Here is a 57,054-nt window from a genome sequence, read left to right as displayed (position 1 = left end):
CCGCGATGCAGACAGCACCAGTTACGAAGAGGAGCCCGACGACCTCACTGGTTGTTCCAGTTCCACCGTTCATCCAGATCAGCCAGACCTTTGTGATCCATGCGAGCCCACCGACCACAGCCAAAACCCCGGATGCTCGAAAAGACATGAGAATTTCGACTTTCTCCCTAGCGATTTACCTGCGTCTCCCAATGCTGCTCCTCCGCCCGTGGCAATTGAAGAGGTATCAGTGCATACCTGCTCGGCCGCGCGGAGGTGGTTCTGTACCGCCATACGTGGACAGTCAAAATGTTATGTCTTTTTCTCGCATAAGTTTGTATGCTTTCTTCTAAACATCTGGAAGCGAGGCAACACCGTCATGGCCGACATCTTGAACGCCCTCATCCTCTCCGGGCACATGACCCGCGAGCACGACAACGAGTTCCGCAGTTTCCGTTCCCACAACCAGTGGCTGACCACGGTGCTGGAGGATACCGGCCGGTTCCGTGTCCGGGTAGTGGAGGACCCCCGCGGGCTGGGGGCAAGTGTTATCGACAAATACGACGTTGTGATCGTGGTGTTCGAGGGCCGCGACGGCTACCACGAAAAGGCGGAAGGGTTTGGGGCGGAGACCGACGCCGCACTGCTCAAATTCGTCCGCGAGGACGGGAAGGGCATGGTCTGGTTCCACGGTTCAGCCGTCCAGGAGGACGACTGGGGTTACCCGGAGGAGTACAACACCATGCGCGGTGCCAAGCTGAGCGTAGCTACCGGACTGCGCCCGCGCCCCTGGGGCGAGGCACTGCTGCAGACAGCCGATCCGCGCCACCCTATCACCGAGGGCATCAGCCAAACCTGGACGGTCACGGGCGACGACATCCTGACCGGGGTGGAACTGCACGAAGGGGCGTCAGTGCTTCTCTCAACGTTTGACGACCTGGAGTCCTACGAAAAAGCACCGAGGTGGCCCATGTCCCACTATCCGGTGGCCATCCCCGCCGAGGGACCGGCCGGCCTTCCCGGCATCAACACGCTGCAGCCGCTGGCCTGGATCAACAACTACGGCAGCGGCCGCAGCTTCACCATCACCATCGGGCACGACATCGATACCTTCCGGCGGATCGAATTCATCAGCATGTTCCCCCGCGGCGTCGAGTGGGCAGCCACGGGCAAAGTCACGCTCGAAGGCCCCGACAGGCGGGGCGAGCGCCGATTCCTGCCGTGGCCCTATTACAACCGGGAAGGGTAATGCGCGACCATCAGGAAGCGACGGCGGTGAGCGCCTGGTCGTAGATGTCCAGTGCCGCGGCCACTTCTTCTGCAGTAACGACGGCGGGTGGGACCACATGGATGCGGTTGTCCGTCAGGAAGGGCAGCAGGCCCCGGCGGAGGAGCTCGGCCTTGAGTCGGCCCATGTATTCGGCGGTGACGGGTGTTTTGGTGGTGCGGTCCTGGACGAGTTCGAGGGCCCAGAACACGCCGCGTCCACGGACGTCGCCAATGACATGGTGCTTCTGGGCGAGGGCGCGCAGGCCGGGGCCCAGGTGTTCCCGGCCAATGACCGCGGCGTTTTCGACGATTCCTTCTTCCTCGAACGCTTCGATCGACGCGACGACGGAAGCGGCTGCGAGGGGGTGGCCGGAGTAGGTGAGACCGCCGGGGAAGACCCGCTCGTCGAAGGTCGCGGCGATCTCGCCTGAAATGATGACGCCGCCGACGGGGACGTAGCCGGAGTTGACGCCTTTGGCGAAGGTGATGAGGTCCGGGGTGACGTTGAAGGCATCGAGGGCGAACCAGTCGCCGGTGCGGCCGAAGCCTGCCATGACTTCGTCGAGGATCATGACGATGCCGTATTCGTCGCACAAGGCCCTGACACCTTGGAGGTATTCGGGCGCCGGGACCATGATGCCTGCGGTGCCGGGGATGGTTTCCAGCAAGACGGCGGCGATGGACTGGGGACCCTCGGCCTGGATGGTCCGGCGCAGGTGGTGGAGCGCGCGTTCGGTTTCCTGCTCCGGGGTTTCGGCCCAGAATTCGGAACGGTACAGGTATGGGCCGAAGACGTGGACGTGTCCGCGGGCGTATTCGTTGGAAATGCGGCGCCAGTCACCTGTCGCGACAATGGCGGCTCCGGTGTTGCCGTGGTAGGAGCGGTACCGGGAGATGACTTTGTCCCTGCGGGTGTGCAGGCGGGCCATGCGGATGGCGTTCTCGTTGGCGTCCGCGCCGCCGTTGGTGAAGAACACTTTCTCCATGTTCGCCGGCGCGTGGGAGAGGATCTTCGCCGCTGCCTGGCCGCGGACGTGGCTGGCGTGCGAAGGCGCCAGGGTGGCCAACTCCGTGGCCTGTTTCGCGATGGCGGCGATGAGCTTCGGGTGCTGGTGGCCGATGTTGGTGTTGACCAACTGGCTGGAGAAATCCAGGTACGTGTTGCCTTCGTGGTCCCACACCGTGGAGCCCGATCCGCCGGCGATCACCAAGGGATTGAGCGACTTTTGCGCCGACCAGGAATGGAACACGTTCGCCCGATCAAGGGCGACGGCCTCGGCGTTGGTGATGGCTGCTGGGGCGTCGGCGCTGGTGTCTGCTGCGAGCAAGGCTGCGGGGCTGGCGACCATGAGGGTTCCTCTCGGTGGAAGGTTTGGGAGTAACTTCATCCTGCGCCGTGAATGCACCTGCCCGCCCTATACGTTTGTACAATCACTTCACCACCATTCGACGTTTTTACATCCCGAGGGTCTCCATGCCACCAAGCCTGAATGTCCTGCTCCGTAGCCGCGCACTCAAACTCCGGTTGGTCACGCCGGGCCCCGACTCCCCCACCTTGGACGAACCGGTCAGCTGGGTCCACAGCTCCGACCTGGAAGACCCCACACCCTTCCTCGACGCAGGACAACTGCTGCTCACCGACGGCACGCAGTTTCCGGTCGGCGCCACATCGAGTACGACGGCGGCGGGCGGCACGGCTTCCCACGCGCCCGTCGAGGCGAACGGCAGCGGATACGCCGACTACGTGAAGCGCTTGGCAGAGCATGGCATCGCTGGGCTGGGCTTCGCGACGCAGGTTATCCACGGCATCCTCCCGCAGGGACTCGAGGAAGCCTGCCGAAACCACGGCCTGCCGCTGCTCGAAGTTCCGGACCGCACACCGTTCATCGCGATCATCCGGTTCGTCGCCGACCAGTTGGCCAAAGAAGAACACGCCCGCGCGGAATGGTCGCTCCAGGCCCAGCGCGCCATCTCCCGCGCCGCGCTGCGCCCCGACGGGCTGACGTCGATCCTGGGCGAACTCGAACGCCAACTGCACAGCTGGGTGGCGCTCTACGATGCCGCAGGAAACTACGTGCGCATGCCCCGGAACCGGCCCGTCCCCTCGGACCTGGCCGCTGAGGTCACGGAAAAGGTTCGCCGTGCGCTGGATCTTGGCAGCCGTTCTGCCTCGCACCTGGACATCGGGGGCCAGTCGGTGACGCTGCAGACGTTGGGGCGGAAGGGAAGCCTGCGCGGCGCGCTGGTCCTTGGCGCGATCGAGCCGCTGGATCCGGCCCGGACAGACATCGTCAACAGTGTGATTGGCCTGGCAAGCCTGGCCCTGGAGCAAACCCGTACCTTGGATACGGCGCGCAGGCACCTCCGCGCTGGCGTCTTCGAGCAATTGCTGGCGGGCAGCACCGACGTCGCACACAAAACGGCGCAGCAGGTCTGGGGCCAGCTCCCCCGCAACCCCTTGCTGGTGACGGCTTCGCGCCAAGAGAACCCGGCACCGAATCTGCTCGAAGCTCTTGAACTGCTCGCTGATGACTACCGGGGCGCGGTGTTCTACGCCCTGCGGGGTGAGCTGCTGGTGGTCCTTGCCGGAAGAGCCCACCAGGACAAAGTGCTTGAGTTACTGACCCGCCACGGCGCATGCGGAATCTCCACCGAGACCACCATGAACGGCTTGTCCGGGGCCCTTGACGAAGCCACCCGTGCGCTGCGCCGGGCAACCGAACTGGGGACGTCCGCCGTCGAATTTTCCGAGCTGTCCGAAGGCGGCATGCTCGGGCTGTTGCACGAGGAAAAGGCCGGACCCGTGGCCCGCGGGCTGCTGCAGCCACTGATCGCGCACGACGAAGCAGAGCAGACAGAACTGCTTGCCACCCTTCGCGAGTGGCTGGCCAACAACTGCATCTGGGACCAGACTGCCAGGCGTTTGGGCGTGCACCGGCACACCCTGCGCAACAGGATCGACGCCGCCGGGAGGATCCTCGGGCTCAATCTGGACAGCATGCGCGACCGGTTGGAAGTGTTCGCTGCCGTGCAGTTCCTGGAGGACTGAGGAGAAACCCAAGAAGGGCCTCCGGCGGGAGCGCCGGAGGCCCTTGCTGGAGGCTAGTTCTGCGGGAAGCCGAGGTTGATGCCGCCGTGGCTGGGATCGAGCCAGCGGGACGTGATGGCTTTCTCGCGGGTGTAGAACTGGAAGCCCTGCAGGCCGTAGGCCTTGGAGCTGCCAAAGATCGAGTCCTTGAAGCCGCCGAAAGAGTAGTAGGCCACCGGGACAGGGATGGGCACGTTGATGCCCACCATGCCTACTTCCACCTCGTTCTGGAAGCGGCGGGCCGCGCCGCCGTCGTTCGTGAAAATCGCCGTGCCGTTGCCGAAGGCGCCATTGTTGATAAGGTTCAGGCCCTCTTCGTAGCTCTTGACGCGCACCACGGCCAGGACCGGGCCGAAGATCTCTTCGGTGTACACGCGGGAGGTGACCGGGACGTCGTCGATCAAGGTGGGGCCGAGCCAGAAGCCGTTCTCGTGACCATCCACCTCGATGCCGCGCCCGTCCACGACGACCTTGGCACCATCTTCGATGGCGAGGTCGATGTAAGAAGCCACCTTGTCGCGGTGTTGGGCGGTGACCAGCGGGCCCATGTCGGTGTTGCGGCGGCCGTCGCCGATCTTGAGCGTGGCCATTCGGGTGGTGATCTTTTCGATCAGTTCGTCGGCGACGGGTTCGACGGCGACGACGACGCTGATGGCCATGCAGCGTTCACCGGCGGAACCGAAGCCGGCGTTGATCGCGGCGTCCGCGGAGAGGTCCAGGTCAGCGTCGGGCAGGACCAGCATGTGGTTCTTCGCGCCACCCAGGGCCTGGACGCGCTTGCCGTTGCGGGCCGCGGTCTCGTAAATGTACTGGGCGATCGGGGTGGAACCCACGAAGGAAATGGCCTTCACGTCCGGATGCTCCAGGAGGCCGTCGACGGCTTCCTTATCACCATGCAGGACGTTGAACACGCCGTCAGGGAGGCCAGCTTCAGTGAACAACGCAGCGAGCCAATTGGCCGCCGTCGGGTCCTTTTCGCTCGGCTTCAGCACCACGGCGTTGCCGGCCGCGATGGCGATCGGCAGGAACCACAGCGGAACCATCGCCGGGAAATTGAACGGACTGATGATGCCCACGACGCCCAGCGGGCCCTTAGTGGAGTAGACGTCGACGCCGGAGGAGACATTCTCGGAATGCTCGCCCTTAATGAGGTGCGGGAAACCTGTTGCCAGTTCCACGACCTCCAGGCCGCGGGTGATTTCACCGAGGGCATCGGAGACGACCTTGCCGTGTTCTGCCGTGATGATCTGGGCGAGTTCACCCTTGCGCTCGTTGAGCAACTCACGGAAACGGAAGATGATCTGCTGGCGCTTGGTGATGGACAAGTCCCGCCAGGCAGGAAACGCCTTCTGGGCGGAGGAAACGGCGGCCTCGATGTCGGCGCCATCCGCCAGGGCCACCCGCTTGGTCTCGATACCCTTGGCCGGGTCGAACACCGGGGCTGTGCGGTCGCCGGACGAAAGTGCTTCAGCGCCCTCGATCCAGTGGGACAGCACGGGAAGTTCTTGGTTGACTGACACGCTTGTTCTCGCTTTCACGTGGTTGCTTGAATCGCCTGATGGCCTGACAGCCAAGGTAGCCGCTGGAGAACCTCGAAAGCGCCTAACATTTGTTGCTTTGTGGCTTCCCCTATCGACAAATGTACAAGCACCTGGGCCGCGTCTACCGGCCTAGTGTTGCCTTACGGCACAGAGGCATGGCCCTTTCGACGCAGCTTGACTGGTCCTAGAATCCTCCTGTGGACGTGAGCTGCGCCCGGCAGCCACTGGAACGGAAGAGTCGTGGTAGCGATGGCGAATAGTCCATTCCGGCACCAGAAGCACCATAACAACAGCGAAGGGAAGCCGCACAGGACACACTTCGGCGAATGGCTCCGGCGCGAAGACGCCGGCGTCGAAGGGACGGGCAGCAGTATCTTCATACGGCGCCACGATGAACACCAGCCACCCGAACGCACGTGTATCCAGGGACACGAAATCGTACCAGGAGAAACACACTGCTCCCAAGGCCACCCGGTGGGCTGAGGCCGGCAGTCAGTCGAGTAGCGCTACACCGAACTCAGCCACGACGGCCCGCAATTCCCTGAGGTAGCGCTGCGCTTGGTCGGTGAGCGGAATCGCTGCGTGGCCGATCCAGCCGATCTCGATGCGCTCGTCAACGTCGAGCGGGATGGCGACGATCTCCGGGTCGAGCTGCCCGCTGATGATGCCCGTCGAGATCGTGTAGCCGTGGAGCCCAATCATGAGGTTGAAGATCGTCGCACGGTCGGAGACCCGGATCTCCTGCTTGCTGGACAAAGTGGAGAGAATCTCCTCGGCGAAGTAAAAGGAGTTGTTCGCACCTTGATCGAAGGTTAGCCGCGGCAAGCCGGCGAGGTCGGCGAGAGTCGCACGCTCTTTTGAGGCGAGCGGGTTCTTCCGTGAAATGAAAATGTGCGGATCAGCGAGGAAAAGCGGCGTGAACGCGAGCCCGGATTCCCGGAGCAGCTTGTCGATGACCTTCCGGTTGAAATCGTTCCGGTAGAGGATGCCTATTTCGCTGCGGAGCGTCCGGACATCCTCGATGATGTCCCAGGTGCGGGACTCACGCAGCGAGAACTCGTATTCGGCCACCTCAGTGGCCTTGACCATCCGGACGAAGGCGTCCACCGCGAACGAGTAGTGCTGCGTTGAGACGCCGAGCAGACGTCGCGTCGGTGGCCTGCCAAGGTAGCGCTGCTCAAGGAGAGCGAACTGCTCCACGACCTGCCTCGCGTAGCCGAGGAACTCTGCCCCGTCGGCAGTCAGGGTTACCCCGCGGGCTGAGCGAACCAGGAGCGCACGCCCCACCCGGGCCTCAAGGTCCTTCATCGCGGCGGACATTGTCGGCTGCGCTACGTAGAGAAGATCGGCGGCGGCGGAGATCGACCCCTCTGCTGCAACTTCAATGAAGTACCGGAGCTGCTGCAGCGTCAATCCACTCGAAAGCTGTGCCATAGGAAAATTCTATATGAATGCATAGTAACGCCGAGTTACCCGATACCCCGGGGAAGGCTGCACCATGGATACATCATCTTCGGAAAGGCCGTCTCCGGCCATCATCAACGGATTGGCAACATGGCAGACGACTTTACCTTCAGCATTACCACCACCCGCTTCGACGAGGACTACTCGCCGTCGGAAGGCTCTCGGATCACCACCAATTTCGCCAACCTGGCACGCGGCGAGCACCGCCAAGAGAACCTCCGCAACGCCTTGACCATGATTCGGCGCCGTTTCAATGATCTCGCAAGCTGGGACAACCCGGACCGGGACCGATACTCGCTCGAGCTTGAGATCGTCTCCGTGCAGATAGAGTTCACCGCGGAAGGTACGGACCGGGAGTTCCCGCTGTTCGAGGTTCTCGACATCCAGATCGTCGACCAGCTGAACGGGGTCCGCCACCAAGGGATCGTGGGGAACAACTTCTCCTCCTACGTCCGTGACTTCGATTTCAGCGTCGTGCTGCCAGCGGCAGCAGCGGAGTCCGGCAAGCCCACCGTTCCCCAGGATTTCGGCGATCTTCACGGCAAACTGTTCCAGCAGTTCCTCGATTCCCCGGCATGCCAGGAACGCTTCCCGCAGCCGCCAGTGGTGTGCATCAGCGTCTCCACGAGCAAGACGTACCGGCGAACGGAGAACCGTCACCCGGTCCTGGGAGTCGAATACCAGCAGGACGAGTTCTCGCTGACGGACGCGTATTTCGCAAAGATGGGGCTGCAGGTTCGTTACTTCATGCCGCACGGCAGCGTTGCGCCGCTCGCCTTCTATTTCCGCGGCGACCTGCTCAACGACTACTCCAACCTGCAGCTCATCGGCACGATCAGCACCATGGAGACCTTCCAGAAGATCTACCGCCCGGAGATTTATAACGCGAACTCCGCCGCCGCCGTCGTCTACCAGCCAAGCCTGGGAGAGCAGGATTACTCGCGGACCCAGATCGCATACGACCGCGTCGAGCGCAGCCAGCTTGCGATCACGCAGGCGAAGTACACGGAGGAACACTTCATCACGCCCCACAAGGATCTATTGGACCAGTGGACCGCCAAATACCCCGCTCTCGTCAACTGACCCACGGAGAATCGTCAATCATGAACACACTTTTGCCCACCACCGTTGTCGGAAGCCTGCCGAAACCATCGTGGCTCGCACAGCCGGAGACTCTTTGGTCCCCGTGGAAGCTGGAGGGAGATGCCCTGCTCGAGGGCAAGCAGGATGCGCTGCGCATCGCCATCCACGAGCAGAGCCGCCGCGGCATCGACATCGTCAGCGACGGCGAGCAAACCCGCCAGCACTTCGTCACGACGTTCATCGAGCATCTCAGCGGGGTCGACTTTGAACAGCGCAAGACCGTGCGCATCCGCGATCGCTACGACGCGAGTGTGCCGACCGTCGTCGGACCTGTGCGCCGCGAGCAGCCGGTATTCGTCGAAGACGCAAAGTTCCTCCGCGCAACCACCGACCGGCCGATCAAATGGACCCTTCCCGGCCCGATGACGATGGTGGACACGCTCTACGATGACCACTACAAGAGCCGCGAGAAGCTGGCCTGGGAGTTCGCCACGATCCTGAACCAGGAGGCGAAAGAACTGGAGGCGGCCGGCGTGGACATCATCCAGTTCGACGAGCCCGCGTTCAATGTCTTCCTCGATGAGGTCAAGGACTGGGGCGTGGCTGCGCTTGAGAAAGCGGCAGAAGGACTGCGTGCGGAGACCGCCGTGCACATCTGCTACGGCTACGGGATCAAGGCGAACAATGACTGGAAGGCGACGCTCGGCTCACAGTGGCGGCAGTACGAGGAAACGTTCCCGCTGTTGCAGAACTCCAGCATCGACATCATCTCGCTCGAGTCCCAGAACTCCCACGTGCCCATGGACCTCATCCAGCTCCTCCGCGGCAAGAAAGTCATGCTCGGGGCAATCGACGTCGCAAGTGAGACCATCGAGACCCCCGAGGAGGTCGCCGACACCCTCCGCAGGGCCCTGCAATTCGTCGATGCGGACAAGCTCATCCCCAGCACCAACTGCGGCATGGCACCGTTCCCCCGGGATGTCTCATTGGCCAAGCTGAGCGCACTCAGCGCGGGGACGAACATCGTCCGGGAGGAACTCGCCCGCGCCACCCCCAGGGTGTCATAGCGATGTTTCATGCCTACCCCACCGACACGTGGCTTGAGGCACCGAAGAAAGGCTTCCCGTCCTCTCTCTCAGCCGATGAGTTCAAAGCACTATTCCGTGGCCACCCGGGAGGTGTCGCCGTCATCACGGCGGATGCGGGCGAAGGTCCGGTGGCGCTGACTGTATCGTCGGTCGTGTCAGTGAGTGCCGAACCTCCGTTGCTGATCTTCTCGGTCTCGGCACTGTCCTCTGCCTCCTCGGTGCTTTCGCGCGCCGAAACCGTCGTCGTGCACCTGCTGGACGCGCACGACGTCGACCTGGCCAAGTTTGGAGCGACCCCCGGCGCCGACCGCTTTGACCAGACGCACCGCTGGTCGCCCCTAGAAACCGGCGAAGCGGTATATGACGATGTCCGCGCCTGGGTGCGCTGCGCCGTCATCGATCGCATGGAGGTGGGGACCTCCACAATCATCGCCGTTCACGCGCTGGAGTCCCGCGTGATGCGTGATGTCCAAGCGGGCGAAGCCGGCGACGCCTTGGTCTACCACAACCGTTCATGGCATCGCTTGGGCGAGCACTCCAGGCTTGAAGGCTGATCGCCGCGCCAACAATGCGAGGCAGCAAGCCGAACGGCGCACGACGGCGGGAGGTCAACTCCCGCCGTCGTGGTCGTTAAAAGACCCGTGCCATGCCGCCAGTCCCAAGCGGGAGCCTGAAGCGATGAGGCTTTCCTCCAACTGGGCATCTGCCAGGACTGTTTCACCATGTGCGGTGACCAAAACTTTGGTGCCGAGGAAGGCCACGTCGGTCAATATCTGATCCCAGTGCCGGTACTGAACGTCGTGTCCTTCTCCCCCGTACATCCGAACCGTGGTTTTGAGTTCCCGACCTTCCGAATGCAGCGACCTTTTCCAACGGTCAATGTGTTGTTCGGGGACGAGGGTGTCTTCGCTGCCCCAATAGATGAATGCCGGTCCCTTTACACGGCCGAGGTTCGGCAGGGGCGTTCTTGCGTACAGCTCGAATGCTTGACGCAAGCCTTCCGGCTCGACATCCCTGCCGCGGGCAAACAGTGCGCGCGTTGCCTCTTCAATGGCTGAGTCAACGAAGCCGGGAACCCCGTGGACGGGGCTTTCGGGATTGAACGTCCACCATGCCACTGGATCCGCCGCCACCTGCATGGGGTCGAAGTCCAAGCGTGCGCCAGGGATGGGTTCTGAATAGGCGCATGCAAGATGCATTGAGCGCACGCGTTCGGGGTGGGCTGCCGCGAGCTGCGCCGCGTAGGGTCCACCTCCGGAGACAGCTACAACCGATGTCTCCCGGACGCCAAGATGATCGAGGAGCGACCAAACGTCCTCAGCGTGTTCCGTCACGCCAACGTCCGGATCGAAACCGGTCTGGCCTAGTCCATTGCGCTCGATCGAAACAGCGCGTATTCCAAGATGCTGCCTCAAGGGACGCGCGAATTCCATGAGCCTGAAGGCTCGAACTGTGGTTCCAGCGCCGCCAAAGAAGACCAGGGGTATCCCTGAACGCGGACCTTCGTCTATGAAGTGGATCGTTCGCTTTGATCCCACTACGTGGCTGTGCACCGTGGGGCCCAACGGCTCGAACCCCATTTTCGGGAGCACGATGTGACTACCCCTTTTCCCTGGACTCTCCAACCTTGTTCCCTTCATTACCTCGCGGACCCGTGCGCATGATGCGTGCGCCGCGTCACATTTTCGCAAGTTGTGCTGAGTTTGAATTAAACCATTGCCATAATCGCAAGTCACCCCTAAGGTCGTTGGCATGGCAACATCCACCCCAGAAAATGCTCAACTGGCTGAGCGCGCCCGCCTGTCCATCCAGAACTCAGGCCTGGTCCAGAGGGAAGTGGCGCGGCACATCGGTCTTGATGAAACGAAGCTTTCCAAGTCCCTGGCAGGTACGCGGCGTTTCCGCCCCACGGAGCTGACCGACCTGGCAGATGTGACGGGAGTGACGGTGAATTGGCTGATGTCGGGTTCGGACCAGACGAGGGGCGTTTCTGTGCCTCCGCCGGCAATGGTCCTGCCTACCCGCCACGCCGAGAACAGCGATCAGGCACAAAAGCGGCGGGCAATCATCGAGTCAGCCTGGTGGCTCTTGGCGCGACGCGGTTATTCGTCCGTCCGCATTGCTGATATTGCCGCTGCCTGTGGCGTGAGCACTGCCAGCGTGCACTACTACTTCTCCACCAAGCGGGAGATCTTCGCAGAAGTCCTCCGCTATTCGGTGAAGCTCGCCTTTGACCGCCAGATCGCAGAGCTGCATGCCATCACGGAACCAGTGAGCCGACTCAAGCGGCTCATCGAGCTACAGCTGCCCGCAGGGGACCGTGGACGGGCCGAATTCTCCATCTGGCTGCAGACCTGGTCCTACGTCGCGGTGGACGAGTCCGGAAAGGAAAACCACGCCCAGGGTTACCGCCGCTGGATACAAACCGTGGAGGACGCCATTGCTTTTGGCCAACAAGAAGGAGTTTTTGTCGAGGTGCCATCGGCTGACCTCGCGATTGAACTCACCGGCCTCGTGGACGGCCTCGGCATCAAAGTGCTGACCGGAATGCTGACTTCCGATCAGATGTACCGCCATATCGAAAACTTTATCGATCGCACCATCGTCAAACCCAAAGGGAGTAATAAATGAATCGCAAGGTCGTCGTTACCTGCGCCCTCACCGGCGCAGGGGACACCACCGGCAGGAGCGAAAACGTTCCAGTCACACCCGAGGAAATCGCGCAGGACGCCATCGCTGCCGCCCGTGCCGGTGCCTCAGTGGTCCACATCCATGTCCGGGACGTCGAAACCAAACAAGGCTCGCGCGATGTTGCCCTGTACCGTGAGGTCGTCCGTCTGGTCAGGGACAGCGATGTCGATCCCGTCATCAATCTGACCGCCGGGATGGGCGGAGACCTGTTTCTGGATCCAGGCGAACCGACCAAGCAATTGCCGGGAACTGACCTGGTGAGCGGCCTGGAACGCCTGGCCCACGTCGAGGAGCTACGCCCGGAGATCTGTACTATCGATTGCGGATCCCTGAATTTCGGAGAGGGCAGCCAGCTTTACATCAGCACCCCTGACATGCTGCGGGAGGGTGCGGCACGCATCAAGGAACTCGGAGTGAAGCCCGAGATGGAAATCTTCGATACCGGCAACCTCTGGTTCGCCAACATCATGGTCGAAGAAGGCCTCATTGCCCCACCGCCGCTGTACCAGCTGTGCATGGGCATCCCTTACGGCGCGCCCGTGAACGCTGGTCTCCTTCAGGCCATGGTGCACATGCTCCCACCCGGTGCGCAGTGGACCTCGTTCGCCATCGGTCGGGACCAACTGCCCTGGGTTGCCCAATCCGTGCTCCTTGGAGGGCACGTGCGGGTTGGGTTGGAGGACAACCTTTACCTCAGCAAGGGCGTCAAAGCAACGAACGCCCAATTGACCGAACGCGCCATCGCGATCGTCAACGACCTCGGCGCGTCCGTAGCAACACCAGATGAAGCGCGCGAAATACTCCAGCTCGAGAAGAAGGCTTGATCCATGTCAACCATTGATTTCACCCCCTTGAACATGAGCGACGTCGATACCGTCGCCTGCGTCGGAATCGGCACTATCGGTGGCGGATGGGCAGCCTATTTCCTGGCCCAGGGCTACCGGGTCAAAGCGTGGGATCCCTCCCCGGACGCAGAATCCAAACTGCGCCGCCTCATTGATGCGGCGTGGCCTGCACTGACAAAGCTGGGCCTGGCCCCGCACGCCTCAAAGAACAACTTCACCGTTCACTCCGACCTCGCTGAGGCTGTCGACGGAGTCGGCTTCGTGCAGGAAAGTGCCCCCGAAGTCCTTGAACTGAAGCGGTCCCTGCTGGCCAGGATTGATTCCGTAACGGCGCAGGATGTCGTCATCGCCTCCTCCACCTCGGGGTACGGCATGACGGAAATGGCCACCGAAGCCGCCAACCCGGCCAGGCTCGTTGTCGGACATCCCTTCAACCCGCCCTACCTCATCCCCCTGGTAGAGGTTGTCGGGGGCGAAAACAGCTCCGCAGAAGCAGTGAAATGGGCAGCAGCCTGGTACGAGCACATCGGGAAGTCGGTCATCAGCATGGACCGGGAAGTACCCGGTTTCATTGCCAACCGTCTCCAGGAAGCACTGTGGCGCGAAGCGCTTCACATGGTCGATAACGGCGAGGCCACAGTCGAACAGATAGATCTGGCGATTACCGACGGCCCCGGCCTCCGTTGGCCGATCCAGGGTCCGATGCTCACCTTCCATCTGGCCGGCGGCGAAGGCGGCATGGCGCACATGCTGGACCACTTCGGACCCTCGCTGAAATCGCCGTGGACGCGCTTGGACGCGCCGGAATTGACGCCCCAACTGAGGGACGCGGTCATCGCCGGTTGCGACGAGGAACTTGCAGGGAGGTCATTCCTGGAACTGGTTGCCGAACGCGACGAAGCAATCATTGCCATCCGCAATGCGGTCGCTGCCGTGAAAGCGGCCCAGAAATGACAGACCTCGCCGCGGCAAAGCTCCCAGCTTACCGATGCACCGTGGTCCCTGAATGGATCGACTACAACGGCCACATGTCCGAGGCCTTCTACGTACTGGTCTTTGGTTTCGCCACGGACCAGGTCATGGATGAGCTGGGAATGGACCAGCCCTACCGGCAGGAAACACAATGTTCCCTCTACACGGTTGAAGCCCATATCCGATATCTCCTGGAAACAGGGCTTGGCGCCGAATTGACTGTAACAACAGTGATCGCCGGCGCAGGTCCCAAAAAGCTTCACTTGGCCCACGAAATGCACGCCGGAGGGCAGCTCCTCGCTACCGAGGAGATTCTGGCCCTTCATGTCAACACCGGCACGCAACGCACCGAACCTTTCCCTCAAGCAGTCGCCGACCGCATCATCAGTTTCCGGCGCGAAGCCGGACAGCAGGCCCCGGAGTGGGTCGGACGGAAGTTGACTGCATAGACGTATAGAGCCTCAGAAAGAAGGATTAGTGAAACCACGATCATCACCATCCGGGCTGACTGGGGGAACAGCCGCCCACATGAGCCGGCGCCTCCTGCTTGGTACCGGCATGGCACTGGGGCTCGGCGGTCTAATGACCGCCTGTCGCAGCGGCCAACCCAGCATCCTCGCCAGCGTGTCAGGGCCGCCCCGCGCAGGAGGCCGGCTGCGAGTGGGACTCTCAGGGGGCGGCGCGGCAGATAGCCTGGACGCGCATTCCCCGGTCAGCACCACTGACATTGCCCGGGTATTGAACCTGTACGAAGGCCTTCTCTACCGGGACGAAAACTACGAGCTCCGCCCATTGCTGGCCACCAGTGCCACAGCCTCGGAAGATGCCAAAGTTTGGACGGTCGGTCTTCGCAACGACGTCCGGTTCCATGACGGGCGGCCCATGACAAGCCGGGACGTGGCCGCAACGTTCAAGCGCATCACCGATCCCAAGAAACCAAAAACCGGCGCCTCGTCGCTGACCGTTCTGGACGAAGTAGTAATCGTTGATGACTTCACGGTCGAGTTCCGGCTGAACACGCCCACCGCGACCTTCGATGACTCCCTGGGCCAGTACTCCCTGGGCATCGTTCCGGCAGATTACAACCCCACCAACCCCATCGGCACCGGACCGTTCAAGTACCAATCGTTCTCTCCGGGACGCAGCAGTCTCTTTGTGCGCAACGACGGGTACTGGCGCCACAACGAGCCATACCTGGACGAACTGGAAATCCTCAACTTCAACGACAACGACGCCCTGCTCAACGCGTTGCTCTCCACCCAGGTCGATGCCATCGGACAGATCCCGCTGGCGCTGCTGGAAGTCATCGGCGCAGACCCCCGCATCAGCATTTTGAACTCAGAAACGGGAATGTGGCTGCCCTTCAGCATGCGGGTAGACAAGGCACCCTTCAATGACAACCGCGTCCGGCAAGCCTTCCGCCTGGCAGTTGACAGGGAACAGATGGTCGAACAGGTTCTCAGCGGAAACGGGCGGGTGGGCAACGACCTGTACTCCCCCTTCGACCCCGGCTATCCCAAACACCTACCCCAACGAACACAAGACATCGGCCAGGCAAAGGCGCTGCTTGCCGAAGCAGGATACCCAAACGGGCTCACCGTTGAGCTCGTCACCGCTCCTATCCAAGCCGGCGCCGTCGAAGCAGCGCAGGTATTTGCCCAACAAGCCGCCGCAGCGGGCATCACGGTCAATCTGCGTCGGGTCGATACGACGACGTTCTTCGGGGACGGTTACCTGACCTGGGACTTTGCCCAGTCCTTCTGGTACACCCGCAACTTCCTCCCCCAGGTCAACAACAGCTCCCTGCCTACCTCACCTTTCAACGAAACCCACTGGAACCACGCCGAGTTCGCCCGGCTCGTGGCCGAAGCCAACGCAACCGTCAACGCCGACAAGCGCAACAGCTTGATCTCTCAAGCTCAGGAAATCGAATACAACGAAGGTGGATACATCATCTGGGGCCACCCGAATCAAGCCGATGCCTATCAGAGATACGTGGCCGGGCTCGTGCCCAGCCGTACGGGACTGGCACTTTCAGGATTTCAATTCCGCCGCGCTTGGTTGGGAGAAGTCAAATGACCCAGGTAGTCCTTCGACGGCTGGCGACCAGCCTCTTGATCCTGTTCGCCGTGTCGCTCCTCGTATTCATCGCAACACTCCTGCTGCCGGGCGATCCAGCCCAGGCAATCCTCGGTCAGCAAGCAACACCTGAGCGCTTGGCCGCACTTCGAGAGCAAATGCACCTTAACGATCCCGTGTGGCAGCGTTACCTCTCATGGCTCGGAGGCCTCAGTGTCGGAGATTTCGGCATTTCGGCCGCGTCCGGAGGCCCGGTCACGGCGCTCCTAGGCGAACGCATCGGTGCGTCCTTGGTGCTCCTGGGGGCCGCTGCCCTGATCAGTATTCCTGCGGGCCTGCTGTTGGGAACCTACAGCGCACTGCGTAAAGGCCGGACAGGAGACCACATCACCACCGGAATCAGCCTGGTTCTGGCCGCCCTTCCCGAGTTCGTCATCGGGGTGGGGCTCATCACCTTGTTTTCGACGACGGTCTTCCCCATCCTGCCGTCAGTGACCATGGCCCCGCCTGGTGAAGCTGTGTGGAACTATCCAACCCAGCTGGTCCTTCCCACCCTCACCCTGGTTCTGGTAGTCACTCCCTACATCACCCGGATGGTGCGGGCGACCATGCTGGAAGTGCTGGACTCAGGCTACGTTGAAATGGCCCGTCGCAAAGGCGTACCTGAACGTCAGGTCATACTTCGCCATGCTCTGCCGCACGCGCTCTCCCCGGTCGCCCAGGTAATCGCCATCCAGCTGGCTTGGATGGCAGGTGGAGTAGTTGTCATTGAGTTCCTCTTCCGCTATCCCGGCATAGGCCAAGCACTGGTGGACGCCGTCGCAAACCGCGACGTCCAGGTAGTGCAAACACTTTCGATCCTGATCGCAGGGGTATACATCCTGGTCAACCTCCTTGCCGACATGGTCGGCATCGTGACCAATCCCAAACTACGCACGGGAGGAGCCCGATGAGCGTCGTCACTGCACCCAAGCCAGTCACGCAAAACGCCGTTGCGCCGCAGGGACTGCTGCGTCGGATGATCCGTCAACGACAAGCGAAAGTCGGCCTGGCCCTGACGGGAATCATCGTCGTCGTTGCCTTGTTCGGTCCGCTGATTCTTCCCTGGATCACCGGGTACACCAGCACTGAATTTGTTGGCCGGCCATTTAGGCCCGACGGGCTGTTAGGCACGGACAATCTGGGACGCGACGTGCTCACCCGTTTCCTGGACGGCGGCCTGCGCCTGCTGCTCTTTGCCAGCCTCGCTACATTGCTGGGCATGGTGATCGGGAGCATGCTCGGGATGGTGGCGGCCTACCGTGGCGGATGGGTGGACAGCCTCATCATGCGCACGAACGACATCTTCCTGGCCCTGCCCCAACTGGTGTTTGCTCTCTTGGCCATCACTGTCCTGGGGCCCCAGAACTGGGTCCTTGTCACCGTTATCGGCGTAACCCACGCACCGCGCATCGCCCGGGTAGCACGTGCCGCGACGGCAGCCGTCGTCACCGAAGACTACATCCGGGCCTCGGAAATGTACGCCGTCCCCAAATGGAGAATCGTAGTGCTGGAAGTCCTGCCCAACATCACCGGCCCCCTCATGGTGGAACTGGGACTTCGCCTCACCTACTCAATCGGCGCCCTGGCATCCCTGTCCTTCCTGGGCCTCGGCATGCAACCCCCAACGGCCGACTGGGGACTGATGATCAACGAGAACCGCATTGCCCTCGCGGTACAACCATGGGGAGTCATACTGCCTGTCCTAGCCATCGCAGTCCTCACCGTCGGCACCAATCTCATCACCGATTCATTGGCCCGCGCCTCCGCCAACCTCAATGAGGGAGAAAGCAAATGAGCACAACCGTTGCGGAGCCGGCAACAGCCACCAAACCCGTGCTGAGCGCACGCGATCTTCGCATAGCTACCACCTCAGGACACGAGATTCTCCACGGCGTATCCTTTAGCCTCCTGCCGGGAAAAATCCTTGCTTTGGTGGGCGAATCCGGCTCCGGCAAAACAACTGCCGGGCTCGCATGCCTGGGTCACTTACGCCGCGGTCTGAAACGTGTAGGCGGCGGCGTGCATCTGTCCGGCGCACAAGCCAGCATCCTCAGCCTGCCGGAACCCGAGCGGCGAAAGCTCCGCGGCGGCTCAATCTCCTATGTACCGCAGGATCCAGCCCTGTCGTTGAATCCCGCCATGCCGATCGGGCGTCAAATCAGGGAGGTCCTGGACGCCCACCACTACGGAGCAACCGAGGAAGACCGCCGCAAGCGGACCGCTGAAGTTCTCGCTGAAGTCGGTTTGGACAACGGCCGGTCTTACCAGCGCCGGTATCCGCACCAGCTCTCCGGTGGACAACAGCAACGCGTAGGCATCGCGATGGCCTTCGCCTGCAGACCAGCGGTCATGGTCCTCGACGAACCCACCACGGGTTTGGACGTCACTACACAGGCTCTGGTCCTCCAGACCATAGCCGGATTGGCCGAACGCCACGGCGTGGCCGGCCTGTACATCACCCACGACCTTGCGGTCGTAGCAAAGGTTGCCGACGAGGTTGTTGTCATGCTCTCCGGGGAGGTGGTGGAAAAAGGCCCGACAGCCCAGGTGCTCTATCGACCCCAACACGAATACACGCGAAAACTGCTGAGCGCAGTCCCGGATCTTGCCGGCAAACGACAAGTAGGCCACGTCTCGGTCGTCACCCGGGACCTCCCTGCCCCCACCGCAGCTTCGGCCCCTGTGGCGGGCAGCAAGCAGGCTCCCGCTGTGATTTCGCCTGATTCCGACATCCTCTTGGAGGTCAAAGGGTTGAAATTGTCCTACAGGGAGATCCCGGTGCTCGACGGCATCGATCTCAAGCTCGCCCGTGGAGAGTCGATGATGCTCCTCGGGGAGTCAGGTTCAGGCAAGACCACTCTTTCGCGCTGCATTGCAGGACTCAACAAGGACTACAGCGGGACACTCCGGTTCGATGGGCACGAATTGCTCCCAAGTACACGTTCCCGGACTGCTCAACAACGGCAGCAGGTCCAATACGTGTTTCAGAGCCCGTTCTCGTCATTGAACCCCCGCCGAACAGTCGGCGAATCCATCGAAGTCCCGCTTCAAACGTTCGGCAACCTAAACCGGAAACAGCGCCGGATACGCGTTCGCGAAGCACTTGATCAGGTTCGTTTGGGCGAGAGCTATCTGACCCGCCGGCCAGGAGATCTCAGCGGGGGCCAACGACAGCGAGTCGCCATCGCCCGCGCGCTGGTCAACGCACCCTCACTGCTGGTATGCGATGAGATAACGTCGGCCCTCGACGTCTCCGTCCAAGCATCAATCATCGACCTGCTACGGACCCTGCAATCCGAAACAGGCATGTCCATGCTCTTCGTCACACACAACATCTGCCTCGCCCGGCACATTTCACAGCGGTTGGCAGTCCTGCAGCAGGGACGGATCGTCGATTACGGCATGACCGATGAAGTACTTCAAGACCCCCGCCACGACTACACAAAGGAACTGCTGGCGCATGTACCCACACTGTAGAGTCCTGCTCCTTCAGAATCCGACCGCGAGGTGAGCACGCAGATCGGCCAGTCACGGCAAACACCGGAACATGACGAACGTGCACTGGAAGCCAACGTCGACGTGTTCCGCCGGTGGCTGGCCATCAACCGAGGTAAGCAATTCGAAGACTACGCCAGTCTTCAGCGCTGGTCAGCCAGTGACGTCAGGGATTTCTGGGGAGCCCTCTGGGCCTTTTTCGACATCGAGGCCTACTCCCGACACGAATGTGTCCTCGTCGAAGAGACGATGCCGGGCGCCCAGTGGTTCCCGGGCGCAACGCTGAACTATGTTGACCAGGTTTTTCGGCACAGGCGGGCCGACCAGGCAGCCATCATCGAAGAAGGCGAGCCGGGTGGCTCTGGTCGGCGCATCCTGACGTGGGATCAACTTAAAGATCGAGTCGCCGCCGTCGCCGAGACGCTACGCCGAAGCGGCGTCGGAGCTGGGGACTGCGTCGTCGCGTATTTGCCCAACATCAGTGAGACCGTCATTTCTCTTTTGGCGGCCGCCAGCCTTGGCGCAATCTGGGGCTTGAGCGGGCAGGACTACCCGGCACCGGCAGCCCTCAACCGCCTCGGCCAGCTCAAGCCCAAGGTGCTCATCGCAGCAGACGGGTACCGATACGGCGGCAAGTCCCACGACCGACGGGAAGCAATCTCTTACCTTCAAACCAATATCCCTTCATTGGAAACAACCATCATCGTCTCCCGATTGGGGCTGCCGACGGACCACCTCGAACCAGCCATTCCCTGGACGCAGGCCAGTGCCGGGAGTCCAGCACTGCAGACCATTCCCGTGCCGTTCGACCATCCGTTATGGGTGGTCTTTTCCTCCGGCACGACCGGCCGCCCAAAAGGGATCGTTCACTCACACGGTGGTGTCCTGCTCGAACACCTGAAATCCATGTCTTTCCATCTCGACCTGAACCCTGGCGATGTGTACTTCTGGTACACCTCGCCGAGCTGGATGATGTGGAACTTCCAGGTGGCCGGATTGCTGGTTGGTGCAACGATCATCTGCTACGACGGAAGCCCTACCTACCCCGATAGCGGCGCAATTTGGCGGATAGCGGACAACCACGAGGTTTCGTTCCTAGGAACGAGCCCGGGGTATCTGCAGGCTTGCGAAAAAGACGATCTGTCCCCAGCTTTCACCCACAGCCTCGGCGCACTAAGAACCCTGGGGTTTACGGGTTCCATACTGCCCTCTGCCTCAAACGCCTGGGTCGCCGCTCATGTCGGATCGGCCTTGCGCGTCGCATCCATGTCGGGAGGAACCGACGTCGTCACCGCGTTCGCCACGTCTGCTCCTACCGTCCCAGTCAACCCAGGAGAAATCTCCGCCATCGCCCTTGGGGCGTCACTCGAATCCAGAGACGAAAGGGGCACAAGCCTCATTGGCGCGGCAGGTCAGCTGGTCCTGACCAAGCCCATGCCATCGATGCCACTGTTTTTTTGGGATGATCCCCATGGTGAGCGCTATCGCCGTGCCTACTTCGAGGACAGCCCAGGCATATGGCAGCACGGTGACTCTGCGACCATCAGTAGCCGTGGAACTGTCACCATCCACGGACGATCCGATGCCACGCTCAACCGCAATGGCGTTCGGATGGGCAGCTCTGAAATTTACCAGGCAGTCGAGAAACTGCCGCAGATTCGAGAGTCGCTGGTCATCGGAGTGGAAAAGCCCGACGGAACATACTGGATGCCACTGTTTGTCGCTCTTGCCGAGGGCGCCACTCTGAATAACGATCTGATCGGCTCGATCAAAGAAATAATCCGCAAAGAGGCATCCCCGCGACACGTACCTGATGAAATCATCACCGCACCAGGTATCCCTCACACTCGCACAGGCAAGAAGTTGGAGATTCCCGTCAAAAGGATATTCCAAGGCGCTGATCCAGGGACCATATTTGACGGTCAATCCATCGACGATGCCAGTGTTCTGCAGTGGTACATCGCGCTTGCCAGCTGTACTGCCCAGGGACGTTGGCCGGGACGGTGTGAGTGAGATTTCCGGCATGTCGAAGGACTCCCTGCTGATTGTTGCCGGCGTGATGGCGTCCTGGCGAGAACATCGCCATCCCCATTAGCAGCACCGAATACTCCCAGGTCAACGCCGAATTCACCTAGGTCACGCATAGAACGGGCCCACCGACATGCTCGGTGCCGGCGTCATCGCAGGCTGGCCCAAAAGCGAGCCAGCACACCGTTTCGCACCGTGAAGATCACGTGAAGAAGCACATCGCCGCGTTGCTCCCCATTGCGGTAACACGGACCGATTCGGACATGAAACGTAGCCCTTGTCTACGTGGGAACGCACGCCGAAATGCAATTCCGGGGCAACAAAAAACGGCTTGTACTGTCGGTTCTCAATCGCAGCCGCACACCCGGCGCTGGCTGCATGGAGGCAGTTACACGCACAGGAGCATGGGTCATGAGTGATCTTGGTACGTCCATCGAAAGCGGCAGGCCGCCGCGCAAAAAATGGCCATGGTTGGTAGGGGCAACGGCCTTGGTTGCCGCTGTGGCCATCACGTGGGGAGTCTCCGCCTCGGCAGTCCAGACAGTGGCCGACGACGGCAAGCCCAGCAGCGGCGGAACCCTTGAGTTCGGCCTGCTCGACTTCCAACGCAGCCCGGATCCCCACTGGGGCACCAACTATGCGGAGTCCATCATTGGCAACAACGTCACGGACAAGCTCACGTGGCAGGACCCGGAGTCCGGCGACATCAAGCCGTGGCTCGCCGAATCGTGGGAAACCAACAGCAACCTCACGGAATTCACGTTCCACCTCCGCAAGGACGTAACGTTCAGCGACGGCACGCCGTTCAACGCGGCCGCGGTCAAGGCGAACTTCGACCAGTACGTTCGCGGCGACAAGGCCTTGGGCATCAATCCGAACGGCGCCCCCTTGCTGCCCGGCTACGTCGAGACGGCCACCCCGGATGAGTTCACGGCGGTGGTGAAGTTCGACAAGCCGAGCGCCAGCTTCCTCCAAGCGTCCTCGTTCACCGCAAACGCCCAGCCAGGCTTCCTGTCCCTGTCGACGCTGGCCAAGAGCGCCGAGGAACGAACCAACCCCAAGAACATCATCGGCACGGGTCCGTTTGTCTATGAATCCTGGCAGCCCCAGGCCAAGACTGTCCTGGTGAAGCGCGAAGGCTACAACTGGTCGCCGCCGTCCATCAACCACCAGGGCGCAGCGTATCTGGACAAGATCGTCTTCAACACCATCCCCGAGGCCAGTGTCCGTACTGGTTCCCTGAAGTCCGGCACGATCGATGCCACCCTGGACGTCGGAACCACGGATGAGCAGCCTTTGACGAGCGCCGGCTTCGAGATTATCTCGCGCCAGGTTTCCGGCACCGCGATCTACTTCAACTTCAACGCCTCCCTCTTCCCCACCAACGACCTCGCCGTCCGCAAAGCCATCCAGCTCGGCTGGAACCGTGAGGCGATCGAGAAGACCGTCCTCACGCCGTCGTACTCCACCGCTACCTCCGTACTGGCGCCGTCGGTCAAGGGCTACGCGGACTACAGCGGTTCGGTCCTGAAGTACGACCAGGACAAGGCAGCAAAGATCCTCAACGATGCCGGCTGGGTCCCTGGCCCGGACGGCATCCGCATCAAGGATGGACAGCGCCTGGCCATCAAACTTCTGGGCATCAACAACCTGGTGGTCAACAAGCCGGCCTACGAGTCGATCCAGCAGGACTTGAAGAAGATCGGCATCGACCTGCAGCTGACGGTAGTCCCGATCCCGGACTACTCCGCCAACGTGGCCAAGGCCAAAACGGATTGGAACATCACAGCGGCCAACCGTTCCCGTAACGATCCCGCGGTCCTGAACCTGCAGTACAGCCCCAAGCTCGGCAACGGCGCCTACCTCTCGCCGGACTTCCAAGGCTATGACGAGGTTGTCACCAAGCTCGGAAACCTGGAACTCACGCTGGATCCGGCCACCCGCAACCGGTATGCGAAGGACGCCCAGGACCTCCTGCTGGACAAGTACGCCCTGGTCAACCCGGTGTACAACCCGTCCCAGGTGATCGCCCACGCCAAGTACGTGCACGGGATCATCTTTGATGCCCAGTCCCGGAACCACTTTGTGGACACCTGGAAGAGCAACGGCAAGTAGATGTCGCAGCTGCATATCAACGTCAACATCCTCAACGCAGGAGTGTTCGGTGGTTCCTGGCGCGTGCCGGAGAACCACCCGCTCTCCGCCTACACCCTGGAGCACTACGTCGGGATCGCGAAGAAGGCCGAAGAAGCAAAGCTGGACGCCGTTTTCCTGGCCGACAGCCCCGTCATCGAGGCTGACATCGAGCACCGCCCGGGCAACAGCTTCGAGCCGAGCGTCCTGCTGTCGAGGATCGCGGCGGAGACCAGCAGCATCGGCCTCATCGGCACCTTTTCGTCCAGCTATAACGACGCCGATGAGCTCGCCTTCCGATTGGCCGGCCTCGACGCCATCAGTGGTGGCCGTTTTGGTTGGAACGTCGTGACCACTGCCGGCTCCGCTGCCGCTGCCAACTTTGGCCGCGGCAGCGAGCCGGACCATGGGGGCCGCTACCAGCGAGCCAGTGAGGTCACCGGCCAGGTTGTCGCGGCTTGGGCGGCCGGCCCCGACGGCGGGCTCCCGTCGTCACCCCAGGGGCGTCCCGTGGTCGTGCAGGCCGGGGCCTCGCGGTCCGGCATCCGCCTGGCCGGCGAACATGCCGAGGTCATCTTCACCGCGGCCCAGACCCTGGACGAAGCGCTGGCGTTCCGCGAGGCCATCAACCAGCAGGCTGCGGAATTCGGCAGGCGGCCCGAGGAAATCGCCATCCTTCCGGGGTTGTCCACGGTGGTGGGCAGCACGGAGGCGGAGGCGCAGGAACGACGGCGGCAGCTGGCCGGGCTTGTCCCGTTGCCTTATGCGATTGCCCGCCTGGGCGGACAGCTCGGCATCGACCTGAACGGCGTTGACCTGGACTCGCCCGTGGACCGGCAAGGCCTGCCCGAGGAAGAGGCAGCTGCAGGTTCCAAAACGTTCTACCGCATGGTCCTGGGCATCATTGAGCGCGAAAAGCCCACGTACCGGCAGTTGCTCCACAAGCTGGGCGGCGGAGCAGGCCACAGGATCGTGGTGGGCACCCCGGAACAGATCGCGGACGACATCGAGCACTGGTTCAAGGCCGGGGCAGCTGATGGCTTCAACGTGATGCCGGACGCCTTGCCCAGCGGCTTTGACCATTTTGCGGACCAGGTGGTTCCGGAGCTGCAACGCCGGGGCCTGTTCCGTACCGACTACACCGGCACGACCTTGCGGGATCACCTGGGCTTGCCGTTGCAACCGCTGGGAACCGGGGTAAGCGCTGAACTGGTGGGCGCCGTATCCCAAGGAGGAGCATCGTGACTTTGTCCTCGCGCATCATCGTTGGATTCCCGGTCCCTGGGAAGGACGCAGACCCGAGAACGATCGTCGCTGCCGCCCGCGACGCCGCCGAGGCCGTGGCGGAAGGATTCGGCGCCCTCCTTCTTCCCGAACTTCTCCCAGGCGTGGACAGCACCACGCCTGGGCTCGATCCGAGCATCCTCGCGGGCCTCCTCAGCGCCTACGACACGGCCCCGCGCATCATCGTAGAAGCCCGGACATCACGGCATGCGCCGTTCAATCTGGCCCGCCGGACACAGACACTCAACCGACTGAGCGGCGGCCGCGTCGGCCTGTTCCTGCGGGACACGGGCGTGGACCCTGTGACAGCAGCTTCGGGCACCGTCCAGGAACACGCAGGGTTGTCCACCGAGTACGCCGAGGTCCTGGAGCGCTTGTGGTCGAGTTTCCCGGAGGACGCCCTGATCGGCGACCGGGAGGCAGGCCGGCTGGCCGACCCCGCGCGGCTCGTACCGCCGTCGTTCGTTGGTGACGTCTACTCGGTGGCAGGCGCACTCAACGTACCGCTGCCCCCTGAACACCGGGCCGTGGTCCTGACCGAGGACAGCGGCTCCATCCGTGGCTTCCGCGCCGTGACCTGGACGCCGAACGGCACAGGCGGGCCAGGCCAACTTTCAGGTGATCCGGCCCGCGTCGCCGCCGCGCTGCAGGAAGGCACGACGACGGCGGGCTGGCTGCTGCGCGTCGACGTCCCCGCCGGGCAGCTCACCGGAAAGCTCTGGGAACTCGGGGCGGCCCTCGGCGGCGCCGAGGCGTCGAACGATGGCACCATCCGCGAGTGGCTGTCCGAAATCACCGATGGAGCCACCAACCAGGATTTCAACAGTAGGGAACTGCACGCACATGCCCGATGACCAGCTGACCACCCACGAATTCGGTTTCAGCACCGAACAGGTGCACGTGGGGTACCAAGGCGAACGGGGGCACGGCGCCCGGATCACGCCGCTGTACCTGAGCGCCGGCTTCGTGTTCAACGACTTCGACCATGCCCAAGCCCGATTCGCCGGCTCGGATCCCGGCTACGTCTATTCAAGAATCAACAACCCCACCAACGCGGCCGTGGAGCAACTCATCGCGGCGTTGGAGCATGGGGCCGGGGCAACCTTGGTGGGCAGCGGGCAGGCCGCTGTCAGCGTGGGCCTGCTGGGCGTCCTCAAATCCGGTGACCATTTCCTCAGCGCACCCAGCATCTACGAGGGGACGCGGGCACTGTTCCGTGGGAACTTCCGCCGGTTCGGCATCGAGGTGGAATTCGTTGACGATCCAAACAATCCCGAGGATTGGCATCGCCGCGTGCGACCCAACACGCGACTGTTCTACGGCGAGGCGATTCCCAACCCGAAGAACGATCTCATCGACGTTGAGGCGATCGCAGCGGCCGCCCACCACAACGGCGTCCCGTTCGCCATCGACAGCACCATCACCACGCCGTACTTGCTGCGGCCCATTGATTACGGCGCGGACATCGTACTGCACTCCACCAGCAAGTTCCTGGCCGGGCACGGCAACTCGATCGGCGGTGTGGTGGTGGACGCCGGACGCTTCGACTGGGCAGCCCACGCCGACAAGTACCCGCACCTCAGCGAACCGATCCACGCCGAAACGGGCGATCCCACCACGTGGATCGACAAGTTCGGAGCCAAGGCCAACTTCGCCTTCACCCGGGCCGTGGTGGCCGGACGGCTTGGCACCAGCCTCTCGCCGTTCAACGCTTTCCTGGTACAGCAAGGCATCGAAACCCTGTCGCTGCGCTTGGACAAACACTCAAGCAATGCCCTCGCGATCGCCACGTGGTTGGAGCATCAACCGGAAGTCTCCAGCGTGGACTACCCCGGCCTTCCCTCCAGCCCGCACTTCGGGTTGGCGCAAAAGTACCTGACGCGGGGACAGGGTTCGGTCTTCGCGTTCACCCTCAAGGACGGCGAAGAAGCGGCCAAAACGTTCTATAACGCCGTGGAGGTCTTCACCCGGATGACCCATATCGGCGATGTCCGCTCCCTGATCCTGCACCCGCCCACCACCACGCACTCCAAGCTCAGCCAGGAGGAACGGGACCAAGCAGGGATCCACCCGGGCCTGATCCGCTTGTCCGTGGGCATCGAAGACGTCGCGGACCTCATCGCCGACTTGCACCGGGCTTTCCGTGTACTCCGCGGAGAGAACCCGGCGTCGCTGCGTGGCGGCAAGGGCGCGGCCGAACTGACCCCGGCGGACGGGCTGTGAGCGTCGCAAGCCGGGTTGAGACTCCGGCGACCAGCCCTACCGCCATCCGTGCCGCCGTCGAGCCTGTCCTGGAAAGCCTGCGCGCATCGTCTGCCGGGCGGGATACGGAACGTTCCCATCCTTTTGCGGAGATCCGTGCCCTGGCCGAGGCGGGAATCCTGCGTTACCGCGTCCCCGTTGCCGACGGCGGAGCCGGGGCGTCCATCCGTAAACTCACCGAGTTGGTGGTGGAGCTCGGCGCGGCGGACTCGAATGTGGCCCAGGCCCTGCGCCCCGGATTCCTGGTGGCCGACGGCCTCGCCACGGGGCTGCTCGGCGGGCACAAACGTGAGCGCACGCTGGAGCGGGTCCTGGCCGGTGATTTGTTCGCGGGGACCCGCAACGAAGCCACCGGCGCACCCGGAAGCGTCGCGACACGGCTCACCAACAGCGGCGGAACGCTCACCGTCACCGGCGAAAAGTATTACAGCACCGGCGGCTTGCACGCGCAGTGGTTCTCCGGCAGCGCCCTGGACGATGCCGGTGAGCTGGTGGTCTTCACGGTCCCCACCGACCGGGATGGCGTGGAGCTCGTGGACGATTTCGACGCCGTCGGGCAACGGCTGACGGCCAGTGGCACCACCCGCCTGACTCACGTCAGCGTGGACCCCGACGACGTCGAACCGGTTCCAGCCGCGGGCCGGCACCCGCACGGCTCGCTGGCACACCTGTACCTGGCAGCGACGCTCGCGGGAATTGCAGAGGCCGTCCGGTACGACGCCGTCCGGGTGGTCCGCGAGGTCACCCGGCCCATCAAGCACTCAACGGCCAGCCGCAGCGCCGACGATCCCTATGTACGCCAGGCGATAGGCCGTATCGCCACGGCGGCGTTCACCGCGCGCGCCCAGGTCGTGGCTGCTGCCGAACAGCTGGACGCCTACTGGGCCGCCCCGGCGGAGGCCGACGGCGTCACGGCAACCATCGCCGTCGCACAAGCCTATGTAGGGGCCGGCGAGCAGGCGCTGCACGCCGCCGAGGTGCTGTTCGACGTCGGCGGCGGTACCTTGACCCGCCGCGAACACAACCTGGACCGGCACTGGCGAAATGCCCGGACGGTAGCCAACCACAATCCCCGCGGCTGGAAGACCGCGGCCATCGGCGCCTGGCTGGTGGCCGACGAGCCGCCGCCCGCCAACGGACTGTTCTGAAACCCGAAGGAGAAACACAGTGACGGAAGAAGCACCAACCACGGAGTACGGCCGGCTTGGCCGCAGCGGCGTCCGGGTGAGCCGGCTGACGCTGGGAACCATGAACTTCGGCGGGCCCACGGGCCGTGAGGACTCCTTGGGGATCATCCGCTCGGCCCTGGACGCCGGGATCAACACCATCGACACCGCCGATGTCTACAACCAGGGCGTCAGCGAGGAAATCGTGGGCGAGGCCATCGCCGGACGCCGCGGCGACGTTGTGCTGGCCACCAAGTTCCACGGGCAGATCGGCTCCAACCCGCTGCATTCCGGCAACTCGCGCCGCTGGATCTTCGAGGCCGTGGAAGGAAGCCTGCGAAGGCTCCGCACCGACTATATCGACCTCTACCAGGCGCACCGGCCTGATCCGCACACCGACCTGCTGGAGACGTTGACCGCGCTGGATGACCTCGTGCGCCAGGGAAAGATCCGCTATTACGGCACCAGCACTTTCGGCGCCGACCAGGTGGTGGAGGCCCAACTGCTCGCCCGTCAGCACAACCTGACACCTCCCCTGACGGAACAGGTACCCTACTCTGCCTTGATCCGCCTGGTGGAGCGCACCACCTTGCCGGTGGCCCGGAAGTACGGCCTGGGTGTCCTTAGCTACGGCCCGCTGGCCGCGGGATGGCTGAACGGCGCCTACCGCGAGGGCGGCGCGCAGCCGGAGTCGGTCCGCGCCGCCCGCGCCTGGGAGGGAAGATTCGACGTCGATGCTCCCGAGAACTCCCGGAAACTCGCCGCGGCCGAACGGCTGGCGCTGATCGCGGACGACGCCGGGATCACCGTCCCGGCCTTGGCCCTCGCCTTCGCGCTGAACCACCCGGCGATTTCCTCCGTGATCGTTGGTCCACGCACCCAGGAGCATCTGGATGCCTACCTGAAGTCCTCCGCCACCATCCTCAGCGAGCAGGTCCTCGACCAGATCGACCGGGCCATCGCGCCCGGCACCACCTTCCTGGAGCGGGACAACGGTCGCATCCCGGACGAACTCACCCCTGCCGGCCTCCGCCGCACCCGCTAGACCTCCACCCGAAAGGCTTCCCATGACGTACACACCTTCTGATTCCCGTTACAGCACGCTCAACTGGCGCCAGGCCGGTTCAAGTGGCCTGACCCTCCCCGAGTTCTCCTTCGGTCTCTGGCAGAAGTTCGGCGACCGCACGCCCTACGAAACGCAACGCGAAATCCTGCTGGCGGCCTTTGACGCCGGCATCACCCACTTCGACATCGCCAACCGCTACGGCCCGCCCTTCCGCGCCGCCGAGAAGAACTTCGGCCGGCTCCTGCGCGAAGACCTCGGTGCGTGGCGCGACGAGATCGTCATCTCCACCAAGGCCGGAAACCCCGTGGGCCCCAGCCCGTACCTTCGCGGAGGATCCCGGAAGAACCTCCTGCAGAGCCTTGACCACAGCCTCCGGGATCTCGGCGTGGACTACGTGGATGTCTTCTACTCGCACAGCCCGGACCTCTCCGTGCCATTGGAGGAAACGGTGGGCGCCCTGGTCAGCGCAGTGCAGTCAGGCAAGGCGCTCTACGTCGGCATCTCGAACTACTCCGCAGAAAGGGCACACCAGGCCGCTGTGCTGCTCAGGGAAGCCGGCGTCCCGCTGGTCCTGCACCAGCCGCGCTACTCGATCTTCGATCGCCGGATCGAAATCGACGACATCCTGGGCCAGTCGGCAGCCGACGGCGTAGGCCTCATCACCTATTCGCCGCTGGCACAGGGCCTCCTCACGGACAAGTACCTCGACGGCGGAGTCCCCGCCGGTGCGCGCGCGGCCAACAGCGACTTCCTCTCGGTGGACGACATCACCGACGAATACCGCGAACGGGTGACGGCCCTCAATGATGTTGCCCAGCAGCGCGGCCAGTCCTTGGCCCAGCTGGCGCTGCAGTGGGTGCTCCGCCGCCCGGAGGTCACCACGGCCTTGATCGGTGCCAGCTCGGTGGAGCAGTTGCACCACAATCTCCAAGCACCTTCCTTCGCTCCCCTGACGGACGAGGAACTGGACCTCATTGACCTGCACGGTGTCCACGGCACCGGGCTCCGCACCAGGTGAGCCAGGTGGTGGGCGGCCTGGCATCGCCCGTTGCTCCGGCTCCCGTTTTGGCCGGGAAGCAGCTCGGTTTCCTGCTCCATCTGGACAGCGACCTGGATCCGGCAACGTCCTACCGGCAAGCCATCGAGCTGTTCCAGTTGGCCGAGGAACTGGGCTATGACTCAGGCTGGGTGATCCAACGGCACTTCCGGCAGGGGAACGAGCACGTGTCCGCGCCCCTGGTCCTGCTGGCAGCCATCGCCCAGCACACCAGCCGTATCCGTTTGGGGACGGGCGTGCTGGTGCTGCCGTTGGAGGATCCCCTGCGTGTGGCCGAAGATGCGGCCACCGTGGATGTCCTGAGCGGCGGACGTTTGGAGTTGGGCATCGGTTCGGGGCCCTTTGCCGGGGCGTGGGAAGCTTTCGGCAAGGACCTGAACCAGCGGCACGAACTGTGGGAGCAAAGCGTCGCCCGCCTCCATGAAGTCCTTGAGGGCACCGCGCTGAACAGCCTCGGCGAAGTCCTCCACCCACCGGGAACGGCACTTCGCCAACGGCTGTGGCAGGCGACCTCGAGTTCGCCGGAACACGCCATCGCCCAGGCCCGCGCAGCCGGTGCCGCAGGTGACGGTTTGCAGCTGTCCCGTGCCACCGATTGGAACAGGCAACAGGGCCCCGAGGCGCAATCCGTACTGGTGGACGCCTATCGTTCGGCGCTCCCCGAGGGTGTGGAACCGCGGGTCCTGGTGTCCCGCGCCGTCTACCCGGATGCCAGCCATGAGGCTGCACTGTCCAAGCTGTCCGATGGAGCACGCCGCTGGCAGAGCTGGTTGGGGAACCTCGGCCGGGAAGGCGTGGCCGACGTGACCCCGGAAGAGTACCTCGTAAAGGACCACACCCGGTTCGGAAACCCCCGGCACATCGCCGAGGGGCTGGCCGGGGACGCCGGAGTCGCAGCAGGCACGGAACTCCTGGTCAGCTTCCCGCCCGCAGTACCTCCGCTGGCCGAGCATAAGCGCCTGCTGCAAGCTGCCGCCGTCGAGCTTGCTCCGCAACTGGGCTGGGAGCCGAAGCGATGACCTTCCACCTGAATCTCTCACTCATGACGCCAGGGCATTTCCGGGGTGCGTGGCGGCTTGAAGGCCGTGATCCGATGGCGTGGATCGATGTGCCGCGGTACAGGGAACTGGCCCGGGCCGCCGAAGAGGCTCGGATCCACGCGATCTTCCTGGGCGATTCGCCGGGACTGGGGACGTCCATCGCGGACCATCCCGAATCCGGCCTTGAACCCACCATCCTGTTCGCGAACGTGCTTGCCGGTACGCAGCACCTGGGCGCGATCGCGACGGCAAGCAGTACCTACAACAGTCCGTACAACCTGGCCCGGCGTTACCTCGCGTTGGACCATGTAACGGGTGGCCGGGCGGCGTTCAACATCGTCACGACGTTTGCGCCGCATGCCGCTGCTGCCTTCGGGTACACGCAAACGCCGGAGAAATCCGAGCGGTACCGCAGGGCTGACGAATTCGCCCGGGTGGTCCTCTCACTGTGGGACGGCTGGGATGCGGACGCGCTCGACGGCGACAAGTCCAGTGGGCGGTTTGCCCACCTTGGGCGGATCAACCGACTGGATCACGACGGGGAGTTCTTCCGGGTGGCGGGCGCGCTGTCCGTGCCGCCGTCCCCGCAGCGCAGACCCGTGCTGGTCCAGGCGGGTGGTTCGCCCGGTGGGTTGGCACTTGCGGCCAACTGGGCCGACGTCGTCTTCACCGCTGGCCAAACCATTGAAGAAGCTGCCTCTTTCCGCCGGGATACCAAGGCACGCGCGGCCGCTGCCGGCCGGTCACCCGCCCAGGTCCTCACTTCCTTGGGTGTGATCGTGCTGGTGGCAGGCAGCGAAGGCGAGGCCCGCCGTCGTACGGAACAACTCGTGGCCACAACGGACCTGGACGCGGCAGCCGCCGGCGTCGCGTATCAGTTGGGGCTGCCTCCCAGGAGCCTCACACCGGACACTGTGCTCACCTTGGGCCTGATTGACGACGCCGGCGCTCCCCCGGCGTCCGACGGTTTCCACCGGAGCACCCGGGCTTTGGTGGCGAAGCAGCCACTCACGGTTCGCGAACTCATCACCCGGTCCGCAGGCGGCGCCGGGCACCGGCTCCTGGCCGGAACCCCGGAACGGATCGCCGACGACCTTGAACACTGGTACCGGTCCGGGGCCGCCGACGGCTTCACCATCATGCCTGCCGACACAGCCGTGGAATTTGACCGCTTCACCTCAGGGGTGGTCCCCATCCTGCAACGCCGGGGCCTGTTCCAGCGCGACTACGCGGGGACGACGCTGCGGGAAAACCTGGGGCTCGATCCCCTGGTGCCGGGTGCGGACCGCGAGCGCGCCCGCCTGGCACCAACGAAGGAAGGAAAACTGTGGTCCGCTATATCTCGCTGAAAGTCGGCCGTGCGCTGTTCGTCGTCTGGGCGGCGTTCACGGTGACCTTCGTGTTGCTCTTCGTATTGCCGGCCGACCCGGTGGACCTGCTGTTCGATCCTGCGGAAATAAACACGGTTCCGCAGGAAGTCAGGGACCAGGTGGCGGCGTCCTATGGCTTCAACCAGCCCGTCATCCTTCAGTACCTCAACCGGTTGGGCCACGCGTTGATTGGCGATTTCGGGAATTCGGTTGGCTCCGGGCGGCGGGTCACGGAGTCGCTCTTCGAGGTGCTGCCCAATACGCTGATCCTCGCGGCGGGGGCGCTGGTGCTGGCCATCCTTATCGGGTTTGGCATTGCCCTGCTGGCCACCAGCACGCGTCTTCCGTGGCTGCGGAACCTGGTGGAGTCCCTGCCCTCGGCATCCGTTTCCATCCCGGTATTCATGTTCGGGATCCTGCTCCTGCAGTTCTTCTCCTTCACGCTGGGCTGGTTCCCGTCCTTCGGCGACCACGGCTGGCAAAGCCTGGTGCTGCCCCTCATCACGCTGGCGATTCCGGTCTCCGGTCCCATCGCCCAGCTATTGGTGGGGAGCTTCGCCGAGGAGTTCCACTCCGGCTACGTGACCACCAGCTTCGCCAAGGGCAACACGCGCGGCGGGATCATCCTGGGCGACGTGTTCCGGAACGCCAGCCTGCCCGCCCTCACCATTGCCGGCATCACCTTCGGAAACCTGATCGCGGGGGCCGTCATCACGGAGACCGTCTTTGCACGGTCCGGGGTTGGCCGGCTGACGCAGCAAGCCATCAACACCCTCGATGTCCCACTGGTCCAAGGCATCATCGTCTTCGTCGCGGCCAGCTTTGCGCTCATCAACCTGGCGGTGGACCTGGTCTACCCGCTCCTTGATCCACGGCTGAGGGCGTCCCTTGCCATCCAACCCGTCCGAACAGCGTGAGGCAGCCATGACCATCCAACTAGAGAAACCCTTGCACACTGTGGTTGACTCCGCTCGGCAGCCGGTCCTGGTACTGGCCTGGCTCGTGGTCCTGGTGGCGCTGGGCTGGGCCGTGGCACCCGGACTCTTCACGCACTACAGCCCTTATGAAGGCGACTCTTCCCTGAGCTTCGCCCCGCCCAGCCTGGAACATCCTTTCGGCACCGACCGCCTGGGGCGCGATCTCCTGGCACGGTCGATCTACGGCGCCGGCACCACGTTGACTGCAACCCTGCTGGCCGTCCTCATTGCGTTTGGCATTGGAACGCTGGTGGGCCTGCTCGCCGGATACTTCGGGCGTTTCGCGGACTCGGCGCTCATGCGGGTGATCGACGTCTTCCTCTCCATCCCCAGCCTGCTGCTGGCCATGGTGATCGTGTCCGTCCTGGGTTACTCCACGCACAACATCGCCATAGCCGTCGGCATCTCCTCCATCGCTTCCTTCGCCCGGGTGATGCGCTCCGAGGTAATCGGCGTGGTGACCAAGGATTACGTCCGCGCCGCCTACGGCCTGGGCGTGGGACGCTTCGGCGTGGTGGTCAAGCATGTGGTGCCCAATGCACTCAGCTCGGTCATCGCCCTCGCCGCCCTGGAGGTTGGCACGTCAATCCTTGCCGTCGCATCCCTTGGCTTCCTGGGTTACGGCGCCCCACCGCCGGAACCTGAATGGGGCCTGTTGGTGGCTGAGGGACGCGACTACCTCGCCGTCCACCCCTGGATCTCCATCCTGCCTGGCATCGCCCTGGCCCTCGTGGTGATTGCCACCCACCGCATCAGCACCTCGCTCCGGAAGGACCGCCGTCGATGACTGCCACCGTTACCGATGCCGCTGCCGCTGCCACACAAGATGCGCAGGTGGAACCGCTCCTGCGCATCACGGACCTGTCCATCGAATACCGCGGCCGCGGCCGTTCGTGGTCTCCTGCCGTCCAGGGTGCCAGCGTGCACGTAAAACCCGGCGAGGTAGTGACCCTCGTCGGCGAGTCAGGATCCGGGAAGACCACGCTCATCCAGGGCGCCCTGGGACTCCTCCCACCGTCGGCCCGCGTCCGCTCGGGCTCCATCGCCTATTCAGGTGTGGATGTGACGCGTTGGCCCGAGCAGCGGCTCGCCCGCGTGCGCGGCAACTACGTGGGATTCATCCCCCAGGATCCCAACACCTCGCTGAACCCGGTCAAGAGGATCGGCCAGCAAGTGGTGGAGGCGGTGCGCTTCAACGAGCCCGAACCGACGGACCGAAACCGTCACCGCCTCGCCGCCTTGGAAAGCCTCCGCACAGCCGGGCTGAAGGACGCCGAGCGGGTCTTCAACCAGTACCCGCACGAACTCAGCGGCGGCATGAAGCAGCGCGCCCTCATTGCCATAGCGTTGGCCGGAAAGCCCAAGATCATCGTGGCCGACGAGCCCACCAGCGCTTTGGACGTCACGGTCCAGCGGGTGATCCTCGACCACTTGGAGAATCTCCGGCAGCAATTGGGCATCGGCATCCTCCTGGTCACGCATGATCTCGGCGTCGCATTGGACCGCTCCGACCGGATCCTCGTGATGCAGCAGGGACGCATCGTCGAGGAAGGCCCGGTCCGGCAGTTGCTGGAGAACCCCCGCAGCGACTACACCCAGCGGCTCCTTGAGGCGGCGCCCGCCCGCCATGCCGGCCGGCTGACGCCCAGTGCAGGCATTGTTCCCGCGGTGCCTGAAGCAGGACACGTCATCACGGCCAGGAACCTGACCAAGACCTATCACGTCCGTAGCGGACGGTCCGGCAGCACCTTCAAAGCTCTGGACTCCGTGGGCCTGGACGTCCGGCAAGGAACCACGCACGCGATCGTTGGCGAGTCCGGCGCCGGAAAATCCACGCTTGCCGGCATCCTCGCCGGCTTCACGACGGCGGACAGGGGCTCCGTGCACCTCGGCGAGCGCGAGATCACCGGACTGAAGCACTCCCAGTTGAAGGAACTCCGCCGGGACCTGCAGTTCGTATTCCAGAACCCCTTCACCTCGCTGGATCCACGATTCACTGTTGAGCGCCTCATCGCCGAGCCTCTGCGCGCCTTCAAGGCAGTTTCCGGCAAGCAAGCCCTCGACGCGCGGGTGGGCGAACTGCTCGGTGCCGTATCCCTGGACGACTCCTACCTGCACCGCCTCCCGGCACAGTTATCCGGAGGCCAACGCCAGCGCGTCGCCATCGCCCGGGCGCTGGCACTCAACCCAAAGATCCTGGTGCTCGATGAGGCAGTCAGTGCCCTGGACGTCTCAGTGCAGGCGCAGATCCTGCAGCTCCTGGTGGACCTGCAGGCGGAACTCGGCTTGAGCTACGTGTTCGTTACCCACGATCTCGGTGTCGTACGGCTCATCGCCGACGATGTCACGGTCATGAAGGACGGACACATCGTGGAGAGCGGCCCGGCAGGCACCATCCTGAACGATCCCCAAGACGACTACACGCGTACGCTCCTGGACGCCATTCCCGGCAGCCGCTTCGCACCCGTGGAGGCAAACGAATGAGCACCTTCCTTGAACTGGCAGGAGACCTTCCCACACTGCTGGCAGCCGGCGATCCCGGGTTGTATGGAGTCCTGCGGTCCGCGCGCGTTCCTGCCAGTCCGTTCGTCCTGGGCGCCGACCCACGTCCCCTCCGGCACGATCCCGTCGCGCTGGGCACGTCGCTGACCGTCCGTCTGCCGGGATGGCCGGTCCTTTCGGCCTCCGACGGCTACAGGGACCACCCCTACAACGCGGCCCGTCGCTTCCTCTCCCTTGACCACCTCAGTGGCGGCCGAACCGGCGTTTTCTTCCGGAGCGGCGGCGCAGGCGCGGTGGCTACTGCTGAACGCATCAGCGTCATCCGCGGGCTCTGGAACAGCTGGCCGCTCGAGTCCCTCGTTGCGGATACCTCCTCGGGTGTGTACGCCCATACCGATGGGATCCGGCGCGTGGAACACTCGGGACCCGTTTACCGGGTGGGTGGAGCGCTCAACACGCCGAGCAGTCCGCAAGGCGAGCCGGTCTCACTGTGGCAGGTAGAAACGGCCGATGAACTGGAAGCAGCGCAAGGACTCGTGGACCTGGTGGTCATTGACAATCCCTTGCTCATTGAGCGTTGGGCGTCGCTGCCGCTGGACGGTCGCCCCGGACTTGTTGCCGCCGGGGGCTTGGCGTACGACGGCGCGTTGACGCACGACGGCGAAGCGGCAGCGGAGTTGGTCCGCGTCAGTACTGTAGGAGAGCTTTCCGACGCGCTGGGCCGGGGCGCCTCCACCACCCGGCACCCATCCCTTGGTGCCGGGCACACCCTCCGCGACGCTCTGGGGCTCCCCCCGCGCGGCTTCGACCTGTCCCACAAACCCCTCGCCTTTGGAGCCGTCCGTGCCTGACCGCAGCGACAAACTCACCCTCAACGTTAACCTCCAGTCCTTCGGGCAACGTCCAGCGGCGTGGCAATTCAGCGACGGCGGTCCACACACCCTGATCACGCCCGATCACTGGATCGCTTCGGCCCGTGCTGCCGAGCAGGGGCTCCTGGACGCGGTCTTCTTCGCGGACCAGCCCGCCCTGCACAATCCCAACCCCAGGCCCGGCAACCCGTTGGAGCCGATCACGCTCGCCTCCCTCATCACTGCCGCCACCGAGCATGTCGGAGTGATCGCGTCCGCTTCCACCACCTACAACGATCCCGTGGAACTGGCCGAGCGGCTGCTCAGTGCCGACGAAATCTCAGGCGGCCGCCTGGGCTGGAATATCGTCACAACGTACAACAAGGCGGTCTCGGCGAACTTCGGCCTCGACGAGGCACCCGGACGGGTGGAGCGGTACCGCCGGGCGGGGGAATTCGTGGACGCGGTGAAGTCAGTCTGGGCGGGCGCGGCCATTGACGGGAAGTACCACCACACCGGTGAGTTCTACGAGCTCGCCGGGACCACCGCCGTCGTACCCTCGGCACAAGGGCACCCCGTGCTGTTCCAAGCCGGCGGCAGCGAACACGGCCGCGATCTGGCGGCAAGGCACGCCGAAGGGGTCTTTGCCGTTGAACTGACGTTGCCCCGCGCCATCAGCAACTACGCGGACCTGAAACGCCGTGCTGCCGCAGCCGGGCGCGCGGGGGACGTTCCGCGCATCACGCCGGGCTTGTCGCTGGTCATCGGCAGTACCGTTGCCGAGGCACGGGCCCGTTTTGATGAGTTCGAATCGCGTATCCCGGACGACTACGCCCTGCGCTCCCTCAGCAATGTGATCGCCCACGACGCCACGACCTTGTCACTGGATGAGCCAATTCCCGCGGAGATCCTGGACAAGCCGTGGGATCCGGACTCGCACCCGACATCCACCGGCTACCGGCTCACGTTCCTGGACTGGATCCAGGAACGCCGCCACCGGAGCATCCGCGAAATCCTGCGGGACTTCGGCGGTTACGGCTCCCGGACCATCATTGGTACGCCGGAGCAGATTGCCGATGACATCGAAGTTTGGTTCAAGTCCTACGCCGCCGACGGTTTCAACCTCATGATCGACCACTTCCCGGACGGCCTGGTGACCTTCGCCCAGGAAGTGGTTCCGCTCCTTCAGGCCAAGGGAATCCACAAGCGTGAATACGAGGCCCCGACGCTGCGGGAAGGGATCGGGGCTGCTGTGCCCCTTGGCGTTTAGCTGCCTTTACGTTCAGTTCCGGGCACGTTGAGTGAGGGCGGTCAATTGGGCCGCCCTCACTGCGTCCGTCTGGGCCTGGACCAGGAGGAAGTGCGCTGAACGAAGGTAGTACTGCGCCGTGTCGCCGTGTTCCAGGGACCGGCCGGCCCGTGCCACCCACAACGCGCGAGTAATGGCGGTCAGGGCCTCACCGGTTTCGACACGGACGGCCAACCGTTCCTCGACGTCGCCGTCTGCGTCCGCCAGGGCGTAGGCGTCTTGTCGCAGCCCGGTAATTCTTGCGGTCCACGCCTCTGCCGTCTCCTGGGCCAGAGCGTGCGGCTCGCGGCCGAGTTCGGCGAGTACTGCCGTCGCCAGCCCGAAAAGGTGCGGCTTCGCATCAATCGCCGTCTGATGGTCCTTGGCCCGCCACGACTCCAACGGCTCCACGGCCAACACCAGCGCATCCTCAACCCAAGCATTCTTCAATTCCACCCGCACGGTGCGGCTGCCGCCCAACGCGGCCAGTTCCAGGGGCGTCGCCACCAGCTGCGTGTCCACCGGCACCAACGCAAGGACCACCTGCCCACGCTGAGGGTCGACGGCGGCCGTCAGGAGGGCGCTGTTAAGTCCCCAGCCGCTCACCCAGGACACTGTCCCGCTGAAGCGCCAACCGCCGTCGGACTTCTCGGCGGCGATGTACCGGTTCGGGTAGCGGCGGACGTCACTGAGCGCCGCTCCTGCCAGCAGCTTCCCACGCAGCAGCCCACTGATCAGCGGGTGGCTGGGTTCGGCACCATCGAGTGCAGCCTCCACCCGCGCCGCCAAACCGCTGTGCTGCGCCCATACAAGCCACGTATTGAGGCATGCACCGGCGAGGTACTCGTGGATGAGTCGTTCATCGCCCTTTCCCAGGCCTGCTCCCCCGAACCGCTTCGAGGCTGTGTGGTTGAGCGCTCCCACTTGCCTGAGCAGGTTGACGTGGCTTGCCGGAACGCTGCCCCGGTCGGTGTCCAGCATCGCGGGACGCAGTACCTGTCCGGCGAGGTCCTCCACGGAGCGGACCAGCTCCACTGCACTGACCCGTGGGTTTCCTGCCCGTTCATCGGCGTCCGGGGTTTCGGTGTGGACGCTCATCGCAGAGCCGCGGCCTCCGCATAGCGGTGTTGCAGCTCCTGCCCCAGAAAGGCCGCCAACGCGCTGGCCGCGGCGTGGCCTGTGGTGGCTTCGACGTCCGGGTTGTAGTTGGTGTTCGTGTTGATGTCGTACGGGATCAGGCGGCCGTCCGCGGTCTCAAAGAATTCGACACCGGCCACCTCCACGCCCTGCCCCGCCAGGAACTCGCGCAGCCGGATGATCAGCGGGTGCTTCGCATCGACGTCGTTGCGTTTTTGGAAGAGGGGTGCGGCGCTCGCCGTCCTCGCTTCTTCGGGGACCGGCGACGGAACCTCGCACACGGCCGGAGCGAAACCTTGCGTACCGGCTCCGCCCGCTGCGTCCCCGGGTGCCGGAACGGCGCAGGCCTCAGCAGGGCAAAGCTCAAAGTTGCCTGCCGACGTGTCCACCTTGACTGCGTAGACAAACTCGCCACCCACGAACTCGGCCCGCGTGATGAACGGCTCCGCGCTGGTGATGAATTCCTGCAGCAACGTAATGCCATCGGCTGGCTCTTCAAAGTCCGGACCGTCCACATAGGTGTCAAAGTCCTGGTACGAATCGAACCGTCGAACGCCCAGGCCCTTACCGCCTTGGTTGTGCTTGGTGATAAAGGGGGTTGGCAGTTCCCTGGCACGCCGCTTCAGATGCTCTGTGCCGATCACCGCGATGGTCCGCGGCACCTCAAAACCCGCAGCGGTAAGCGCCACATATTGGGCGGCTTTGTTCACCTCAAGCTCTACCACCCGGCTGCCGTTCACTACCCGCCTGCCGGCCACCTCCAACCACCGAAGCACCGTCCGGGCGTAATCCTTGGCTGCCCCGTGACCGCGCGTATGGGACGAAGCGCTGAGCCTGGACCAAAAGATGCCCTCGGGCGGCGCTGCCAGCAGATCGATGGAACCGCTCGCGAGGGACCAGTCCTGATACGGCAATCCGGCAGCATCCAAGGCTGCATGGAGTGGCGGGAGCCAGTCTTCGTTCTCATGGAGGATGTGGATCAATGTCACGGACTTGCCTTTCGCCGGTTTGTTTATTTGAGACTATGCAGATGCAGTTGCCCCTTTCCATCCGAGGGACATGCTTCTTCAAGGGACGTCACCCCTGGGCCGCGGCGGCGTCATGGCCGATCATCTGGCGCAATGTAACCCACGCGGCACAAGCGCCAGTCGGGCGCGGGCCGCTGCCTGGGCGGCGCGGAGGTCGTCGGGAGCCAAACCGCGTTCCCTGTGCGCTACTTCCTGCTTCAGCTGCGGAATGACATGCCGGCCGAACTCAATGGCATCCGGAACGAAGTCGTAGCCGCGCAAACCGAAGATCTCAAAACCAAGGTCGTGGTAATCGAGGATTGCTTGGGTGACCGTGTCATAACTGCCGACCAACGCCGTCGCACTTCCACCTCCACCACCAGCGGCTTTGGCCAGGGCCGTCCACAGGGCACGGTCGTGCAGGTCGCCGCGCTCGGCGGCGGCGAGGAGCCGCTGGGTTCCAGCGGCTTCGGGCTTCGCAGCGTAGTGGCGGACGGGATCGATCACCTCCCCCGCAGAGCGACGGGCCTGAAAGGTGCCCAGGATCGAACGCGCCTTCTCCCACGCCAGCTCATCGGTCGCGGCCACGATGGGTCGGAACGCAATCTGCCAACGCAGTGGCTCAGTACGCCCCAACGCGGCAGCCCGTGCCAGTATCTGTTGTTGCTGTGAAGCGGCATCGGCCAGGGGTTCACCGAACAAGGCGTAGATGTCTGCCTCGGCAGCACCCACTGACCACGCGGCCTCGGAGGATCCTCCAAAAGAAATTCCCGGGCGCTTGCCTTCAAACGACTCCAGTCCTGAGGCGAAGTTCTCAAAGCGGTAGTGCTGCCCGTCCCAGTCAAACGAACCCCCGGCCCACGCCCGGCGAACAATCCGGATGTACTCTTGCGTCCGTCCATACCGGGAGTCCTTCGCCAGGAAGTCGCCCTCGCGCGCCTGGTCCGCCTGGCTTCCGCCGGTGATGAAGTGCACCGTCAACCGGCCCTGCGCGATGTGGTCCAAAGTCAGGAAGGACCGCGCGGCGAACGTCGGGTGGGACACGTTGGGCCGGTGTGCCAGCCGCAGCTTGATCCGTTCAGTGTGAGCGGCAACCCATGTGGCATGCACGGCTGGATCCTGGGTTGCCGAGTTGTACGCGAAGAGCACGTGGTCCCAGTTGTTGTCCTCGTGGATCCTGGCGATGCGGGCCGCGTACCCAGGGTCGAAGAAGGCCGTGGTGGCCGGCGAGGTCTCCGTGGAGTCGTTACCGGCACCCATGCCGAGGAATTCGATAGGCATAAGAAATCTCCAAAAGTCTTAGCGGCGGAGGATGCGCTGCGCCAGGTAGTTGCCGAGCAACTGCGCGGCCTGGACCATGACAATGATGATGAGCACCGTGACCAGCGTGACTTCCCAGTTGAACTGCTGGTAGCCGTACATGATGGCGAAGTTGCCCAAGCCACCGCCGCCGATGTACCCGGCCATGGCGGACATGTCCACGATCGCGATGATCATGAACGTGTAGCCGAGGATCAGCGGGGCCAGGGACTCGGGAATCACCACAGCCCACAGGATGTGCAGGCGGCTATCGCCCATGGCCCGGGCAGCTTCCACCACACCGGGATCGGACGCCACGAGGTTCTGCTCCACAACCCGACCGATCACGACACCGGCCATCAGGGCCATGGGCAAAATCGCCGCGGTGGTTCCGATAGTGGTTCCCATGATGATCAGGGTCAGCGGAGCAATCGCCGTGATGAAGATGATGAAGGGGATGGGCCTGATGATGTTGACCAGGAAATTGAGCACCGTGAACACGGCCTTGTTGGCGAACAGGTTCCCGGGCCGCGTGGCGTACAGGGTCACGCCGAGCGTCAACCCGGCCAGGCCGCTGAGCAGCACGGTGATGACCACCATGTAGATGGTCTGCTGGAAGGATTCGCCCAGGACGGGCAGGAGGGTGGTCCAGTCGGTGGTCATGGCTTCTCTCCAACAGGGGCCAGGTGCGGGACGGCACTTTCGGTGGGTGCCGCCGTCGGGAGTTGACGTTCGACGGCGGTGACGTCGCCCAGTTCGGCCAGCGCCGCGTCAATCGATGCGTCGCTGCCAGTGAGCTCGTAGGTGAGGGTGCCCAGGATACGGTTCTGGATTTCTGTAACACCGCCGAACACCACGCTGGTAGAGACGCCGTGCCGCTCGAAGACGGCTGCGACCAAAGGAGTGGGTGCGGCTTCGGATATCCCGACGGACACCAACAACCCGGGGTGCGCAGCGGAGAGCCGGATGACGGTGTCGGGTTCCGGCGTTCCGTGGACCGCGGTGGACACGAAGCGCTGCGTGGAGGGGCTCTGGGGGTCGGCGAACACGGAGTAGGTGGGCCCGGACTCCACCACACGCCCGGATTCCATCATCACCACGGTGTCGCAGATCTCCCGGACCACGTTCATTTCGTGGGTAATGACCACCACGGTGGTGCCGAGTTCCTTGTTGATACGACGTAGCAGGCGCAGGACGTCCCGGGTGGTTTCGGGGTCGAGGGCGCTCGTGGCTTCGTCGGCCAGGAGGATGTCCGGCGCGTTGGCCAATGCGCGGGCGATTCCGACGCGCTGCTGCTGGCCACCGGATAGTCGCCGCGGATACGTGCGTGCCTTGTCAGCGATACCCACGAATTCGAGCAGTTCCTCCACTCGAGGCTGGATCTTCTCCTTGGGCCAGCCGGCAACCTTCAACGGGTAGGCGACGTTCCCGAACACGGTGCGGGACTTCAGCAGATTGAACTGCTGGAAGATCATGCCGATTCCGGACCGGACCTTCCGCAACTGGCTCTCGGGCAGGGATGAGATGTCTTGACCTTTGACAAAGACTTGCCCCTCGGTGGGTCGTTCCAGGCCGTTGAGCAGCCTTACCAGGGTGGACTTGCCGGCGCCGGAGTAGCCGACGATGCCAACAACAGTGCCCTCTTCGATATCCAGCGTTACGGAGTCGACGGCGCGGACCGGCTGGGTGCCTTTGTTCACGGTGCGGCCTGCGGAAACCGGGAACTGTTTGCTGACTCCGCGCAGGGAGACTATGGCGCTCAACGGAGCCTCCTTAGGTTTGATTGGGACCCCATTCCAACAGCGACAGCACTCCCGGATCGAACGCAGTGACCCCCTGTGACCTGCGGTTTCATTCCTTGACGGCAGGCGTCGAAGTGTTGCGGCCGCGCTCGATTCCGGTGCCGGCAACTGCCTAGCGTGAGCCAGGGGGAACAACCCGTACCTTCCATTCGCATCAACCTTTGTACGGAGAAGCATCATGAAGAACCGCCTGTTAGTCGCCGCCGTCGGCCTGATCGCCGCCCTGTCGTTGTCAGCGTGCGGGGGTGCTGCGGGAGGCCCTTCGAACGCTGGAAACTCCAAGGTGGTGATCGGTGTGGACGACGGTGCCGAGGAACACTGGACCATCCTGAAGAACAAGCTCAAGGACCAGGGCATCGACCTGGAGGTGAAGAACTTCACTGACGGCGCGCAGATCAACACCGCCACCCAGCAGGGCCAGGTGGACATCAACTTGTTCCAGCACCTGAAGTACCTGTCCCAGTTCAACGTCAACAGCAACGGCACCCTGGTCCCCGTTGGTGCCACCGCCGTCTACCCACTGGCGCTCTACTCGGAGAAGTACAAGTCCGTCAGCGAGCTTCCGGCCGACGCAGAGGTTGCCATCCCGAACAACCCCACCAACCAAGCCCGCGCACTCCTGAACCTGCAGACCGCAGGTCTGCTCCAACTCAAGGATGGCGGCAACTCGCTTTCCACGCCGGCTGAGATCACCTCCAGCAAGATCAAGGTGGTCCCCGTGGACAGCAACCAGACCGTCAACGCGCTCAAGGGCACCACGGAAGCCGCCGTCGTCAACAACACGCAGGCGCAGAAGGGCGGACTGGGCGACGACAAGATCATCTTCAAGGAAGACCTCAACTCGGAGTCCTTGGCTCCGTACATCAATGGTTTCGTAGTGAAGGCTGACCGCAAGGACGATCCCACCTGGAAGAAGATCGTGGACGCCTACCACACGCCGGAAGTTGAGGCCTCGGTGACCAAGCTCAACGACGGCAACCTGCAGTTCAAGGCCGACTGGACAGCAGCCAAACTGCAGGAAGTCCTCACCGCCGAAGAAGCAGCCATCAAGAAGACCAAGTAGTTGTCCGAGGGGCGGCCCGCTGCGCCACACAGCCAGCCGCCCCTCGGCCATTTCATGACCCGGGAACAAAAGAGCAATGAACCAGCACCTTGCACGAGAACGCCAGCAGATCCATTTCTTCGCCTACCTCGTTGGAACGGGGATCCACTTGGCATCATGGCGCCACGAAACGGCCTTCCCGCAGGCAAGCATTGACTTCGCCCACCAAGCGAAGCTGGCAAAGACTGCGGAGGACGCAAAGTTCGATGCCATCTTCCTGGGCGATTCCCTGGCTATCGACGAGACGTCGAATCCGGGTATCCTCAACCGCTTCGACCCCATTGGCCTGGTGACGGCCCTAGGTGCAGTCACGGACAGGATCGGCCTGATCGCCACCTCGTCAACCTCCTACGACCAGCCCTATAACTTCGCCCGCGCGGCGCTCACGGCGGACCACATCAGCGGCGGCAGGGTTGGCTGGAATATCGTCACCACGCGGGACCTGACCAACAGCACTGCGGGCAACTACGGCGCGAAGGAGCACCTGGACCACAGTCTGCGTTACCGCCGGGCCGAGGAGTTCGTGGAGGTCACCCGAGGGCTCTGGAACTCCTGGGACCAGGAGGCCTTCGTCTATGACAAGGCACTGGGGAAGTTCTTCGACCGCCGCAAGCTCAACCGCCTCAACCACGAGGGCGAATTCTTCAAAGTGGCCGGCCCGCTCAACATCGCCCCGTCCCCACAGCACTCCCCACTCCTGGCGCAGGCCGGTACGTCCGGGCCGGGTCAGCGACTGGGTGCCCGTTTCGCCAACGCGCTGTTCGCCAGCCACCCGGATATCCCGCAGGCCCGGCGTTACCGGGATTCAGTACGGGCCCAGGCAGCGGCCTTAGGCAGGAACCCGGACGAGCTCTTCGTCTACCAGGCCATCTCCCCCATCGTCGCCGACAACCGGAAGGAAGCGCTTGAACGCATCCGCGAACTGGATGACCTGATCACCGATCAGCAGGTCCTGGACTTCCTCCAGGAGTACTTCGCAGCTCATATCGACTTCACAGGCCTCGGCCCGGACGCCACCGTGGCCCAGTCCGGCATTCCCGGAATCGCCAACCCGCGCACCGACTTCCGCTCTGCAGGAGAACAGATCCGGGGACGCGAACACGAGGTGACCCTCAAGGATCTCTACTCCATCCTCACCGGAGACAAGCGGAACTACGACTTCATCGGCAGCCCCGAACACGTCGCCGATTCCCTGGAGCGATGGCATGCCGAAGGAGCCGCCGACGGCTTCAACCTCATGTTCTCCCTCCTCCCCCAGGACCTGGAGCGCTTCACCACCCTGGTCATTCCGATCCTCCAGGAGCGCGGCCTGGCCCGCACCGAATACACGGGCAGCACGCTGAAATCGCACCTCGGCCTGGTTTCCCCACAGGAGACCGTCGCCGCCCGCCGGGCCAGCTGACCGGCGTCGTCGAAACTGGACGCTTGGTTGGCACCACTCCCAGGACCCGGATCCCCAGGGGAGCAAACTCGAGGGCCATCTGTTTGGTCATGCCTTGGACAGCGTGCTTGGACCCGACGTATGCGGAGAGCCCGGGTGCGGTTCCGGTGAAGCCGGCGGTGGAGGTGATGTTGATGATCACTCCCCCGTTGCCTTGTGTGCTCATGTGCCGGGCGGCTTCGCGGGAGCTGTTGAACACTCCTCAATATCGAACATTTATGCGAAGGCTGAGGCCCGGCAGCCATTTCGTTGCGTCAACCAACTAAACGGTGAGGTGACGGTGGAATGCCGCCCTCAACTCATCCATGGCGCCCACGGCGATCAGGTCTGCCATCACAGCATGGTGGGTTACTGAGTGCGGAGTTGGGTAGGCCTGCTGGAGGTTGGTCATGCAGATCATTGATTCGGTGGCCAAAGTTGCGTAGGCACGAAGCAGGCGTGAGTTGCCGGGCGCTGCGACAAGGTTGGTGTGGAATTCAAGATCCAGCCTCCGCACGCGCGCCCAGTCACCTTTTTCTGCCGCGTCGGAAAGCTTGGAGGCAATGGACAGGAGCTTGTCTGCTACCCGCCTCCGCTGTGGAGCGGGTCGGGCAATTATCAGCTCGGCCGCGCCGAGTTCGAGGATCTCGCGCACCCCGTATATCTCAACTACATCCTCGGGCGTGAGTTCGACGACGAACACGCCGCGGTTTGGCTTGCTGACAAGCAGGCCTTCCTGGCTCAGCCGCTGCAGGGCTTCACGAAGGGGGCCGCGGGAGAGGTTCAGCTGGGTGGAGACGTGCGTTTCGTTGATTTGCTGGCCGGGCGCGAAGTAGCCATCGACGATTCGTTCGCGGAGTTGGGCCGCGATTTTTATGGAGGTCGACTGCGGGGTCATGGGTGCAATACCCGCCGGATCTTGCATCAAATTTCCTTCCTGCAGACAGCCTTGTGATCGCAACTTATCATGATTGTAAATCGTAAACAATCTACTTTCCTACAAAATCTAGGTTTTTCGGTATAGCTGTTATACAGTTTCGGTGTGACCATCGACACAGTAACCGTTGCGGACTCTGTCCGCTCGTGCTTGGAGCGCAGCCTCCTGGCCGGCGACTACCCCGCAGGAGCGGAAGTCAGAGACACCCACGTCGCTCAGCAGCTCGGGGTGGCACCACCCACGGCTCGGGTGGCGGTTCAGGCGCTGATCACCGACGGTTCCCTGGTGCGGGAAAGCGGTAAGAGTGCCAGCGTCCGCAAGTTCACTCCGGAGGACGTTGCGGACATCTTCCGCGTTCGAAGGCTCAGCAGCTTGTAGACGTTCCTCAGCCAGCGAATCGGTGAAAACATGCTTCGCACCTAACCCCCTGCCAGTTCCCCGGGACGTCCCGGGTCAGAGCCTCAGCCCAGATTCGATCCCTTCGCTGCCGTTACAGGCAGCCACTCCCCTGCACAACGCTCCTCGTTGCGCCCCATCATGTCCCCAACGAATCCTCGTTCGGGGCTGACTCGTTGCGTCCTCTCATAGGTCGTTGCGCCGCGAGGCGGACGGGCTGATTCGTGCTGCCCAGAAACCCCGCACACCGTTTCATCCATCACACCGGAAGGCACTCCATGAAATTCACCACCCAGGCGACCCGCCGCACCGTCCTCTCCGCGGCAGCCGTCGCGGCTGCACTGGCCCTGTCCTCTTGCAGCGGGGCTTCCACCGCATCTCCCGCCGGAGGCAAGAAGACCATCACCATCGGCATTGGTGAGGAAGCCCCCTTTGCGTTCACTGATCCGGCCAGCAGCAAGCTTGCCGGTCTGGACGGGGAGATGCTCCGGGCGGTCGCCGAATCCAAAGGCTGGGAGATCAAAACGTTCGTCACCGACTTCGCCACCTTGATCCCGGCCTTGAACGCCAAAAAGGCCGACATCATTGTCGATGGCATGTTCATCACGGACAAGCGCAAAGAACAAGTCAATTTCACCGACCCGCTGTATCTGCAGCCCGAAGGAATGATTGTGCCCGCAGGCTCTACCCTTGCCTCCAAGGAAGATGTCAAAGGCAAGGTCATCGGCGCGCAAACCGGCACCGTGTACGGCGAATGGGTCAAAACCCTTGGCGGCAGTGACGTAAAGTTCGTCGACACCCAAGCAGCCCTCATCACCGCCGTCGAGAACGGCCAGGTCGACGCCGCGTTCACCGACTCCGCGGTCATCGGCTACAGCTTGGTCCAAAAGCCCAACTCCAAGATCAAGCTCGTTGCCCCTTACGAACCACACTTCCAAGGCATCATCGGCGCCGGGGTGCGCAAGGAAGACACCCAACTGCTCGCCGACCTGAACGCAGGCCTTACGGAGTTGAAGAAGTCTCCGCAGTACCTGGAGATCCTCAAGAAGTACGGCCTCGGCGAAGCCAACGCAGCCAAGTAGTCCGCCTGGGGTGGCCAGCAACGACGCCGGCCACCCCAGCAACCAACAGATCTGGATCACCAATGGATTTCATTACCCGTACGCTCTCCGTGTTCCCGCAGTTGATCTCGGCCGTCCCTGTCGTCCTGCAACTGGCCTTCGGCGCCATGGCACTGGCCCTTGTTCTTGGCTTGCTCATTGCCCTGGCACGGCTTTCCAACTCGGCCCCACTCAAAGCCATCGCCACCACCTTCGTTGAAGTCATGCGAGGCACGCCATTGCTCGTGCAACTGGTGTACATCTTCTTTGTCCTGCCAAGCCTTGGCGTCGAGATCCAGCCCGTGCCCGCCGGAATCCTCGGCCTGGGCCTGAACTATGCGGCTTACCTCTCCGAGGTGTTCCGCTCGGCAATCCTGTCCGTGGAGCACGGCCAGACCGAGGCCGCCCTCTCCCTGGGATATACACCGACAAGCACCTTGTGGAAAGTGGTCATCCCACAGTCGTTCGTGGTCTCCATGGCCCCGATCGGCAATTACTTCATCTCCTTGATCAAAGACACGGCCCTGACCTCCGTGATCGCAGTCGCCGAAATCCTCAAAACTGCGAACATGATCAACAGCCAGACCTTCCAGACCACGGAAATCTACACTGCCGCAGCCCTCATGTACCTGATCATCAGCCTTCCCCTTTCCAGGGCCGTGGTTGTACTCGAAAGGAAGGTTCGCGCCAATGCCTGAACCAACAGTCATCAACATCAACGACGTGCACAAAACCTACGTCATCGGATCCAAAGCCACACTCTGGCAGAAAATGACCTCCAAGCGTCCGGTCGAGCGGCGCCTTGAGGTACTCAAAGGCGTCGACCTGGACATCCGCCGCGGAGAAACCGTCGTCATTTTGGGTTCCAGCGGCTCGGGAAAGAGCACCCTTCTGCGATGCATCAACAAACTCGAGACCATCGAAGGAGGCCGGATCCTCGTCAACGGCCACATGATCGGGTACGAGGACCGCGGCGGAAAACTGGTCAGCGAGAAACCTTCCATCACAGCCAAAAAGCGCACCGACGTCGGCATGGTTTTCCAACACTTCAACCTGTTCCTGAACAAGACCGCCCTCGGCAACGTGATGGCGCCCTTGCGCGACGTCAAAGGAATGACCGCCAAAGAGGCCCGCGAAGTCGCCCTCCCCCAGCTTCGCCTCGTCGGACTCGCGGACAGGGCGGACAACTACCCCAGCCGCCTCTCCGGAGGGCAGAAACAGCGCGTCGCCATAGCCCGCGCCCTGGCCATGGAACCCAGCGTCATGCTGTTCGACGAACCCACCTCGGCCTTGGATCCCGAACTGGTCGGCGAGGTTCTCACCGTCATTAAGAAGATCGCCCAACAAGGCACCACCATGGTGATCGTCACCCACGAGATGCAGTTCGCCCGCGACATCGCAGACCGCATCGTTGTCATGGACCAAGGCGTCATCGTCGAACAGGGGCCGCCCGAGGTCATTTTCACGCAGCCCACCCACGCTAAAACACGGGCTCTGTTGAGTCGCTCGGGCGTGCTGCCCAACCCGTCAGCGTAAGGGATAGTACTGAAATGAAGGAACGATGATGGACGCCCTCCCCCTTAGAACATTGCAGTTGACCGTCGAGCCCGGTCAGGACCTCAACGGGCTGCTTGATGGAGCAGTACGGCAGTTGATGCCGGCAGCGATCGCAGAGAGGGCAGGGATCCAGGTTGTCCGCTCTGCCGTGGGAACCTACACGGCATCTGTCTCGGCTGAGGTTCCTTTCGGAACGACCATGGAGTCCTGGGAACCGCCGCAGATCGCAGCCGGCCCTCTCGCCAACTCCATCGCGTAGGAGCCACGCAAAGAATGCCCTGTACACGAGAAGTTTCGTGCTCAGGGCATTCTTTGTGTGGCCCGTTCGGCCCCTAATACAGCTGGCCGCCGACAGGCACTGCTTTCCCGGCTTTGACGAATTCGCCGACCCGGATGTCAACTTTTTGGAAGTCTGCAAATTTGATCGTGGGTCTTTCCTCTGTTCATGGGGCAATTTCACCTGCCTGGCGGCTTGGGCTCTTCAGGTGGCGGTGTAGCCGCCGTCGACCGGCAGCGAGATTCCGGTCAGGTACGCGGCAGCGTCCGAGGCCAGATAGACCACAGCGCTGGCGACGTCGCGGGCTTCGGCTAGACGGCCCAGGGGTATTCCGGCTGCGGCACTTCGGGCGGCCCCGGCCGGGTCACTTTGTTCTGCCGCCCAGGCTTCGAACAAGGGTGTCCTGGTCATTCCGGGTGCGACCGCGTTGACCCTGATGTTGTAGGGGGCGAGTTCCACGGCTGCGGATCTTGTGAGGGCGAGTACGGCTCCTTTGGACGCTGCGTAGATAGACATGGATGGGACTCCAATGGAGGCCAGCCGGGAGGTGATGTTGATAATCGATCCACCGCCCCGTTTCTTCATGAGTGCACCTGCTGCCTGCAGCATCGCCAAGGATGCAAAGGTGTTGGTCTCAAAAACAGCCCGTACGGTGTCCATGGGTGTTGTGAGCAGGTCACCGGTGTGGTCTATTCCGGCATTGTTGACCAGGACGTCCAGCCCGCCGCCGAAAGCGTAAGCGGCGCGGACGACGTGCTGTGCTGAGTTTGCACTGGTCAGGTCCGCTGCCACAAACCGGGCACGCGGGCCAAGGTCCGCGGCGAGGGCTTCCCCGGTGGCAAGTGAGCGGCCCGTCAGTAATACCTTGTGACCTACCTCGTAAAGGGCCCTCGCGGAGGCCTCGCCGATGCCCGAGGTAGCTCCGGTGACAATCGCCGTACGAGGCGGAGCGTTTTCTGGAGTAGTGGTCACGAGGCTGCGCTCGTCCCGGCCGGCTGCACAGCCGGCGCCGCGGTTTCTGCTGACGGCGGCTTTCGACGACGTCCGGTAGGCCCGACATTAACCAAAACCAGTCCCGCAATGACGAGCGGGAAACCGAACCACCCCTCGGGCCGGAACGCTTCTCCGATGATGAGGACCGCCAGCACGGTGGCCACAACGGGCTCCAGAACCGTATAGAGGGTTGCGGTCGAAGCTTTCATCCGTCCGAGACCGAAAGCGAACAGTGTGTGTCCCAGCGCGGTAGGAATGACCGCCAAATACAGGAGGACGGCCCAAACAGGGGTCGTGAACGTGTTCTCACCGGTGAGGGCCACGAGCCCAAGCATAGGTAGCGCGGCGGTCCCCTGAACGGCTGCGACGACTGTTCGATGTGCCATTCCGTCGGGACGGCTGGCGCATGGCTGAATGAGCCGGCGGGTCGCAAAGGCGTAAAGCGCATAGGTTATGCCTGCGACGAGGCCCGCTACGATGCCTGGAACCAAGCCGCCTGCATCGCCGGTGCCATGGTCTTCGCGGGCGGCCAGCAGAATTCCTGCCCCCGTGACTGTAACCAGCATCGCAGAGGTCCAGACGATGGTGACTCGCTTGCCGTCCACAACCCACTCGAGCAGGCCCGCGAAGAGCGGACCTGAGCCAATGGAAATGATGGTCCCCAAGGCGGCGCCGGTCAGGGACACCGAAACGTAGAACAGGGGCATGTACATCATCAGCCCCAAGGCCCCGAGCAGGATGTACCGTGGGGCGCCGCGGGTCCTGAAGGACTTGAGCACAGCCTTCAGGGAAATCAGCCCCAGGATCATACCTCCAACACCGACGCTGGCTGCTCCTACCGCCACGGGATTCTCCTGCGGAATAAGCACTGCCGCAACTCCCGTGGTTCCCCAGAGCGTCGCCGTCGTGATGACTGCCGGCCCGCCCCAGCGGGTGGACTGAATCGCGGTCACAGCGCGGCCACCAAGTCCTTTGCCATGCTCCGCGCCTCCGCCAAGCACACATCATTGCCTTCCAGCCCTGCCCTCGCCATGGCCCCTTCGAGCAGGAAGGAAAGCTGCCGTGCGGTTGCGGCGTTCCGCGCACCACGGTGCGGAGCAATTTCTGTCAGATGGCCGGCCAGGAGGCCCTCAACCTCTTCCTTATGAACCTTCACGATTCGCCGGCCGGGGTCCCCTACAGGAAGTTCGGCGGCGGCATTCAGTAGCCCGCAGCCGCGGAAGCCACGCTCGTATTCGAAGTGTGCGTGGTCGGTATAAGCGTCAAAGACCGCCAGCAGCCGATCGATGGGCGTCTGGGCGGCGTCCCGCCGGCGCCGATAGAGCCCCAACCATTCCTCGTGACGTTCGTTCAGGTAGGCGGCCACAAGCTCGGCCTTGGAAGCAAAGTTGTTATAGAGGCTCATCTTGGCTACTCCAGCGTCTGCCGTCACGGCGTCTATGCCGGTGGAGGCAAGCCCATCTGCGTAGAAGAGCTTCGATGCGGATTGCAGCAGCTTCTCTCTGGCGGGACGTCTGCGTCCGGAAGCCTTGGCGTCGTGAGTCTTGGTTGTATTCATGGCACCATCCTTATTAGTTAGACCAGTCTACCTAATTACTCTGAGAACCGACAGGAAGGCGCATCGGGTTCCCCTCCGGGATGGGCGGACATCGCTACCACCAGCGGCGAACAGCACCACAGGGAGCTTGCCCGTCGCGGCAACTTCTTTCACCAGCTCGTACGGGGCCTGCAACTCCTTCGCCGCGACGTACAGCTCGTCCTCGGGCAGGGACGACTGCTTGGCGATCTCGGCACGGACCTTACGCATGCGACCGGCCGGAATCCGTGGTGTTAACGCGGTTGGAGGCGGTGGGCTGGGGCAGGATCCGCCACTGAACGGCAGCACCGTTCAGTGGCGGAATCAGGTCACCGCGATGAAGCGTAATGCGGACCAGCGGTTCCGGGATGGATTCCCAGATTCCGGAGGTTGGACAGTGGCTGCCGGTTTCGGCGAGCCTGTCGTCGCGCCGCATCAGGCGCGTTCCGCCGCGTGGCCTCATGTCCTGGTCGCTCTTAGCCAACTTCTTGCCGTTCACGCAGGGCGAGCCGGCGAGGGCTGTTGGGGTTCAGGAGGGAGTTTTTGCGTCCGTAGAACCAGTAGACGATGAGCCCGATGATGAGCCAGCCGCCGAAGCGGACCCAGGTGTCCCAGTGCAGCTGCAGCATCAGGAAACCGGAGGCGAGCAGGCCGAAGATCGGGACGATCGGCATGAAGGGGATGCGGAAGGTGCGGGGTGTGTCCGGGCGGGATTTTCGCAGGACGATGACGGCGGCGCATACGACCACGAAGGCAGCGAGGATGCCGATGTTGGTCAAGTCGGCGACCAGGCGGATGGGGAAGACTCCGGCCAGGAGAGCCGAGGCGATGCCGGCGATCCAGGTGACACGCAGCGGCACGCCGCGTTTGCGGTCGGTCTTGGCGAACCAGCCCGGGAGCAAGCCGTCGCGGCTCATGGAGAACCAGACGCGAGTGACGCCGAGCATGAAGGTGAGCATGACAGTGAGGATGGAGACGACGGCGAATGCGGAGATGATGGTGGCGATCGTCGGCATGCCGACCGAGTCAAAGGCCGAGGCGAAGGCGCTTTGCGGGTTGATTGCCGTGTATTTCTGCATGCCGGTCAGCACGAGAGTCGCCAGGACGTACAGGGCCATGGCGATGGCCAGGGAGAGCAGAATTGCTTTGGGCATGTGTTTTTTGCCGTCGACTGCTTCTTCGGCGGCGGTGCTCATGGCGTCGTAGCCGAAGACGGCGAAAAAGACCGTGGCCGCTCCTGCCATGGCCGGCTCGAAACCGTTTGGCATGAAGGGCACGAAGTTTTCGGTGTGGATATGGAAGATGCCGATCCCGATGATGGCCAGGACCACAATGATTTTCAGGCCAACGGCGATAAGTTCGAAGCGTCCAAAGCTCTTGGAGCCGCGGCTGAGGATCCACGTGACCAGCAGGCAGGTCAGGATCGCAGGTAAGTTAATGATGCCGTCGGGGGTTTCCGGGGTGTGGGCGTAGGCGAGGGCTGCCGGCAGTTCGATGCCGATGCCGCCGAGGAACGCTGAGAAGTAGCCGGATATGCCAATAGCGACGACCGAAACGATCGCAGTGTACTCGAGCAGAAGGTCCCATCCAATGAACCATCCGACAATCTCACCCAGGGCGACATAGCCATAGGTGTAGGCGGATCCGGCGCGCGGAATCATCCCGGCAAACTCGGCGTAGGACAGGGCGGCGGCAGCGCTGGCAAGCCCGGCCATGAGGAAGGAGATGACAACCGCTGGCCCAACAGCCGGATTGACTGCATCACCGCGGGCCACGACGCCAGCCAGCGTGAAGATGCCGACACCGATGATGCCTCCGACGCCAATGGCGGTCAGTTGCCACAGGCCCAAAGCCTTGTTGAGTCCGGAACCGTGACCATCCTCCTCTCCGACCTCATCGATGGGTTTACGGCTGAGCACGGAATAGCGCACAGGACTTGACATGAAGCTCCCGAGTTAGTGGTTTGCCTGCCTTGGGGCACTGCAGTGGGCGCCAGGCGGCGGTGACGTGGGTAACAAGGATTCTGGTCTACAGAACGTAGGATTGTCAACAATCAGAGAATTGGCACTAGCCGTTTATCGCTGTGAGCAGTACGATTGTTGACAATCGTCCGATACTTCGATATTCGAGGAACCTCATGAAACGTACCGAAGGCTTCCAGCCCATCAGCCAGGAGTCCACTCCTGCGCTGATCGCTGCCCAACTGCGAGAGCACATCAGCAAGGGCTCCATGGCCCCCGGCGCCCAGCTGGTGGAGATGGAAATTGCCAGTGCCCTCGGCGTCAGCCGCGGTCCCATCCGCGAAGCCATCCAGCGGCTGACGCAGGAAGGGCTGCTGGTCAGCATCCGCAACAGGGGTGTCTTCGTCGTTGAATTCGGACAGGAAGACATCCGAGACATTTACGAAGCACGCACGGCCGTGGAAAAGGCTGCGGCCGGGATCCTCGTCACCGGCGACCACGCCCTGGCCGGCAAGGAACTGCTGCTCAAGGTGGACGCTATGGAAGCCGCCCGTAAGAAAAACAACTCCGAGGCCATGTCAGCGGCAGATGTCGCCTTCCATGAACGCCTCGTCGAGATGGCAGCCAGTCCACGGCTGTCGCGCATGCACGGCACCCTCCTGACCGAGACCCGAATGTGCCTGAACCGGCTGGAGGGCCGCTACTTGGACGAATCGGTCAGGGTCGCTGAACACCGTCACATCGCCGAGGCACTCAGCACCGGCGACGCGAACGAGTTGATGAAACTGCTCGACGCCCACAAGGACGACGCCCTGGCCCGCCTACTGACTGAGAAGCCTTCAAACGCCAGTCTCCAGACTGCCTAGAGAGTCCAGGCAGTGATGCATCATGTTCGATGATCTTCAGCGACGGGTCAACGAGGTCGCCCGACGGGTAGGACTACCGGTCTCCCTGACAACACCCGATCTGGACTCCATCGTTTTCAGTCCCCACTCCGGGCTCATCATCGACACCGTGCGCTCCAAATCCCTCCTTAGCCGTGGCACCGAAGAATGGGTTGTCAGGTGGTTCCGGAAGGCAGGGGTGGGTGGTTCCCTGGAGCCGACGTTCGTTCCCGGTATACCGACGAAGGAAGCCATGTCCCGGTGGGTGGTACCGGTGCATTCGGGCGGCGTCATCCTCGGCTACCTGGCGATCCTTGATCCGGAAGCCATCTGCGATTCAGAAACCCTCGAGGCCGTAGCCGAGCAGGCCGCGGACATCGCACGCATCATGGTCGATTCCGAGGAGTCGGCCCGCCTGGCCAAGGACAGGCTCCGCCGGGTCCTGACCGGGCATGGCACCGACCAGGCCGCGGCCACCAAGGAACTTTGGGACCAGCTCGACAGTCGGGTCCACGAGTGGATGATCGCGGCCGCGACGTCCGTGGACGCCGCCGTGCACAAGATTGAGAGAAGCCCCAAAGCGCAAGTACAGCGCGGGGAACGGTCCGTAGGGGCACTCACCATCGAATGCGCGTTCGAGGATCATCACGTGTTTCTCCTTGCCGGCGACTCAACTCTGGACCCGGATGCCCTTGCCGACCTCATCCCCTGCTGCCCGGCGCCTGTCATTGGAGCTGGCAGACCGGTCGAGGAACCGACCGGCCTCCCACTTTCCTACCGGCAAGCTCTCGGAGCATTGCGCACTGCCACCGCCATGGAACCTGCTCGCGGCATCGCCGTCCGCTGGGCTGAGCTGAGTCCCATCAAGGTCCTGGCCCTTCAGGATCCGGACATCCTTGAAGACGCCGTGCCCTCGGCAATCGCCTCCCTCTGGTCGGAAAGCGAA

Annotated in this window: 53 protein-coding genes and 1 pseudogene (1 of these 54 running past the window's edge); 37 read left to right on the top strand and 17 right to left on the bottom strand. The window is 63.2% G+C overall.

Annotated features, from left to right (window positions below; all coding sequences use genetic code 11):
• Window positions 1-358: 358 nt before the first annotated feature.
• Window positions 359-1,228 carry a ThuA domain-containing protein gene (locus ACFVSJ_RS10605; RefSeq protein ID WP_387436658.1) on the top strand — a complete coding sequence of 290 codons (870 nt, stop codon included), beginning with the start codon at window positions 359-361 and terminating at the stop codon, window positions 1,226-1,228.
• A gap of 10 nt (window positions 1,229-1,238) precedes the next feature.
• On the opposite strand, the gene ACFVSJ_RS10600 is transcribed toward ACFVSJ_RS10605, so the two are convergent.
• Window positions 1,239-2,597 (bottom strand): aspartate aminotransferase family protein, encoded by a 1,359-nt coding sequence (locus ACFVSJ_RS10600; protein WP_387436656.1) that lies wholly within the window; start codon window positions 2,595-2,597, stop codon window positions 1,239-1,241.
• Window positions 2,598-2,722: 125 nt separating this feature from the next.
• Between ACFVSJ_RS10600 and ACFVSJ_RS10595 the strand changes: the two genes are divergently transcribed.
• Window positions 2,723-4,297 (top strand): PucR family transcriptional regulator, encoded by a 1,575-nt coding sequence (locus tag ACFVSJ_RS10595; protein ID WP_387436654.1) that lies wholly within the window; start codon window positions 2,723-2,725, stop codon window positions 4,295-4,297.
• A 53-nt stretch (window positions 4,298-4,350) separates the two neighbouring features.
• Here ACFVSJ_RS10595 and ACFVSJ_RS10590 read toward each other — a convergent pair whose 3' ends face one another.
• A complete protein-coding gene (locus ACFVSJ_RS10590; protein WP_387436652.1) occupies window positions 4,351-5,856 on the bottom strand; it encodes a CoA-acylating methylmalonate-semialdehyde dehydrogenase in 1,506 nt (501 codons plus the stop codon).
• A gap of 513 nt (window positions 5,857-6,369) precedes the next feature.
• Window positions 6,370-7,311 carry a LysR family transcriptional regulator gene (locus ACFVSJ_RS10585; protein WP_387436650.1) on the bottom strand — a complete coding sequence of 314 codons (942 nt, stop codon included), beginning with the start codon at window positions 7,309-7,311 and terminating at the stop codon, window positions 6,370-6,372.
• A gap of 120 nt (window positions 7,312-7,431) precedes the next feature.
• On the opposite strand from ACFVSJ_RS10585, the gene ACFVSJ_RS10580 reads away from it, so the two are divergent.
• The 3 genes from ACFVSJ_RS10580 to ACFVSJ_RS10570 are packed head-to-tail and all read left to right on the top strand — an operon-like array spanning window position 7,432 to window position 10,066.
• Window positions 7,432-8,424 carry a DUF1852 domain-containing protein gene (locus ACFVSJ_RS10580; RefSeq protein ID WP_387436648.1) on the top strand — a complete coding sequence of 331 codons (993 nt, stop codon included), beginning with the start codon at window positions 7,432-7,434 and terminating at the stop codon, window positions 8,422-8,424.
• A gap of 20 nt (window positions 8,425-8,444) precedes the next feature.
• Window positions 8,445-9,491: a methionine synthase gene (locus ACFVSJ_RS10575; protein ID WP_387436646.1), complete on the top strand. Its 1,047-nt coding sequence runs from the start codon at window positions 8,445-8,447 to the stop codon at window positions 9,489-9,491.
• A 2-nt stretch (window positions 9,492-9,493) separates the two neighbouring features.
• Complete coding sequence (locus tag ACFVSJ_RS10570; protein ID WP_387436644.1) at window positions 9,494-10,066, top strand: flavin reductase family protein; 573 nt, start codon at window positions 9,494-9,496, stop codon at window positions 10,064-10,066.
• A gap of 54 nt (window positions 10,067-10,120) precedes the next feature.
• On the opposite strand, the gene ACFVSJ_RS10565 is transcribed toward ACFVSJ_RS10570, so the two are convergent.
• Complete coding sequence (locus ACFVSJ_RS10565) at window positions 10,121-11,092, bottom strand: alpha/beta fold hydrolase (protein ID WP_387436710.1); 972 nt, start codon at window positions 11,090-11,092, stop codon at window positions 10,121-10,123.
• 172 nt (window positions 11,093-11,264) lie between these two features.
• Between ACFVSJ_RS10565 and ACFVSJ_RS10560 the strand changes: the two genes are divergently transcribed.
• The 23 genes from ACFVSJ_RS10560 (at window position 11,265) to ACFVSJ_RS10450 (ending at window position 38,642) form a co-directional block, all read left to right on the top strand.
• A complete protein-coding gene (locus tag ACFVSJ_RS10560) occupies window positions 11,265-12,143 on the top strand; it encodes a TetR family transcriptional regulator C-terminal domain-containing protein (protein WP_387436642.1) in 879 nt (292 codons plus the stop codon).
• On the top strand, window positions 12,140-13,027 hold the full coding sequence (locus tag ACFVSJ_RS10555) for a 3-keto-5-aminohexanoate cleavage protein (protein WP_387436640.1): 888 nt from the start codon (window positions 12,140-12,142) through the stop codon (window positions 13,025-13,027). Before ACFVSJ_RS10560 ends, ACFVSJ_RS10555 begins: the two co-directional genes overlap by 4 nt.
• A gap of 3 nt (window positions 13,028-13,030) precedes the next feature.
• Entirely contained in the window at window positions 13,031-14,002 is a 972-nt protein-coding gene (locus ACFVSJ_RS10550) for a 3-hydroxyacyl-CoA dehydrogenase NAD-binding domain-containing protein (RefSeq protein ID WP_387436638.1), read from the top strand.
• Window positions 13,999-14,469: a thioesterase family protein gene (locus ACFVSJ_RS10545; RefSeq protein ID WP_387436636.1), complete on the top strand. Its 471-nt coding sequence runs from the start codon at window positions 13,999-14,001 to the stop codon at window positions 14,467-14,469. The genes ACFVSJ_RS10550 and ACFVSJ_RS10545 overlap by 4 nt, the downstream gene beginning before the upstream one ends.
• A gap of 109 nt (window positions 14,470-14,578) precedes the next feature.
• Window positions 14,579-16,099: an ABC transporter substrate-binding protein gene (locus tag ACFVSJ_RS10540; RefSeq protein WP_387436708.1), complete on the top strand. Its 1,521-nt coding sequence runs from the start codon at window positions 14,579-14,581 to the stop codon at window positions 16,097-16,099.
• Window positions 16,096-17,052, top strand: a complete 957-nt coding sequence (locus ACFVSJ_RS10535; protein WP_387436634.1) for an ABC transporter permease — start codon at window positions 16,096-16,098, stop codon at window positions 17,050-17,052. The genes ACFVSJ_RS10540 and ACFVSJ_RS10535 overlap by 4 nt, the downstream gene beginning before the upstream one ends.
• On the top strand, window positions 17,049-17,936 hold the full coding sequence (locus tag ACFVSJ_RS10530; RefSeq protein WP_387436632.1) for an ABC transporter permease: 888 nt from the start codon (window positions 17,049-17,051) through the stop codon (window positions 17,934-17,936). The genes ACFVSJ_RS10535 and ACFVSJ_RS10530 overlap by 4 nt, the downstream gene beginning before the upstream one ends.
• Window positions 17,933-19,618, top strand: a complete 1,686-nt coding sequence (locus ACFVSJ_RS10525) for a dipeptide ABC transporter ATP-binding protein (RefSeq protein WP_387436630.1) — start codon at window positions 17,933-17,935, stop codon at window positions 19,616-19,618. The genes ACFVSJ_RS10530 and ACFVSJ_RS10525 overlap by 4 nt, the downstream gene beginning before the upstream one ends.
• Window positions 19,619-19,648: 30 nt before the next feature.
• Window positions 19,649-21,649: an acetoacetate--CoA ligase gene (locus ACFVSJ_RS10520; RefSeq protein WP_387436628.1), complete on the top strand. Its 2,001-nt coding sequence runs from the start codon at window positions 19,649-19,651 to the stop codon at window positions 21,647-21,649.
• Window positions 21,650-22,075: 426 nt separating this feature from the next.
• Window positions 22,076-23,779: an ABC transporter substrate-binding protein gene (locus tag ACFVSJ_RS10515; RefSeq protein WP_387436626.1), complete on the top strand. Its 1,704-nt coding sequence runs from the start codon at window positions 22,076-22,078 to the stop codon at window positions 23,777-23,779.
• Complete coding sequence (locus tag ACFVSJ_RS10510) at window positions 23,780-25,042, top strand: LLM class flavin-dependent oxidoreductase (RefSeq protein WP_387436624.1); 1,263 nt, start codon at window positions 23,780-23,782, stop codon at window positions 25,040-25,042.
• The gene (locus ACFVSJ_RS10505; protein WP_387436622.1) at window positions 25,039-25,935 is read left to right on the top strand and encodes a hypothetical protein; all 897 of its coding nucleotides are present in this window, start codon (window positions 25,039-25,041) and stop codon (window positions 25,933-25,935) included. The genes ACFVSJ_RS10510 and ACFVSJ_RS10505 overlap by 4 nt, the downstream gene beginning before the upstream one ends.
• Window positions 25,925-27,304: an O-acetylhomoserine aminocarboxypropyltransferase/cysteine synthase family protein gene (locus ACFVSJ_RS10500; protein WP_387436620.1), complete on the top strand. Its 1,380-nt coding sequence runs from the start codon at window positions 25,925-25,927 to the stop codon at window positions 27,302-27,304. The genes ACFVSJ_RS10505 and ACFVSJ_RS10500 overlap by 11 nt, the downstream gene beginning before the upstream one ends.
• Window positions 27,301-28,491, top strand: coding sequence for an acyl-CoA dehydrogenase (locus ACFVSJ_RS10495; RefSeq protein WP_387436618.1), 1,191 nt, complete (start codon window positions 27,301-27,303; stop codon window positions 28,489-28,491). The genes ACFVSJ_RS10500 and ACFVSJ_RS10495 overlap by 4 nt, the downstream gene beginning before the upstream one ends.
• 19 nt (window positions 28,492-28,510) lie before the next feature.
• Complete coding sequence (locus ACFVSJ_RS10490) at window positions 28,511-29,554, top strand: aldo/keto reductase (protein ID WP_387436616.1); 1,044 nt, start codon at window positions 28,511-28,513, stop codon at window positions 29,552-29,554.
• A gap of 22 nt (window positions 29,555-29,576) precedes the next feature.
• A complete protein-coding gene (locus tag ACFVSJ_RS10485; RefSeq protein WP_387436614.1) occupies window positions 29,577-30,593 on the top strand; it encodes an aldo/keto reductase in 1,017 nt (338 codons plus the stop codon).
• Complete coding sequence (locus ACFVSJ_RS10480) at window positions 30,590-31,651, top strand: LLM class flavin-dependent oxidoreductase (RefSeq protein WP_387436612.1); 1,062 nt, start codon at window positions 30,590-30,592, stop codon at window positions 31,649-31,651. The genes ACFVSJ_RS10485 and ACFVSJ_RS10480 overlap by 4 nt, the downstream gene beginning before the upstream one ends.
• A complete protein-coding gene (locus ACFVSJ_RS10475) occupies window positions 31,648-33,021 on the top strand; it encodes an NtaA/DmoA family FMN-dependent monooxygenase (RefSeq protein WP_387436610.1) in 1,374 nt (457 codons plus the stop codon). The genes ACFVSJ_RS10480 and ACFVSJ_RS10475 overlap by 4 nt, the downstream gene beginning before the upstream one ends.
• A complete protein-coding gene (locus ACFVSJ_RS10470; RefSeq protein ID WP_387436608.1) occupies window positions 33,000-33,959 on the top strand; it encodes an ABC transporter permease in 960 nt (319 codons plus the stop codon). The genes ACFVSJ_RS10475 and ACFVSJ_RS10470 overlap by 22 nt, the downstream gene beginning before the upstream one ends.
• A gap of 7 nt (window positions 33,960-33,966) precedes the next feature.
• On the top strand, window positions 33,967-34,806 hold the full coding sequence (locus ACFVSJ_RS10465) for an ABC transporter permease (protein ID WP_387436606.1): 840 nt from the start codon (window positions 33,967-33,969) through the stop codon (window positions 34,804-34,806).
• A complete protein-coding gene (locus ACFVSJ_RS10460) occupies window positions 34,803-36,503 on the top strand; it encodes a dipeptide ABC transporter ATP-binding protein (RefSeq protein WP_387436604.1) in 1,701 nt (566 codons plus the stop codon). The genes ACFVSJ_RS10465 and ACFVSJ_RS10460 overlap by 4 nt, the downstream gene beginning before the upstream one ends.
• Complete coding sequence (locus tag ACFVSJ_RS10455; protein ID WP_387436602.1) at window positions 36,500-37,372, top strand: hypothetical protein; 873 nt, start codon at window positions 36,500-36,502, stop codon at window positions 37,370-37,372. The genes ACFVSJ_RS10460 and ACFVSJ_RS10455 overlap by 4 nt, the downstream gene beginning before the upstream one ends.
• The gene (locus ACFVSJ_RS10450; RefSeq protein ID WP_387436600.1) at window positions 37,365-38,642 is read left to right on the top strand and encodes an NtaA/DmoA family FMN-dependent monooxygenase; all 1,278 of its coding nucleotides are present in this window, start codon (window positions 37,365-37,367) and stop codon (window positions 38,640-38,642) included. The genes ACFVSJ_RS10455 and ACFVSJ_RS10450 overlap by 8 nt, the downstream gene beginning before the upstream one ends.
• 12 nt (window positions 38,643-38,654) lie before the next feature.
• Here ACFVSJ_RS10450 and ACFVSJ_RS10445 read toward each other — a convergent pair whose 3' ends face one another.
• The 5 genes from ACFVSJ_RS10445 to ACFVSJ_RS10425 all read right to left on the bottom strand — a co-directional run bounded on the left by ACFVSJ_RS10445 (window position 38,655) and on the right by ACFVSJ_RS10425 (window position 43,866).
• Window positions 38,655-39,758: an acyl-CoA dehydrogenase family protein gene (locus ACFVSJ_RS10445; protein ID WP_387436598.1), complete on the bottom strand. Its 1,104-nt coding sequence runs from the start codon at window positions 39,756-39,758 to the stop codon at window positions 38,655-38,657.
• Complete coding sequence (locus tag ACFVSJ_RS10440; protein ID WP_387436596.1) at window positions 39,755-40,786, bottom strand: RimK family alpha-L-glutamate ligase; 1,032 nt, start codon at window positions 40,784-40,786, stop codon at window positions 39,755-39,757. The genes ACFVSJ_RS10445 and ACFVSJ_RS10440 overlap by 4 nt, the downstream gene beginning before the upstream one ends.
• Before the next feature lie 120 nt (window positions 40,787-40,906).
• Complete coding sequence (locus tag ACFVSJ_RS10435) at window positions 40,907-42,085, bottom strand: LLM class flavin-dependent oxidoreductase (RefSeq protein ID WP_387436594.1); 1,179 nt, start codon at window positions 42,083-42,085, stop codon at window positions 40,907-40,909.
• A gap of 18 nt (window positions 42,086-42,103) precedes the next feature.
• Window positions 42,104-42,766, bottom strand: a complete 663-nt coding sequence (locus ACFVSJ_RS10430) for a methionine ABC transporter permease (protein ID WP_387436591.1) — start codon at window positions 42,764-42,766, stop codon at window positions 42,104-42,106.
• Complete coding sequence (locus ACFVSJ_RS10425; RefSeq protein ID WP_387436589.1) at window positions 42,763-43,866, bottom strand: methionine ABC transporter ATP-binding protein; 1,104 nt, start codon at window positions 43,864-43,866, stop codon at window positions 42,763-42,765. The genes ACFVSJ_RS10430 and ACFVSJ_RS10425 overlap by 4 nt, the downstream gene beginning before the upstream one ends.
• Window positions 43,867-44,083: 217 nt before the next feature.
• On the opposite strand from ACFVSJ_RS10425, the gene ACFVSJ_RS10420 reads away from it, so the two are divergent.
• Both ACFVSJ_RS10420 and ACFVSJ_RS10415 read left to right on the top strand, forming a co-directional pair.
• On the top strand, window positions 44,084-44,968 hold the full coding sequence (locus ACFVSJ_RS10420; RefSeq protein WP_387436587.1) for a MetQ/NlpA family ABC transporter substrate-binding protein: 885 nt from the start codon (window positions 44,084-44,086) through the stop codon (window positions 44,966-44,968).
• A gap of 76 nt (window positions 44,969-45,044) precedes the next feature.
• Window positions 45,045-46,409: an LLM class flavin-dependent oxidoreductase gene (locus ACFVSJ_RS10415; RefSeq protein ID WP_387436585.1), complete on the top strand. Its 1,365-nt coding sequence runs from the start codon at window positions 45,045-45,047 to the stop codon at window positions 46,407-46,409.
• Here ACFVSJ_RS10415 and ACFVSJ_RS10410 read toward each other — a convergent pair.
• Window positions 46,291-46,647, bottom strand: a complete 357-nt coding sequence (locus tag ACFVSJ_RS10410) for an SDR family NAD(P)-dependent oxidoreductase (RefSeq protein WP_387436583.1) — start codon at window positions 46,645-46,647, stop codon at window positions 46,291-46,293. The genes ACFVSJ_RS10415 and ACFVSJ_RS10410 overlap by 119 nt on opposite strands.
• A gap of 63 nt (window positions 46,648-46,710) precedes the next feature.
• On the bottom strand, window positions 46,711-47,352 hold the full coding sequence (locus ACFVSJ_RS10405) for a GntR family transcriptional regulator (protein ID WP_387436581.1): 642 nt from the start codon (window positions 47,350-47,352) through the stop codon (window positions 46,711-46,713).
• Window positions 47,353-47,469: 117 nt separating this feature from the next.
• On the opposite strand from ACFVSJ_RS10405, the gene ACFVSJ_RS10400 reads away from it, so the two are divergent.
• The 5 genes from ACFVSJ_RS10400 to ACFVSJ_RS10380 all read left to right on the top strand — a co-directional run bounded on the left by ACFVSJ_RS10400 (window position 47,470) and on the right by ACFVSJ_RS10380 (window position 50,676).
• Window positions 47,470-47,742: a GntR family transcriptional regulator gene (locus ACFVSJ_RS10400; RefSeq protein ID WP_387436579.1), complete on the top strand. Its 273-nt coding sequence runs from the start codon at window positions 47,470-47,472 to the stop codon at window positions 47,740-47,742.
• A 296-nt stretch (window positions 47,743-48,038) separates the two neighbouring features.
• Entirely contained in the window at window positions 48,039-48,842 is an 804-nt protein-coding gene (locus tag ACFVSJ_RS10395) for a transporter substrate-binding domain-containing protein (RefSeq protein WP_387436576.1), read from the top strand.
• Between the two features lie 62 nt (window positions 48,843-48,904).
• Complete coding sequence (locus ACFVSJ_RS10390; RefSeq protein ID WP_387436574.1) at window positions 48,905-49,558, top strand: amino acid ABC transporter permease; 654 nt, start codon at window positions 48,905-48,907, stop codon at window positions 49,556-49,558.
• Window positions 49,559-49,631: 73 nt separating this feature from the next.
• Complete coding sequence (locus ACFVSJ_RS10385) at window positions 49,632-50,396, top strand: amino acid ABC transporter ATP-binding protein (protein WP_387436706.1); 765 nt, start codon at window positions 49,632-49,634, stop codon at window positions 50,394-50,396.
• A gap of 28 nt (window positions 50,397-50,424) precedes the next feature.
• Complete coding sequence (locus ACFVSJ_RS10380) at window positions 50,425-50,676, top strand: hypothetical protein (protein ID WP_387436572.1); 252 nt, start codon at window positions 50,425-50,427, stop codon at window positions 50,674-50,676.
• Between the two features lie 222 nt (window positions 50,677-50,898).
• On the opposite strand, the gene ACFVSJ_RS10375 is transcribed toward ACFVSJ_RS10380, so the two are convergent.
• From ACFVSJ_RS10375 to ACFVSJ_RS10350, 6 genes and pseudogenes are all read right to left on the bottom strand, one after another.
• The gene (locus ACFVSJ_RS10375; protein ID WP_387436570.1) at window positions 50,899-51,666 is read right to left on the bottom strand and encodes an SDR family NAD(P)-dependent oxidoreductase; all 768 of its coding nucleotides are present in this window, start codon (window positions 51,664-51,666) and stop codon (window positions 50,899-50,901) included.
• Window positions 51,663-52,640 carry a DMT family transporter gene (locus ACFVSJ_RS10370; protein ID WP_387436568.1) on the bottom strand — a complete coding sequence of 326 codons (978 nt, stop codon included), beginning with the start codon at window positions 52,638-52,640 and terminating at the stop codon, window positions 51,663-51,665. The genes ACFVSJ_RS10375 and ACFVSJ_RS10370 overlap by 4 nt, the downstream gene beginning before the upstream one ends.
• On the bottom strand, window positions 52,637-53,245 hold the full coding sequence (locus ACFVSJ_RS10365) for a TetR/AcrR family transcriptional regulator (protein ID WP_387436566.1): 609 nt from the start codon (window positions 53,243-53,245) through the stop codon (window positions 52,637-52,639). The genes ACFVSJ_RS10370 and ACFVSJ_RS10365 overlap by 4 nt, the downstream gene beginning before the upstream one ends.
• 96 nt (window positions 53,246-53,341) lie before the next feature.
• Window positions 53,342-53,500 (bottom strand): annotated as a pseudogene (locus ACFVSJ_RS10360) (pyridoxal 5'-phosphate synthase lyase subunit PdxS); the annotation flags it as partial.
• Complete coding sequence (locus ACFVSJ_RS10355; RefSeq protein WP_387436712.1) at window positions 53,487-53,747, bottom strand: hypothetical protein; 261 nt, start codon at window positions 53,745-53,747, stop codon at window positions 53,487-53,489. The gene ACFVSJ_RS10355 and the pseudogene ACFVSJ_RS10360, both read right to left, overlap by 14 nt.
• On the bottom strand, window positions 53,740-55,206 hold the full coding sequence (locus ACFVSJ_RS10350) for an amino acid permease (RefSeq protein ID WP_387436564.1): 1,467 nt from the start codon (window positions 55,204-55,206) through the stop codon (window positions 53,740-53,742). Before ACFVSJ_RS10350 ends, ACFVSJ_RS10355 begins: the two co-directional genes overlap by 8 nt.
• 194 nt (window positions 55,207-55,400) lie before the next feature.
• Here ACFVSJ_RS10350 and ACFVSJ_RS10345 point away from each other — a divergent pair, with 194 nt between their 5' ends.
• Together ACFVSJ_RS10345 and ACFVSJ_RS10340 are read left to right on the top strand one after the other, a co-directional pair.
• Entirely contained in the window at window positions 55,401-56,090 is a 690-nt protein-coding gene (locus tag ACFVSJ_RS10345; RefSeq protein ID WP_387436562.1) for a GntR family transcriptional regulator, read from the top strand.
• Between the two features lie 22 nt (window positions 56,091-56,112).
• Window positions 56,113-57,054: the 5' portion of a PucR family transcriptional regulator gene (locus ACFVSJ_RS10340; RefSeq protein ID WP_387436560.1), read on the top strand. Its footprint extends 219 nt past the window's final position; only the first 942 of its 1,161 coding nucleotides appear in the window; the start codon lies at window positions 56,113-56,115; the stop codon falls past the right edge of the window.

The organism is Paenarthrobacter sp. NPDC058040 (assembly GCF_042885775.1).
Classification (GTDB): Bacteria; Actinomycetota; Actinomycetes; order Actinomycetales; family Micrococcaceae; genus Arthrobacter.
Note: the sequence above shows the minus strand (reverse complement) of the source record. Positions and strands in the feature narration are given on the sequence as shown.

Bases quoted from the DNA above. Each gene is read 5' to 3' on its own strand.
- ACFVSJ_RS10605 (WP_387436658.1), top strand. From the start codon at position 359: ATGGCCGACATCTTGAACGCCCTCATCCTCTCCGGGCACATGACCCGC.
- ACFVSJ_RS10365 (WP_387436566.1), bottom strand. From the start codon at position 53,245: ATGAATACAACCAAGACTCACGACGCCAAGGCTTCCGGACGCAGACGT.
- ACFVSJ_RS10565 (WP_387436710.1), bottom strand. From the start codon at position 11,092: ATGGGGTTCGAGCCGTTGGGCCCCACGGTGCACAGCCACGTAGTGGGA.
- ACFVSJ_RS10485 (WP_387436614.1), top strand. From the start codon at position 29,577: ATGACGTACACACCTTCTGATTCCCGTTACAGCACGCTCAACTGGCGC.
- ACFVSJ_RS10540 (WP_387436708.1), top strand. From the start codon at position 14,579: ATGGCACTGGGGCTCGGCGGTCTAATGACCGCCTGTCGCAGCGGCCAA.
- ACFVSJ_RS10430 (WP_387436591.1), bottom strand. From the start codon at position 42,766: ATGACCACCGACTGGACCACCCTCCTGCCCGTCCTGGGCGAATCCTTC.
- ACFVSJ_RS10550 (WP_387436638.1), top strand. From the start codon at position 13,031: ATGTCAACCATTGATTTCACCCCCTTGAACATGAGCGACGTCGATACC.
- ACFVSJ_RS10345 (WP_387436562.1), top strand. From the start codon at position 55,401: ATGAAACGTACCGAAGGCTTCCAGCCCATCAGCCAGGAGTCCACTCCT.
- ACFVSJ_RS10455 (WP_387436602.1), top strand. From the start codon at position 36,500: ATGAGCACCTTCCTTGAACTGGCAGGAGACCTTCCCACACTGCTGGCA.
- ACFVSJ_RS10560 (WP_387436642.1), top strand. From the start codon at position 11,265: ATGGCAACATCCACCCCAGAAAATGCTCAACTGGCTGAGCGCGCCCGC.
- ACFVSJ_RS10530 (WP_387436632.1), top strand. From the start codon at position 17,049: ATGAGCGTCGTCACTGCACCCAAGCCAGTCACGCAAAACGCCGTTGCG.
- ACFVSJ_RS10435 (WP_387436594.1), bottom strand. From the start codon at position 42,085: ATGCCTATCGAATTCCTCGGCATGGGTGCCGGTAACGACTCCACGGAG.
- ACFVSJ_RS10580 (WP_387436648.1), top strand. From the start codon at position 7,432: ATGGCAGACGACTTTACCTTCAGCATTACCACCACCCGCTTCGACGAG.
- ACFVSJ_RS10445 (WP_387436598.1), bottom strand. From the start codon at position 39,758: ATGAGCGTCCACACCGAAACCCCGGACGCCGATGAACGGGCAGGAAAC.
- ACFVSJ_RS10585 (WP_387436650.1), bottom strand. From the start codon at position 7,311: ATGGCACAGCTTTCGAGTGGATTGACGCTGCAGCAGCTCCGGTACTTC.
- ACFVSJ_RS10405 (WP_387436581.1), bottom strand. From the start codon at position 47,352: ATGCAAGATCCGGCGGGTATTGCACCCATGACCCCGCAGTCGACCTCC.
- ACFVSJ_RS10475 (WP_387436610.1), top strand. From the start codon at position 31,648: ATGACCTTCCACCTGAATCTCTCACTCATGACGCCAGGGCATTTCCGG.
- ACFVSJ_RS10555 (WP_387436640.1), top strand. From the start codon at position 12,140: ATGAATCGCAAGGTCGTCGTTACCTGCGCCCTCACCGGCGCAGGGGAC.
- ACFVSJ_RS10385 (WP_387436706.1), top strand. From the start codon at position 49,632: ATGACCTCCAAGCGTCCGGTCGAGCGGCGCCTTGAGGTACTCAAAGGC.
- ACFVSJ_RS10415 (WP_387436585.1), top strand. From the start codon at position 45,045: ATGAACCAGCACCTTGCACGAGAACGCCAGCAGATCCATTTCTTCGCC.
- ACFVSJ_RS10395 (WP_387436576.1), top strand. From the start codon at position 48,039: ATGAAATTCACCACCCAGGCGACCCGCCGCACCGTCCTCTCCGCGGCA.
- ACFVSJ_RS10575 (WP_387436646.1), top strand. From the start codon at position 8,445: ATGAACACACTTTTGCCCACCACCGTTGTCGGAAGCCTGCCGAAACCA.
- ACFVSJ_RS10390 (WP_387436574.1), top strand. From the start codon at position 48,905: ATGGATTTCATTACCCGTACGCTCTCCGTGTTCCCGCAGTTGATCTCG.
- ACFVSJ_RS10515 (WP_387436626.1), top strand. From the start codon at position 22,076: ATGAGTGATCTTGGTACGTCCATCGAAAGCGGCAGGCCGCCGCGCAAA.
- ACFVSJ_RS10460 (WP_387436604.1), top strand. From the start codon at position 34,803: ATGACTGCCACCGTTACCGATGCCGCTGCCGCTGCCACACAAGATGCG.
- ACFVSJ_RS10380 (WP_387436572.1), top strand. From the start codon at position 50,425: ATGGACGCCCTCCCCCTTAGAACATTGCAGTTGACCGTCGAGCCCGGT.
- ACFVSJ_RS10600 (WP_387436656.1), bottom strand. From the start codon at position 2,597: ATGGTCGCCAGCCCCGCAGCCTTGCTCGCAGCAGACACCAGCGCCGAC.
- ACFVSJ_RS10525 (WP_387436630.1), top strand. From the start codon at position 17,933: ATGAGCACAACCGTTGCGGAGCCGGCAACAGCCACCAAACCCGTGCTG.
- ACFVSJ_RS10570 (WP_387436644.1), top strand. From the start codon at position 9,494: ATGTTTCATGCCTACCCCACCGACACGTGGCTTGAGGCACCGAAGAAA.
- ACFVSJ_RS10500 (WP_387436620.1), top strand. From the start codon at position 25,925: ATGCCCGATGACCAGCTGACCACCCACGAATTCGGTTTCAGCACCGAA.
- ACFVSJ_RS10465 (WP_387436606.1), top strand. From the start codon at position 33,967: ATGACCATCCAACTAGAGAAACCCTTGCACACTGTGGTTGACTCCGCT.
- ACFVSJ_RS10510 (WP_387436624.1), top strand. From the start codon at position 23,780: ATGTCGCAGCTGCATATCAACGTCAACATCCTCAACGCAGGAGTGTTC.
- ACFVSJ_RS10535 (WP_387436634.1), top strand. From the start codon at position 16,096: ATGACCCAGGTAGTCCTTCGACGGCTGGCGACCAGCCTCTTGATCCTG.
- ACFVSJ_RS10420 (WP_387436587.1), top strand. From the start codon at position 44,084: ATGAAGAACCGCCTGTTAGTCGCCGCCGTCGGCCTGATCGCCGCCCTG.
- ACFVSJ_RS10595 (WP_387436654.1), top strand. From the start codon at position 2,723: ATGCCACCAAGCCTGAATGTCCTGCTCCGTAGCCGCGCACTCAAACTC.
- ACFVSJ_RS10545 (WP_387436636.1), top strand. From the start codon at position 13,999: ATGACAGACCTCGCCGCGGCAAAGCTCCCAGCTTACCGATGCACCGTG.
- ACFVSJ_RS10350 (WP_387436564.1), bottom strand. From the start codon at position 55,206: ATGTCAAGTCCTGTGCGCTATTCCGTGCTCAGCCGTAAACCCATCGAT.